The following is a 51,796-nucleotide window of genomic DNA, read 5'->3' as shown; positions in this document are numbered from 1 at the left end:
CAAAGCTTTTTTGTCCAGTTTGCCGTTCCTTGTCAGCGGTAGAGCTTCCAGCTGCACCACGTAAGATGGCACCATATATGAAGGCAGGATGCTGCGCAGATTCTCCCGAATACGCTCCCCGTCCAGCTCGCCTTCGCCCACTACATAAGCACACAGATAGTCATTACGGGTGTTATCCATTTTAACGACTACAACAGCATCCTGAACGGATTCTATATTGCGTAAATGAGTCTCGATCTCACCTGGTTCTACACGGTAACCCCGGATTTTGACCTGATCTCCAATTCTGCCGAGATACTCAATCGTACCATCTGTCTTCCACCGAGCTAAATCTCCGGTTCGATATATGCGACCACCAGAAACATAAGGATCGGGGACAAATTTTTCGTTAGTTAACTCTGTTCGATTAAGGTACCCTCTGGCCACGCCCGCTCCACCTATACATAACTCGCCCGGTATTCCATACCCACATAACCAATCATCCTGTAAAATGTAAATCTGCGTATTCCACAGTGGCAGGCCGATAGGGACGCTGCTTCCATAGTCTTCCTCAAGCTGCATATACGTTGCACAAACCGTAGCTTCTGTTGGCCCATATAAATTAACAAGTCTGTCCGTTCCTCTACCTGTCAGTTGCGTATATTTATTTACCAAATCGGGTGTAAGAGGCTCGGCACCCAAATAAATTTTATGCAATGACATCAACTGTTCAGCTAATTGATGCAGCTCTGCATATTCCAGAATCATTCTGAAAGAAGATGGAACAATCAGAGCATGAGTTACCTGCGTTTTGGCTATCAGCTCCAGCAGCTCTTTCGGGTCCCTATTTTCCGATTCAGTTGCGATGAGAAGCTTTCCTCCAGAAAGGAGGATTGAAAATATTTCCCATACTGCCGCATCAAAAATATAAGTGGATTTCTGCAGCATTACGCTTTCTTCATGAAGTCCGCCCGTTGCACGCTGCCATGAAACCAAATTGACCAGATTTCTATTTTCTACCAAAACACCCTTGGGCTGACCCGTTGTACCGGAAGTGTATATAACATAGGCCAGATGTTCTGGCTTAGCTAAAGGCTGAGGATTTTCTTCAATCTCTTCCTGCACCTCTGCCACATTTAATAGTTGTATTCCCTGTTGTTCTTCCAGTGCCGCCGCAGTTTTTATCGTGTTCTCCTCAAATACAATATGGCTTGTTCCACTATCCTCAATAATATAGCGGATACGCTCTAACGGCTGCTCCGGATCGATTGGCAAATAGGCCGCTCCAGCTTTTAAAATGCCGTAGATTCCAATAATCATATCCAGAGAACGTGTTGCAATCAGAGCCACGATTTGATCAGGACCTACCCCTTTTTCCAGTAAAGCAGCACCAACTGCATTAGCTCTTGCGTTCAGTTCCCGATAAGTTAATACCCGTCCTTGGAATTCCACTGCAATATGCTCTGGAACACGCGCAACCTGCTCCTCAAACAGCATAATAGCTGTCTTTTCACAGTTAGATTCCCGAGCAGTGTTATTAAAATCGGCTAACACCCTTTTCCGTTCGTCCGAAGTAATTAGTCCAAGCTCGCTAAGTACAAGATCAGGCTGAGCCATGATCTCCCCTACAAGTTCTTTGAATTGCAGTGCCATATGCTGTAGCGTATCTGCAGCAAATAAAGCATCACAATATTCCCAATTCACGTTGTAACCCTCTTCGACCTCTTCCACACTCACGGTGAGATCAAACTTTGCTACGGTAAGACCTACATCCATAGATGTTAAGAGCGCATCGTCAAGTTTAAAGCTTTCTTGTTCATTCTTTTGCAGCACAAACATGACATCAAACAACGGATTACGCGCAGGATCACGTTCTACACCAATTTTTTCTACCAATTCGTCAAATGGATATTCCTGATATTCATACGCTTTCAAGCATCGTTCTTGAATCTGATTTAATAATGTCCGAAACGTCATTCCAGTCCGGAATTCCCCACGTATGGCTAATGTGTTCACAAACATTCCCAACATTTCTTCTGACTCTGCATGTACACGGCCAGCTATAGGGCTTCCAACGACAATCTCGTCCTGACGAGTGTAACGATTCATCAGTACCATGAAACAAGCCAGTAAAATCATATATTCGGTTGCACTGCTGTAATGACTTAACTGTTTAACCCGCTCTTTAAGTTCCAGCGGTAATAATATATCTATGCTCTGCCCTCCGTATTGCTGCTGCTGCGGTCTTGAATAATCCGTTTTCAAATCAAGCGTAGAAACTTCACCAGCAAACTCTTCTGTCCAATAACGCTCCTGCTCACTCATATCCCTTGAATTTAACCACGCGCTGTAATCCTTATATTGTATACGCAGAGGAGGTATTTCCTCGTTATTATAGAAACGGCAAAGATCTGAGAGGAGGACATGTTTAGATCCATCATCAAAAATAATATGGTGGATATCCAGCATCAGGATATGCTCATTGGATGAAATTCGAACTATTTTAGCTCGCATCAGAGGAGCTTCACCAAGATTAAACGGTCTTACATGTTCTTTGAATATCTGTTGAATGTGATCTTCGGATGCTTCTTCATAATCAAGACAGATATCGCCTTCTTCCTTTACCACCTGTAAAAACTTATCTTTTTGATGTACAAAATAGGTTCTGAGAGGCTCGTGCCGTGCACAAAGCCGGGAGAAGGAGCGTCGTAAACGCTCCACATCAATCTCTCCCTCAATTTTCCAAAGCATCGGGACGTTATAGACAATATCGTTTCCATGCATCTCGGTAATGGCAAACATTCTTTTTTGTGCTGAACTCATTCGGTACTTTTTACTCATGATTCTTAGTCCTCCTCTTCTAATGCCACTGCGATATATGAGTAATTCGAGTCTGAAACATTCAAATCTTGAGTCTCTTTCTGAGAACTAATTAGTACAGACAGGTTCTTAGCCGTGCGTTCTACTAAAATATCCCGTAGTGTAAGCCTTACGCCAAGAGCCTGATCTATCGCATTCACCAGTTTGGTTGCCTTGAGAGAATGTCCCCCTAGTTCAAAAAAGTTATCTTCTAGGCTAACCTGCTCCACGCCTAATATTGTACCGATTGCATCGGCAATCACTGTCTCTACTGGATTGGTAGGTGCAATGTAGACCCTGCTAGATCTAAAATCAGGCATAGGTAATGCTTTTTGATCCAGCTTACCGTTAGGTGTTAGAGGTAAACTACCCAGCTGTTCTAAATGCGATGGCACCATATAAGAGGGCAGTTCCTCTTCCAAGCGTTTTCTTACATGTGACAAATTCAGCTGATCATCACCCACAAGATAACCACATAGAAACTTTTCATCGTTATCCTGCCTTATCGTAACAACTGCATTCTGAACTCCAGGACAGGATCGCAAATGGGCCACAATCTCATCAAGTTCAATTCGGAAGCCACGAATTTTGACCTGCTGGTCCATTCTTCCAAGATATTCGATGTTACCATCTTCCCTCCATCTCCCAAGGTCACCTGTATGGTATAAGCGCCCTCCCGAGAGCATTGGATGAGACCTGAACCGTTCTTTGGTTAGTTCTTCCAGGTTCAGATAACCTCTTGCAAGGCCATCCCCCCCTATGCAAATCTCTCCGGGTACACCTATACCGCACAGCTCTTCGTTTTCAAGAATATATACTTGGGTATTAGAAATCGGCTTACCAATCGGGATTGGCATCGTCATATCCTGACCGATATCAAAGGTAACTGCAAATGTGGTACTTTCAGTCGGACCATACCCGTTAACAATCCGAATGCGAGAGTTTGCCTCTCTTAAATGCTGAATATGTTGGAATGAAACCTGTTCCCCTCCTATGATTAATTGAGAGACAGGGTCAAACACATCCACTTGCTCAGCAACGATATAATTAAACAAGGATACCGTTAACCACATCGTATTAATTTGGTAGTGGCTAACAGCCTGTTTTAGGCTTGCTGGATCAGTCAATATTTCCTCTTCAACCAGGTACAGACAACCCCCATTAAGCAAAGCTCCCCATATCTCAAACGTCGAGGCATCAAACGATAAAGAACCGGTTTGAAGGATTCGGGCGTCGGTAAAATCAGCATAGTTCGCCTCTTTGACCAGTCGGTTAATGCTTCGGTGCTCGACCATGACCCCTTTCGGCTCACCTGTCGTTCCTGACGTGTACATCAGATAGGCGATGTCATCGGCATTAACAGGACAGTTTAGACCCGTGACCTCTTCCATTGCTTGTCCCGCTGTCTCAGGCGTAGAAGCGACTTCTTTCCGCGCTCCTTCGGATGCCAACATCGACAAGGTTGTAACTTCACCAGCCTTCAGCGCTTCTGGTTTCTCTTCACCGATTAGCACTACGCTGGCCCTACTGTCCTTCAGCATGTAGGCTATTCGTTGATTCGGATATTTGGGATCAATCGGCATGTACGCTGCTCCGACCTTCAAAATCGCCAAAATCCCCGTGATCGTATGTGTATTCCGCTCTGCCATGATACCTACATAATCTCCTCGCTCCACACCCGCTCGCCGTAACTGTTCTGCCAGCTGATTGGAACGCTGCTCCAGTTCACGGTACGTCATCTGCTCTTCGGCTGACACAACAGCTAGCTGATCAGGAGTCAATACAGCCTGGGAATGGAACAGATCTACCACGCTTCGGTCAGAGGGATATACCGTGTCCGTTGCATTAAATTGTTGCAAAATCCAATGCTTTTCCTGTTCTGACAGCATTGGAAGACGCACTAACTCTTCTTCTGGCTGAGACAAGACTGACTTTAGCATTACATCGTAATGATTAGCCATTCTTGTTATTGTTTCTTTCAAGAACAGATCCGTGCAATATTCCCAATGGAGATTGTAGCCGATATCCGTTTCGGCCATGCTGACAGTCAGATCGAATGTAGCAGACAAACTGTCTAACGTAACAGGTAACAACCGGGCCTCACCCACGCTCAGCTCTGACTGCTTTTCGTTAAATACAAACACAACATCAAAGATCGGATTACGCGATGGATCTCGTTCGGAAGACACGTTGTCTGCCAACTGGTCAAACGGATACTCCTGGTTCTCCCCTGCAGCAAGAAGCTTTTCCTGGACATGCTTCAGCAGCATGACAAAAGTATATTCTGGCTGTATTTCTCCTTTGATAGGCAAGGTATTAACAAACATACCCAACATATCCTCTGTTTCTGGGTGCACTCTTCCTGACACTGGGCTACCTACCACTACCGTATTTTGTCTGCTGTATCTACTCAGGATAAGCATGAAAACTGACATCAAGACTGCATATTCAGTCGTTCCGTGATGGCGGGCAAAACCCTTAATGAGCTCACTTGTTTCTTTATCCAAAGAGAAATCAAGGCTATCGCCATTGTGACTTTGCTCACGCGGACGAGGGAAGTCGGTTTGCAGGTCCAGAACAGGACATTCTTCAGCAAACTCGTTCAGCCAGTATTGTTCCTGTCTATGCAAATCACGGCGTTGTTCCCAAACAGCATAATCTTTGTATTGAAGTTTGAGCTCTGGCAGAGTATCCCCATTATAAAGATGCAGCAGATCGCTTATGAACGTATGCTTGGAACCTTCGTCAAAAATAATATGGTGAACATCTATCATCAGCAGGCTTTCTTGGTTCAATGTTTCATGTACCCCGACTCTCCACAGCGGAGCTTCATTCAGATTAAAAGGCTGAACAAATTGGGCTAATATTTCTGATACAGTTTCATGCTCTGCGTCATCATTCCATAATTCCCAATCTACATGATCTGCGATGGTCTGACGGACATCTCCATCTTTGATAGAGAACGATGTTCTCATTAGTTCGTAACGCTCGCATAACCTATCCAATGCCGTTTTCAGTCGATGCAAATTCAGTTGGTTTGCCCTGAACATCATAGGAATGTTATACGTAACGTTATTGCCCTGCATTTCATGTATCATATAAATTCTTTTCTGGGCAGCACTGACGGGATACCATTCTCTCTCTACCAGAGATTCAATCGGATCGTATACATCTGAATGTTTCACTGCCGAGAATAACCCTGCAATATTTCTAACGGTTCTGGCCATTAAAATCTCACGAATCGCTAATCGGTGACCTAAACTTTTATCCAGCTTGTTAATTAATCGCATAGCACGAAGTGAATGGCCACCCAGATCAAAAAAACTATCATCCAGGCTGACCTTGTTCATACCTAAAACCTCCATGAAAGCCTGCTGAACAGTACTTTCTGTCTCGTTCAAAAACTCGTCTACCGAAATTGAATCCTCCAGATAAGGTGTAGGCAAAGCACGTTTATCGAGTTTGCCATTTGACGTTAATGGGAGTTGCGCAATCACTTTGATATACGAAGGCACCATATAGGAGGGCAGCATTTTGCTTATCTCCTCACGAATATAAGTAGGTCCTTCAATTTCTTCACCTACAACATATCCGGCAAGAAAAAGCTCATCATTCACTCTGATCGGTACACAAGCTGCATCGAGGACATTTTCAATCTCTCTCAGCTTACTCTCTACTTCGCTGACTTCGATGCGGAATCCCCGGATTTTAACCTGTTCTCCGATCCTGCCTAAGAATTCGATATTGCCATCATCGGTCCAACGTGCCAAATCGCCCGATCGATACATACGTCCATCTTCGTGAAAAGGATCCTTCACAAATTTCTCTTCCGTGAGTTCCGGCAAATTCATGTAACCTCTGGCCACTCCTGCCCCTGCGATGCAAAGCTCACCTGGAATACCTACTCCACATAGCTGCAAGTCGTTCAAGATATAAATACGGGTATTAAAAATAGGTTTACCAATTGAAGCTAGGGCGCTTTTACCACTTTTGAATGAATAGGAAGTTGCTGTAACCGTTGCTTCTGTAGGACCATAGAGATTGCTTAGACGATCCAATGCTCCTTCCGTTATTTCTTCAAATTTTTGAATCAGCTCGGAGGTCACAGGCTCAGCTGCAAGATATATTTGTTTTACCGCTCGAAGTTTATCCGTTTTATTCTGTTCTTCTGCATATTCCATAATGATTCGCAGCATGGAAGGAATTAGTGCAATGTGACTACCCGGCATGATCTCAAGCAGTTGTTCCGGATCTTGATGCTGGGATTCATCAATAATCTTTAGTTTGCTGCCTGCAATCAGACACGGGAATATCTCCCATACAGATCCATCAAATACATGTGTCGTTTTTTGGATGACCACACTATGCTCATCATAATTGCCTACTGTCATCTGCCATATCGCTTGATTAACAACATGCAAATGCTCAATCATAACGCCTTTGGGTTTACCCGTTGTTCCCGAAGTATATATGACATACGCCAAGTGACTCGGCTTCGACACATATGATAAATTTTTCTCTACCTTGTTCCGATAGTTTTCAAGTTGAATGGCATGCCTGTCATTTAGAATCTCTGTTATTTTCTCACTACCTGGACCTGTTACAACGCATGTGACGGAGCTGTCTTGAAGCATGTATTTGATGCGTTCAACCGGATAATTGGGATCGATAGGTAGATAAGCTCCTCCTGCCTTCAGAATGCCAAGCATACCAACGATCATGTCCGTACATCTCTCCAGAGCAAGCCCAACAATCTGATTGGGCACTACTCCCAAAGTACGTAATTGTTTGGCTACCGCATTGGCTCTTTTATTCAAATTGGCATACGTAAGAAAATCGGATCCATATTCAACAGCAATTTGGTTTGGAGACTTTTCAACTCGATCTTCGAATAAGGAGATTAATGTTTCCTCCGTGGGCAAGGCAAACCCATTGTCATTAAAGGTGTTAAGTACGGTTTCCTTTTCTTTGGCACTTAACCAATCCATCGAGGATAATGGCATGTCTGGGTTTTGCAGACACTGCTTTAGTACGCTCTCAAAATGGGCAGCCAAATGAGCAATAGATGACTGCTTAAATATATCTTGGCAATATTCCCACTGAAGCTCGTACCCATGGGCTCCTTCCTCAATACTGAGCGTGAGATCAAAAGACGATGCAACACTCTGTAAAGGAACAAAAGAAGATTTAAATCCACCTATGGATGCAGGTGCCTGGACATTGTCCTGAAGTACGAACATGACATCAAATATGGGGTGACGTGAAGGATCACGTTCCACGCCACTTTTCTCAACCAGCTGTTCAAATGGATACTCTTGGTGTTCGTAAGCTTCCAAACATTTCTCCCGAACCTGCTGCAATAGTTCACGAAAGGTCTGTTTCTCCCTAAACTCTGCTTTGATGGCCAGCGTATTCACAAACATACCCAGCATGTGCTCGGTTTCCGGATGGATACGACCAGCAATTGGGCTTCCAATGATTACTTCCTCTTGTCTGCTATACCGGTTCAGCAAATACATAAAGCAGCTCATTAACAACATATATGGAGTCGTGTTGCTGTGTTGGCTCCACTGTTTCACCTGTTGGTGCAATTCAGCATCTAGATAGGTCAGGATGCTGCTACCACGATAACTTTGCTGCATCGGTCTAGGATAATCGGTCTTCAAATTTAAAACCGGAATCTCATCATGAAACTGAGCAAGCCAGTACTCTTCCTGTACTTGCAAGTCTCTTGAGTTTTGCCAAAGACTGTAGTCTTTGTATTGTGAATCTAACGGAGGCAATATATTGCCGTTATATAATTGTTCAATATCATGTAATAGTAAAGCTTTGGAGCCGTCGTCAAAAATAATGTGATGAATGTCAAATAGTAGCAAGGTTACATCATCTGTTCCATACATCATCCCTGCTCGCATGAGCGGTGCTTTGCCTAGATCAAATGGACGGACAAAATTTTGGACCATCTGCGGAAAATCTTCCATACTGCCATCAAGCATAGTGAAAATTGGTTCAGCATCTTGATCAATGATCTGTCTAAACTCTCCTTCTTTGTAAACAAAGTGCGTTCGGAGAATCTCATGACGCTGGAGCAGCATTTGAAGTACTTTTGCAAAATGTTTATCGTCCAGCTTACCCCTCACTTGCAGTGCAAAGGGCACATTATAAGCAAGGCTTTCCGTATCCATCTGTTGAACAACAAACATACGCTTTTGAGCATAACTCATCGGATAAACATCCAACCGTTCGCTGACCAGTGATGGAAATACATCGGAAAATCCTTGTTCGCACCGAGAAATCACTTGAAGCAAATCCCGTACCACTGGGGCATTAAACACATCTTTTATACTAAGCTTTGAACTCATCCGTTTTTCTATAAGATTCACCAGCCTAGTTGCTCGCAGGGAATCACCACCAAGTTCGAAAAATTGGTCCGTCATGCCAACTTCCTGTAATCCAAGCACTTCTTGCAGAATTTCAGTTAATAGTATTTCTGTTGGCTCAGCTGGCGGAACATAATTAGCGGACCTCACGAAATCAGGCTTCGGGAGCGCTCTCTTATCCAGTTTTCCGTTAGAAGTGACCGGTAATTTATCCAATTGGATAAGGTGTGAAGGAATCATGTATTTAGGCAAAAATTCGGCCAATCTTTGTTTAATGCTATTACTCTCGATTTCCTCTTCAGCCACGAAGTATCCACATAAATAGGGGTAGCCATGATCTTCTCGTTTGATAACGACCGCGTTACTGATCATATCCAGACTACGCAGTTTGCTTGTAACTTCCGCGAGTTCGATACGATACCCCCTTATTTTGACCTGATCATCAATTCTACCTAGATATTGGAGATTGCCTCCCTCCATCCAGCAGGCAAGGTCACCCGTGCGATAGATTCTTTCACCTGGAACATATGGATTATCCAGAAAACGTTCAGCAGTTAGATCAGGCTTGTTGATGTATCCTCTGGTTACTCCTGCACCACCAATGTACAGTTCGCCTGGCATACCAACACCACAGATTCGATCCTCATTCATAATATAGACGGTCATGTTGGAAATCGGATTGCCAATATGAACAGTACTTAACGGTTCATTCAGCGGGACGGCATAAGATGTTGCAAATACCGTTGCTTCTGTAGGCCCGTAACAGTTAACTAGCTGGGTCTTACCTTGTGAACCAGAGTAAAAGCGCTCTGCCAAAGCAAGTGGAAGAGCTTCCCCGGATAGTACGATCCGTGTTAATGACGATAGTGCTGACCAATCAGCTGCAAGCGTAAATTCTTCTAATACGGAAGGCACGAATGAAGTGCGGGTTACCTTACACTTCTTAATGGTTTCCATAATCTTGGAGGGTTCTTTTTCATCTTCCTTGGGTAAAAGTATGACCTTAGCCCCAGCTAAAGGAGCAACAAATAATTCCCATATCGACAAATCAAAAGCATAGGTCGTTTTCGCCAAAATGATGTCATATTCTGTAAATTGATCTCGCAGCATCCATTGAGTAAAATTCACCAGGTTTCGATTCTCTACCATTACGCCTTTGGGAAGCCCAGTCGTACCAGAAGTATAAATAACGTAGGCCAAGCTCTCTGGCTTGCTTATCCGCTCAAGATTACCTTCATCTCCTTCATCACCGAAAGAGAGTGGTAAGATCTCATGAGAGGTTATTGAACGAACACGATCAATGTAAGCATCCTCGGCTAACACGACCTTAGTTCCACTATTTTCCAGCAAATACTGTATGCGTTGATCCGGCAGTTCTGGATCTATCGGCATATATGCTGCTCCAGACTTTAGAATTCCATAAATCCCCACCATCATTGAAACGGAACGTTCTGTAATAATTCCAATGATGTGATCCGGTTTTGCTCCCATCTCTCGCAACTTTTGCCCCACACGATTGGCTCTCCCATTAAAGTCTTTGTAAGTAATCTTCTCCCCCTTGTATTCAAAAGCAATATAATCGGGGTTTAAGTCTACCTGTGCCTCGAACAGCTCGATAAATGTAGAATTCTGATCGTATGGCGTTTTGCTTTTATTAAAATTAGTCACCATTTCCTGCTTTTCATTATCGCTAATGAGCTCTATGTCTCGTAGTAAAATAGACGTACGGGTAATCATTTGTTCGGTGATCGTTAGTAATCGGGCATGCATTCTCTTGATCATATGATGAGTTATGTGCTCAGAGTGCGTTTGGTATGTGACTAAAAACCGTCCTTGTTCTTCCGTAATTCCTATTGTTATAGTATTCCTGCAATCGGAACGATCCGAAATCATATGGTCTAGATTCATCGTAATGGTTATCCCAGATGTACAATACTGCTGCCATAATGGATCATTCAACCGTTGTTTCAAAAAATCATCAACCAGCAGTTGTCGGTCCGTTTGGACCTGTAGAGAAATTGATTCCCCATCGGAAGTGTTCACTTCTATAAACGATGTATCACTTCCAGAAATGAGATTCTCATAATAGCCACAAATAGAAGCCAGTAACAATGGTGCATTCACTCCATAATCTGAGCTAAATTTTCGTATTGACCGCCCCAGTGACTCGTCCATTTTCATCTTGTACTCCTGACTCATGTCGATCATGTTAGCCTCCTGCAATAATTGTAATTAACTTGAAATAAAGATATAAAAATTAAAATAAACACAAAAAATCTCTTTTTATGATAAATATGGATCTAAAGAACCATATTCTTCACTAAAAGAGAATATCCTTCACCGTTTTTAGCATTCGACAAACAATCTGAAATTCTGACAAAAAACAAGCCATTAATTAGAGAAAACTGGCTGTCTCAATTCATTAGAAATGGACTGACTGACTTCCCATGCCATTCGTTTGGCTCCCTGATTAATAAAGAAGTGACTTGTTCCCATTCGATGATACATACAGAACTTTGAAGAGAGGGGTGACCAGTCAAAAATCTGTCTCTGCTGATTCTCCTCATCAGAATAAAGTACAGTGATATTAGCATCGATCCCCTGTCTACCTTGCACATACGAATATTTTGAATAGAGATCAAGATCTTTAAGATATTTAGGTACGATCCACTCCAACAAGGTTTGTTGTTCTGTGATAGGAAGATTCACTCCCATACTAGACAAGTTAGCTTTCACCCTCTTTTCCACATCTGTACGAGTTAAATGCTTCGCTGTATGTTGACTTGGGGGTACATGAGCTGCAAAGAACATGTGAATCGGTTTTCTATTGTACTTTTGTAGAATCTCATAATAAAGTTCGTACGCTACAAGGCTTCCCATGCTATAACCCATAATGGCAAAAGGTTTCTCGTCCCATAACTCCTGCACTTGAACCGCCAATTCCCGAACCATATGTTGGAAGCTTGAGTGTTTATTCTTCTGTCCTGGCTCGGAATATTCAATGGGTATCATTTCAATCCATTCAGGAAGATTAGAGGCAAATTCATGATACATGGATGAACTTCCACCAGCATAAGGCAAACAAAATAATTGCATTCGCTTCATTTTTGTTATTTCTCCTTTTTCGTAACAGCTGACTGATCAAACCTGCGAAGTTACTGTATCCTGAGTTGTGGAGTTTTCACTTGATGAGCTCAACAGCTTTCTCATGACGAGCGATATAATGATGGTGATAATACCAATTAAGATAACGAGTAGGTACATATCATTAGTAAATTTGTCAATCAATGTTCCAGTCACCACTTGACCGATAGGGACGGCACAGGTCGATATAGCAAACAATATAGCCATCACTTTGCCCAACAAAGCATTAGGCGTCTTTTTCTGCAGGAGTGTAGTAAAAAAAATGTTAACAAGAGTAATGACAAACATTATTAGCATGGCACAGAGAGAAAACACGAGATATGCAATAATGGGTTGTTGATCACCGCCCAACCAGGAAGGGTAAATAGCCAAAGCCATAGGTAAAAATATAATTCCGCTGCCTAAAAAGTATAAATATAAGTTGTTAATTCTTATTTTCCCTGCAACAAAGCCTATGACCGAAGCAGCAACGATCATACTTAATGATATTCCTCCTTGTGTATACCCGAAGTACTGATCTTCCATATGCATTAGCACTTTAATAACATAAGGAATACCTACTAAAAAAAGAGGAGTTATAAACAAATTAATCAAAGCGGCAATCATAATAATTTTAAGTAAGAAGGGGTTCTCTTTATGAATGTAGCGAAACCCTATTGCTAGATCCGATCCAATCGTTTTGAGCATACCCTGAACTCTGGCCTCTTTGAAAAAAGGAATCCGGATAAAAAGTTCAATGATCGCAGCAATCAAAAAACTGGCACACGTAACAGCGACGATAAACTCAATCCCTGCAAATCCGTAAATCAATCCTCCGAGCACAGGACCTGCAAAGTTTGTGATAGCTCCGATGCCCGATACTGCACCGTTGGCCTTCATTAATTTATCCTCTTCAATCAACAAAGGTATACTCGCTTGAACAGTAGGGTGATAAAAGGTGCTAACCAGAGCTAATATTGTCATAACTGCCCCAATGATAATAACCATGTCACCTGATCCTGCATAAAGAAATGCAAGTAATCCACCCGTTACTACAAAACTGATGAAGTCAAAGGACACAATTAAATGTTTTCGATTTACCCGATCGGCGATCGCTCCTCCAATAGGGGATAGAAGTATAGTGGGTAGCGTTGAAACAGCCAGCAACACAGCAAACGTCTCTGCAGAGCCTGTAAAATCAAGAATATACAATGACAGTGCAAAACGTAGGATAGCACTTCCAAATAAGGTAATGATCTGTCCTATCAGAATCAGGTTGAAATTTCGATTAAAACCTAATAAGATACGAACTCCCCCTTTGTTGCAGGATTAAAACTATTTGAATTGATAATTAATCACTGCACTGACAAGTGCACAGCAACCGAACAAAATGAACCACCAAGCCCATTTATTCCTGACATGCCTGCGTTTGCTATCTAATACACCATAGACTCCTATGATTAGTACAATAGAGGAAAAGGTAATGCCCACAATCCAGCCTGCCATTTTGCATGCCTCCTTCATTTTCATGGATTATTCAGTTACCTTCTTTTTAAATGAAAGGATCCCCCACGAATATCAATTTGAAATTGGCTTTTCCCATTTTTGTATGAGAATCGTTTAGGTTGACCCTGTACAGAAGTCAGTTCAAAATCGCTTTTTAATGCGCCTGATCTTTCGTTCAGCTGCATTTCAAAGCCTTCTTGATCTGGAATGCTTACTACGGCCTTCATTCCAGTGGATATAGAATGGAAACTATCTGGAGTTTGAAGACAATCCATATGAAGTCCCCTCCCCGTAGTCTTCGATTCCACATGTTGAAATTCACCTGTAATCTCAATCTTGGATGAACTGGAGTGGAGAGTGAATCTATTTGCTTTTACATTATTTGCGTAAAAATCTGAGGCGGTTGCGTATACCTCAAGCTTTTCCATGTTTCCGGACATCGTTAAACTGCCCGAAGTGACTTTACATTGACAGCGACTAGCTTGAATTCCATTCATCGCAAGCTGACCACCTGTTGTTTTCACTAGAATGGAATTTAAAACACGACGAGGCACGTGCAGCTCTAAAGCTGTCCGACCGATATTAAGCCCAATGAAACCTGCTTTTTTTCGTCCATCCACAATACTTAATTTATTGTTGTTAATACTTGGCTGCATTAACTTTCGCTCGGAATAACGCTTATCGGCATACTGCATGACGTGAATCAATTCATCGTCCCCCAAAAGTACATGAATATCGCCTGACAACCAATCCAAATCAATGTCATCTATGGGTTGATCCACATCTATCGTCTTACAGAGGCTAAGTTCACTGCTTTTCAACACTTTTCTTCTCCCCTTTCTTTGCCTTCATGCCACAGATCATTCTGTCTCCATCGTATGGATGCGATTCATCAATTCCATGACGATAAACACCCCTAATGCAATCATTAATAATGCCAGGAAAATCAGAAGAAGCTGATTTTGAGCACTACCAATCACGAGATTCCCAATAAGTGCACATAGAAGCAAAGCAGATACGATAGCAGACGGCACTGATTTGCGAACGAATCCGATACGCATAGCAGCTAGACTGCAAACACTCGCACTAATGGATAGAATGACAATAGTTAATATCATCGATAACACCAGATTTAACGACATTTTGTCATTTACAATGGGAGCCACAGATTCTGTCATGGCAAAAATGAATAACGCCAGCAAGTTCCCTCCGATCATCGCAATCGTTGAGAAGCTTGAAACGAGGATCACTTTGGCGAGCAACATCTTTTTCCGATTTACAGGATACGTAAATAACAACGTCAAACGATTTCCAGAATACTCTTCAATCACTACTCGGGAATACATGACTGAAGCTAATACAGAAAAACAAATCATGCTAATAATCGAAGTAAACAAGAGAATGTTGGGGTACGTTTGAAAGTCTGCCTCATTCTCAACCTTGGCCACGTAAGCTATGAAATAAACAAAAGCGATTAAACCCAGGGTCACCGCTACACTTGCTTTTAAATACACGTTCATTCTGTGCCTTTTCAGTTCCAGACGGATAAGCTTACGCAATTTCTGTCCCTCCACTCGTCACTTCAAAAAAGTATTCCTCCAATCCATTTGGAAACTTTGCACGGATTTCAGTCATATGCATCTCACGGATAATTGAGCCATTAACAATGATTCCAATAATATCAGCCACTTGTTCCAGTTCTGAAATAATGTGACTGGAGATCAAGATAGACATACCATATTCGTTGACAAAACGTTTAAATAATGCTCTCATTTCCCGAATAGCCAAGGGATCTAGTCCGTTAATCGGCTCATCCAGTATCAGGAGCTTAGGTTTGTGAATGACGGCTCTAGCTATAGCAAGACGCTGGCGCATACCTAACGAAAATGTAGAAACCGCTTGGCTACCTGTCTGTTCAAGCCCTACCATTTCCAAGAATTCCATCACGTTGTTATCATCTTTATCCATATAAGCGAGATGAATCTGCAAATTTTCCTTTGCCGACAGATGTTCAAAAAAAATGGGTACTTCTATCAGACTCCCCACCTGTCCCAGCATCTCATCCCGGTGAGTCGAAACATCCATTCCCAGTACTTTGGCATGACCGCTGCTCTGCTTTAGTAAACCAGTCAATATTTTCATCACCGTGGTTTTCCCAGCTCCGTTCGGTCCCAAAAAGCCATAGATACTGCCCTCAGGCAAGTTCATCGTACAGTTTCGAATGACTTCTCTCTCTCCGAAAGATCTAGAGATACCTTCCATTTCTACAATTAAACCCTTCCCACTCATCCCACATAGCCTCCCGTGCTGGCATGCCGATTGGTAATACGTTGAATAAGCTGTTCACTTACGATATCCGCTCCCAAAAGCTTCATCATGTGCTGTAGAAACTTGAGCCTTTCCAATGTCTGTGCCTGATCCCGTCCAAAAAGAAGAGGGTTGATCCAGATATTAACGAGCAGCATAAAGATTTCAGCACACTCCAGCGGAAATTCTACAGAAATTGATCCATCACTCTTGCCTTGCTCCATGATATTGGCAATAATTCGTGCGTCTTTTAGAACACCCTTCCTGATTCCACCAAGTACAAACTGTGGATTCTTGATCTGAGTGCTTAAAACCTGATCAATGGAGTTAGACTGAATGCCAGGATCAACGATAATATTTTCCAAAATACTGATGAGCTTCTGCCTGGCATTCGGAGCATGCGTGTTCTGGATGAGTTCCATAAACATGTCTTCTGCCCGCCCAAGCTCCTTCTCCATCACTGCACTAAGGATATCCTCCTTGGACTTGAAATGATGATATATTGCACCTTTGGACATGCCTAATTCATCTATAATGTCTTGAATACTGGTCTTTTCATATCCTTTTTCGGTAAACATTTGAGTTGAGACTGCCAGAATCAGGTCCAGTGTCTGCTCAGGGTATTTATTTCTGGCCATAACGTCCTCCTTATACATACCAACGGTCGGTATCTATAATATAGAGTATGTTGGTCTTACTGTCAATATGAGGAATTTTAAAAATACAAAAAAAGGATTTTCGTAATTACCTTAATAGGTAATTACGAAAATCCTTCTTCAATATAACCAGGAGTTACTCTTCACTTCGTACTTTACCGCTACTGGCTCCCATGCCTTCTTCATCCTGGGATACAAACTGTTTTTGCGCCAGTTCACGGTATACCGGATGGGTACTTACCAACTCCGCATGCGTTCCTGTTCCCGTAACATGTCCGTGCTCCAAAACGACAATTTGATCGGAGTCCACCACAGTAGACAACCGGTGCGCGATCACAATCGTGGTTCTGCCTTCCATCAGATTGGACAATGCCTGTTGCACTTCATATTCCGAGGTACTGTCCAGACTCGATGTTGCTTCGTCCAACATAAGAATATCCGGACTGCGCAGTAAGGCACGAGCAATAGCAATTCGCTGACGTTGGCCCCCGGACAACTTGATTCCTCTCTCGCCCACTTCCGTGTCATATGCCTGTGGCAGCTTGTCGATAAAGTCGGCAGAATAAGCCATCTCAGCAGCTTGGCGGATCTCATCCATCGTAACCTCACGATCCAATCCGTACGTGATATTGTCTTTGATCGTACCCGCCATAAGCGGACTTTCCTGAGATACATACCCGATCTTGCTGCGCCAGGAGGACAAGGAATAGTCCGTTATCGCTTGTCCCCCATACGATATGTGGCCTGAATCGGGCATATAGAACTGCTCCATCAAGGAGAACAGCGTTGATTTACCACTGCCGCTTGGGCCGACAATGGCTGTTACTTTACGTGTAGGAACCGTCAGATTGATCCCGTGTAGCACTTCTTCCCCTGTGACATAGGAAAAGTGTACATCATGGAAGGCAATCGTCGCATTTCCTTTTGGAGCTACCTTGGTGCTATCATGTGGCTCTTCCTCATCAGCAAGAATAGCTTGTATGCGTTCTGTTGCACCTACGACTTTTTGCAAACGGGAGTATAGCGTCGTGAATTGCCCCATTGGCATAATGACCTGGAACAACAGCAATATGAAGGCGACCAGTTCACCCGGTGACAGCATGCCAGACGCTACACGCATTCCCCCTACACCCAGAATAACGACCAACACGGCAGTCATGACAAATGTAAACAAGGGACCGATCAGCGCAAGGATGCGTGCTTCCTGCAAGCCAAAAGCAAACATTTTACGAATCCGGGAATCCCCTGCTTCTGATTCTTGTTTCTCCGTTCCATAGGCTTTCACCAATCGGATCTCGCCAATAACTTGACTGAGTACGGACGTAAGACCTGCCATCTCATCCTGCTGTTTTTTCGATATTTTATACATCTTCCTACCCACCGGCAACAGGATCAACAGCGTAAGTGGCACCAGACTCAGGATAATGAGCGACATGACCCAATCCAAATAGAACAGTAACGCCACACCACCCACAACGGCAACGATGTTTGACACAAAGGAAACCAGATAATCCGCGATCAACGTCATGATCTGGCTTGTATCATTCGTAATCCGGCTCATCGTATCGCCTGTCCGATTGCGATCGAAATACGGCATTCGTAGCGACAACACCTTGTTCCACAGCTTGGTACGAAGCGTTGCGACCACGCGTTGTCCGGCGTAATTTAACATATAAATGCTGATACCCGAGGCAATCGCTTGAATCACAAATGCACCGAGCAACAATAAAATAACAGATTTGTTCAACGCCGAAGTGGTAAGTCCATCTATCAAACCTTTGGTCATCAGTGGCACAATCAGTCCGGCCGTCGTTTGGATCAAGGTTAAGATGAGGGCCAGAATCAGGATCAGTTTTGGCGGATTTGTGGAAGCGATAAGCTTGACAAAATCCTTGAATCCTTTTGTTCCTACCTTCGGTTCCTTCGGTTCCTTCTGCTCTGCTTGCTGCTGTTCTTCCATTCCCGTTCCTCCCGTTCACATCTGCTCACCAGTGTTCATACGTATGAATTTACATGACGTTGCCTTTTGTTGTATAACACAGCTTTACAAGATACCATGTAACACGAAATTGGCTAAAAAGAGGATGGATATGCCATACATGACCACAGGTACCTGTTTACCTTGACCTGCTGCCAGCTTCGCTAATGGATAGGCAATGAATCCAAACGCCATACCATCCACGATGCTATATGTAAATGGAATCATGACCATGATCAGAAATGCCGGGAAGGCCTCTGTAAAGTCACCAAAATCCATATCTTTTACACCTTGCACCATCAGGCCACCAATAATGATCAAAATGGGTGCAATCGCACTGTCTGGAATGTAACCGAGTAGCGGGATGAAGAAAAAAGTAGCCCCGAATAACACGGCTGTAACGAGCGGAGTTAATCCCGTGCGACCACCTGCGGCGATCCCAGCTGTAGTCTCTGCGGCGGCGACTGGAGGACTACTTCCAAATACACCTGCCAACACAGTACTAATGGACAGAGCACGCAGACTGCCTTTGAACCGCTCTGGACGACCAATCATCTGTGTCTGAGCGGTAATTAATCCGATATTTTCGAACACCACAATTAGCAGTAGCAAAAATACCGCGATCCAGAACGCGACATCAGCAAGCTTCATTAGAGACAATTCGCCAAACAATCCACCGTATTGACGCAACGCATCCATCGCTGATACGGATTCACCCGGGTTCACTGCCCCAAGTACGTAGGCAAGGCCTGTGCCGACCAGAATACTGATGAGAAGTCCACCCTGTACATTACGTATAAATAAAATCAAGGCAAGCACCAGTGTAACGCAGGCAGTAATGACATTCGGATCATTGAAATGTCCAATCGCGACAAATGTGGTCTGATGCGCGATCACGATCCCACTTTTTTGCAAACCAATAAATGTAAGGAACAAACCAATCCCCACCGTAATGCCATGCTGCAGATTTTTCGGAATTGCTTCGCTAATCATTTTGTATAGTGACGTAAAAGCAACAATAGCAAACAGTATACCTGTAACAGTTACCACGGCCAGTGCTTCTTGCCAAGTTAATTTCATGGAATGTACGAGTGTATACGTGAAAAATGCATTAATCCCCATTCCGGGTACAACGATAATTGGTGATTTTCCGCCAAATGCCATGAGCAAACAGCCTGCAATGGATGTCAGCAGGGTTCCAACCATAGCTGCCTGCAAGGGCATTCCGGCATCGGAAAGAATTGTCGCATTGACCATAACGATATAGACCACGGCAAAATAGGAAATGGCTCCCGCCACAACTTCCTTCTTCCACTGGTCTCCCGGCTCCATGCCAAGACGTCTGGTCATCCATCCGTGTTTCATTTCGTTCTATTCCCCTCTCTATATAAATTCAACTAAAGAATGTTTACACTTGCCACTCCGATGACAGAATAATCTTCCGATCGCTGTTATCCCCAGATTTTTTTGAATTTCCTTCTCCAGTGGGAAAATCCGGTGATAAAGGCGAACGCTTCGCTTCTCCAGCTTTTTCTGTCCTCTCCGTTCTCGTGTAAAAAGTTAAGTTGAACCTATATGCCGCAAATTCTTTTATGTATGTATCATCATTTCGCGCAGCAGTGAATATCATACACGGTTTTGACATTGAAGTACATGACGTAACTCTGACATTTATCTAGGAATACAGTTCGGCTATCATAGATGATTGACGTCCCGTCGCTCTGTCTTTCGACGTATGACCTACACAAAAAAGCGCAGATGCCTAATTGGCATCCACGCTTCTTCCGTTGGCAGCAAGTTACTGCTGCTTATTCTCTGCAATTTCTAACAGATCCTTAATCGCAACACTGACCATAATCAGTCCGGCCACCGGAGGCACGAATGAGTTACTCGCAGGTGGCTGTTTAGCCTTGCGAATTTCCGGAGCATTCTCCGGAACGATTTTTTGCGTGACGTCCTCGCGTGGTTTCATCGGCTTTTCAGTCGAGAAGACCACTTTCACGCCTTTTTTAATGCCGTCTTTACGAAGGGTGGTACGCACAACACGGGCAATCGGGTCCATGGTCGTTTTCGAAATATCCGCAACCTGGAATTTCGTTGGATCCATTTTATTCGCCGCACCCATGCTAGAAATCATCGGAATTTTACGTTTCAGGCACTCTTTAATGAGATGGATTTTGTAGATAATCGTGTCGGATGCATCCAGCACATAATCCAGTTCATATTTGAACAATTCCTCATACGTTTCTTCCGTGTAAAACATATTCAATGCAATGGCATCACATTCCGGATTGATCAGTTTCACACGTTCCACCATCAGGTCCGCTTTTTTCTGTCCCACTGTCGTGGTCAGCGCATGAATCTGGCGGTTGATGTTGGTGATATCCACGACGTCTTTATCAATCAGGATAATGCGCCCAACGCCGCTACGGGCAAGAGCTTCTACAGCAATACCACCTACGCCGCCAATACCGAGCACAGCGACTGTACTATTCTTCAATGCGTCAAGACCTTCAGGTCCGATCGCAAGTTCTGTTCTTGAAAATTGATGGAGCATTGAGAATCGATGCCTCCTTTATTTCTTTTCCGCTACCGGTTTACGGGCTACACGGATGTGAAGTTGTTCCAATTGAGAGTCATCTACTCCAGAAGGTGCATTCATGAGCAGATCCGTTGCACTTGCCGTTTTCGGGAAGGCAATCGTTTCACGCAGATTGGTGCGACCCGCCAACAACATCACGATACGGTCAAGACCAAAGGCAATTCCGCCATGCGGTGGAGTTCCGTATTCGAATGCTTCCATCAGATAACCGAATTTCTCATTCGATACTTCTGGGGAGAGGCCAAGGGCAGCAAACATTTTTTCCTGAACATCACGTTTGTAGATACGCATCGAACCGCCGCCTATTTCATAACCATTGAGAACAAGGTCATAGGCTTGAGCGCGAATGGCACCCGGATCAGTGTCGAACAGATGTACATCTTCGTCTTTTGGACGGGTGAACGGATGGTGTTCTGCTACATAACGTTTGGCATCTTCATCATATCCGAGGAGTGGGAAGTCCACAACCCAAGCGAATTTGAATTTGCTGTCATCGATCAGTCCAAGTTGACGACCGATTTTCAGACGCAATGCGCCCAGAACGTCAGCAACCACTTTTTTCGTATCTGCAGAGAAGAGCAACAAGTCGCCATCTTCGGCACCTGTACGTTCTTTGACAGCTTCGATTTCTTCAGGCGTGAAGAACTTCACGATTGGCCCTTTGAACTCGCCGTCTTTCACTTGAATCCAAGCCAGACCTTTCGCACCGTAACGTGCAGCAAATGGTCCGAGATCATCGATCTCTTTACGGCTCCATGTGCCACAGCCTTTAGCATTCAGCACTTTCACTTCTCCACCTTTTTCGATGACAGAAGCAAATACTTTCACACCACTGTTCGCTACAATATCGTTCATTTCAACCAGTTCCATACCGAAGCGCAGATCTGGTTTGTCTGAACCGTATTTACCCATTGCATCTGCATACGTAATCCGTTGGAAAGGCAGTTCCAGCTCTACGCCTTTCGTTTCACGCAACAATTTGGCCATCAGTTCTTCCATCATTGGCAACAGGTCATCCTGTTGCAAGAAGGAAGTCTCGATGTCGACTTGCGTAAATTCGGGTTGGCGGTCTGCACGCAGATCCTCATCCCGGAAACAGCGAGCGATCTGATAATAGCGCTCAACGCCACCCACCATCAGCAATTGTTTGTAGATTTGTGGGGATTGTGGCAAAGCGAAGAATTCACCTTCATGCACACGGCTCGGTACGAGATAATCACGCGCACCTTCCGGGGAGCTCTTCGTCAGGATTGGTGTTTCCACTTCAACGAACTCTTCTCCATCCAGGTAATCACGGAACACTTTGGATGCTTTGGAACGCAGTTTCAGTGTTTCGAACATTTCCGGACGACGCAGGTCCAGGTAACGATATTTCAAACGAAGGGATTCATCCACTTCTACACCATCTTCAATAAAGAATGGAGGTGTTTTGGCTGCGTTCAGCACTTCGATTTCAGTGATTTGAACTTCAATCTCGCCGGTAGGCAGGTTTTTGTTCACTGTTTCTGCATCACGTTTAACGACTTTACCTGTTACAGCGATAACATACTCGCTACGTACGCGATCTGCAATTTGCAGAGCTTCACCGGAATAAGCTGGGTTGAAGACAACTTGTACAATTCCGCTGCGGTCACGCAGATCGATGAAGAGTACGCCCCCCAGGTCACGGCGGGTTTGAACCCAACCGTTCAATGTTACTGTTTCACCGATGTGTGCGGGTGTTAATGCGCCGCAATGATGACTTCTTTTCATAACCAAACTCCTCATTGTGTGAATTTCCGTTCTGTATGGGCAGTGAGTACCTGCTCTTCAACAGTCCGGTTACGTATAGATCATGTATTCGAAAAGGCTTGTTACCTCTTGCTCGCCAACTTCCGATTAATCGGAAGAGTCGGTGAACCTGAGTAATTTTGCCGGATCCATTGTTTTACTTGAATGTTTAATCTTCATGTACAATTCGTCTTAGTTACCTTCGCGAATGGCTGCTACCAGATCATCCAGCTTCACGGTTTGTTGCTCTCCCGTATCCATCGACTTGAGGGCGATCTCACCACGTTCCAGCTCGTCATCACCAAGGATGGCGGTATAGCGGGATTTGAAACGATCAGCTGATTTCATCTGTGCTTTCATTTTGCGGCCCAGATAATCACGTTCTCCAGACAGTCCAGACTGACGAAGTTTGAACAATAGACGGTTCACTTCACGGTCAGCGGCCTCGCCCAGAGCAACAAAGTACACATCCAGTGGAGCCAGCGTAGTAACCTCAATACTTTGGTGCTCCAGAATCAATTGAATGCGCTCCAGACCAATACCAAAGCCGATACCCGGCTGATCAGGTCCGCCGATATCTCCAACGAGACCATTGTATCGACCACCGCCGCCAACCGTATCAATCGCTCCAATCCCTTGGGCCTTTAATTCAAACGCAGTCAGCGTGTAATAATCCAAGCCTCGTACCAGACGATTGTTCACAGCATAATCTACTCCGAAATCGTCCAGGTAGGCTTGCAGCTTGGCAAAGTGATTCAAAGACTCTTCATCCAGGCTATCCAGTATGGACGGAGCCCCTACGAATTTGTCCTGATCGACTTTGCAGTCTAGTACACGTAGTGGATTACGCTCCATGCGGGACTGGCAGTCCTTGCACAGGCTGTCTTTCATCGGTCTCAGGAACCCAAGCAACGTCTCGCGGTATTCTGCACGGCTGGTAGAGTTACCAACGGAGTTGATCTCCACTTTAACATCCTTCAAGCCGAGCTCAACACACAACTGGTAGCCGAGTGCGATGACTTCAGCATCAATCGCCGGATCCAGTGCACCGATGGCTTCTACACCAAACTGATGGAACTGACGCTGACGGCCTGCCTGCGGACGCTCATACCGGAACATCGGACCGATGTAATAGAGCTTGCTCACATCCGGTTCGCCGTAAATTTTATTCTCTACGTACGCACGAACAACACCCGCTGTTCCTTCTGGACGAAGTGTCATGCTGCGATTGCCTTTGTCATCAAAGGTATACATTTCTTTCTCTACGATATCGGTAGTCTCTCCTACACCGCGTACAAATAGTGAAGTCTGTTCGAAGATTGGTGTACGAATCTCACGGTAATTAAACCGTCGACACAGATCTCGTGCTTTTTCTTCAACGTACTGCCATTTCTCGACAACTCCAGGCAGTAAGTCCTGCGTTCCAGTCGGTTTTTGAAAAGCCATCTTGATCCCTCCAGCATTGATTTTTCTATATAACAAAAAAATCCCTCGCCCTGTCGCTGTGTATACAGCAAACAAAGGGACGAGAGATTGTGTAATATACATTCACCCGTGGTACCACCCACATTCCGGAAACCTGACACTTTAGCCGTTCAGGCGATCTCTGGTGATTCAGGATTGCTTAGAGCACCCTGATCAAGCAGATATTCCGCTCTACGTGTAACGCACGTCCTGCGCAGGCCGGCTACTGGTCAACAGATCATGTCTGTTATGTTCGCCGTCTGTTCTCGAGGAAGTCATTCGTCCGCTCATCAAGAGAATCCTTACAGCCTGGGGATTCCTCTCTGGTCATGTGGGCACGGAGTACTTGGTCCCGTCATCAAATCAGTAGTATTGTTCGAAAATCGACTTGTATTGACTACAGTCAACGTATTATTTTCTGATTGTAATGAACCGCAGTGCTAAAGTCAAGGGTTAACACGAAAAGATAGCACTAAAACATTTTACTCACACGCCGTACGAAATGGGGACACACAGATATCATGGGCGAATAGAAGCTGGATTCATGAAATGAATTCCAACTTCTATTGCTACATAACTCTACTGTTTCAGCATCCACTTCAACAGATCCGGCAAGCTCGCCCATAGACGAGAATGCATAATGACATATGCAATCGCTTCGTTTGAATCGCCCATTCCAACAAAGTCAGGGAGGTTATGCGGAAGCCGTTTCAAACCCAACAGGTAATCAGGCACATGTTTGTTCACACCCCGGGCCACACGGTACAGCATTTTGAGCTGGGAGGTGATTCCGTTTTTCTTATACTCCAGAATAATCTTGTCATAGGCAAAGGCTGTTGTGGCTTCGCCTTTTTCATACTTCTCCAACAATTGCTGTGCCTGATCCAATTGGTTGCTGTACAAATACACAGCAGCGAGCAGATAACGCGCTCCGGTATTGTCTTCCGTATTAAGCTCTAGAATATGCTCCAGAATATGTGCTGCTTCTTTCGCATCTCCGGCAAACCAGCAGGATTCGGCGTAGCTTTTGCATATCCGAATATAGGGACGAGTCTCATGAAGCCCCCAGAAGTCCCCTTTGTTCTTCTCAAAAAACAGTTCGCCCAGTTCGCGTTTGCCAGCAGCGATTCCGGCCTCGAGGTAAGATCGTGCGTCATGCTCATTGTCCGACTCCTCTGCCAGAATGAGATACGCATCAGAACTGTCAGGGTATATCTCCAGCGCCGTTTCCGCAAGCTGTATTCTGCGTTTGGAAGAACTGGCTTCCCTCGCCTTATCCAGCAGTGCCTGTGCTTTGTCCTTCGATGTACCTGGACTGTTCAGTATTAATAACTCGTCCGTTTCTCCGCCCATACCGTATTCTTCGATGTAATTGAACATCTCCTTAACCTTACGGGAGATCGTGCCTGTTGATACCTCATATTTATCAGCCAGCTCAGCCTTTGAGGCATTCAAGCCATATTCCTCGGATAGCAGATACTCAATGGCAGCACAGAAAGAGCCTGTCTTCTTCACAGTAGGTCGGGTCTGACGGGAATATCCGTTCCATAACATCAAAGCTTCCAAAATCAGCTCCGGCTCGTATTGTTTCCTCATGTCCTCTATAAGCTGCAGAGCCAACTGGTCGTGAGACGAATGCTCCCATTTCAGTTCATTCTCTACCATCTTTTTCAACTTGGTCAAGGTCACCTTGCTCTCAGTCTCAATTGAGACTGCCTGGACTGGTTGCTCCGTTGATATCAGCCCCAGTATGGATTCTACCGCAGAAGACTCCTTATTCAGACAACATTTCTTATATTTTTTCCCACTTCCGCATGGGCATAACTCATTTCTTCCAACCTTACTCAAAACTTATTCCCCCTTAAATCTGTCTCTAGCCATTCGCATGAGAACACGTAGCTTTAGCATTGTAATTGTTATCTCAAACAAGGCATTCTATATACTTTCAATTTCCAGCGATCAAGTAGAAACGGCTGCCCCGCCCTTATATAAGGACGGGGCCGTTTCAGCGAGTATATGTTCATCTGGAATATGACCGATCACTCTGGCAATGAATTCCGCATGCTCTCTGTCTTAGGATTGATTTGGCCTAAGCCCGATCGCAGGAGACTTGATTTACCGTCCATTGTAACCCAACGATGAGAACAATTCGCTTCAGAAAATTTAAACCCATTCCTCTATTCTAGCAAAAATTTAAATAAGGGGTAAGCTTTGCCCCAAAACATATATATTTTCAGCTCAAAAAAATAGCCTGCACACGGTGTGCAGGCTCAAAGGATATATAAAAAAAGGGGGTCATGTCTGTTATTATAAGCCCACTATGTTAAAGGCTTATGTAACTAATATTACAGTAATATTACAAAAATGATAGCGCTTTATATTTTGATTTTAATATATTTATAATTAAAAGCCCTTGCACATGACTCGACTCTACAGTCAAGCAGTGCAAGGGCGAAGAAGTATTTACACGTTAATTCAAGTCTTCCACAAAGGCATGGTTGGAACGAAGCTTATGAACAATCTCGTCATAATCCTCATCCCTTACTTTGGCAGACAGAACATAATGCAGATCATCATAATCGGCCGAAGACACGTCCGCTGCATTCAGCAGGTCTCCATCCTCATTCACTCTGTCACGAGAATCCCGTTCTGCGTCACGATCCACATTAGCTACCACAGGGATCACATTTTCACTGGCTGGAACACCTGGAGCTGCACCTACACCCATTGCCCCGTTAGTGCCTACGCCACCTGCAGTATTATATGGCACCAGTGGTACCATTATACGCGTGTCTCTACCTACCGCACTATCGAGTTGACCTACTTCCAAATGCTCTGTACGGAACGTCTGAAGTGAAGTTCTTGCACCCTCTGCCTCGTCTTCGGTTCGAAAATACGCCTGAATATGTTTTGTCATGTCAAACCCTCCTTTTTCGGAATGAAATGCAACGTGAAGTTTAGTACCCCACGATGTAACGTAGTTTAAATACATCAATCTATGTCAGCTGTAATGGCTGAAGTTATATAACTTTTAGCAGTTCACGTACAAACGCTGGCTCATCTTCAGGTGTTCGGGATGTAATATAGTTTCCATCCACAACTGCCTCATGATCCTTGAACTCTGCTCCTGCGTTTACCATGTCATCCTTAAGGGGTGGATAGGATGTAATCGTACGACCTTTCAACAGACCGGCACTAGCCAAAATCTGCGGACCATGGCAGATCGCTGCGATTGGTTTCTTCGCACTGTTGATCTCGGTGACAAACTTCAAGATGTGTGCATCACTTCGCAAATTCTCAGGGGATGATCCTCCAGGAATCACGACTGCATCATAATCTGAAGCGGATGCATCAGCAATCGCCTTATCTGTGGTATAGGAGGCTTTTCCTCCCTTACCTTTAAGGGTCTCACCGGCTTTCAACCCGATAATCTCCACTTCATGTCCAGCTTTTTTTACTTCGTCATACGGAACCTGCATCTCCGAATCTTCAAAGTCATTCGCCAATAAAAAAGCAACTTTACTCATAACGTATGTTCTCCTTTCCGTGTTCGAACTTTCTTTATGAATCGGGTCTTGCAGTACAACGGCACTTCGTTGTGCCTCGTTTTGTTATTACCCTCACCAGAGCAATTTATAACAATTCAATATAATTTCATTTTGTAGGAAAATCGACTAACGAGTATTTTATAAAAATCAACTCATAACAAAAAGTCCTGATTCGGTAAAGAATCAGGACTTTTTCAGAATCTGTATAATCCAAATTTCAGATGTTTATATACACATGTGTACACATTCAAGATCGTGGAAGATGGCTCTGTTTCCCTTTGTCCGCATCCTGAAGTGCCCAGATCGTTGCAACACACTCAGCAGCCGCACGGGCAAGATGCAAGGATTCATACAGGTTGCCAGGGAGTAACAATGGTTCTGTACGTGCACGTGTTTCTTTCGCAGATTGGCGCATAATTGGCTGGATACTCCTTTGATCATGAAATAGACATCAACGAATTATCCTTCATTATGGCCTGAACCCTAAGAAATTATGCACGCGGTTCCTGACGAACCGGACTTTCAAGCATCAAAGTCACGGGTCCCCAGTTGGTAAATGTTACATCCATCATCGCTCCGAAACGGCCGGTTTCAACCTGAATCCCTTTATCCCGCAAAAATTGATTAAACGTCTCATATAAACGTTCTGCCGCTTCAGGTCGGGCCGCAGCTGCAAAGCTAGGACGCTTTCCTTTGCGACAATCTCCGTACAGGGTGAACTGGGAAACGGACAGCACAGCACCGCCTACATCAAGCAGGCTGAGATTCATCTTCTCCTGATCATCCTCAAATATGCGTAACCCGCTAATTTTGTCAGCCAGATACTGAGCATCCTTCTCCGTGTCCTCATGGGTAATACCCACGAGCAACATTAATCCGGATTCGATCTTACCCGTCAGTTCGTCTCCCACAATCACCTGAGCCTCTTTACAGCGTTGAACAAGCACCCTCATCTTACAGGCTCCTTACTGCATAATCCGATGCACCGAATAGACATCTTTCACCCGTTTGATCCGATCTACAACGGATTGCAGATGATCCGTATTACGAATCAGAATTGTGACGTGCACCAATGCTAATTTATTTTTATCTGTCCGACCGGTAACGGCAGAAATATTGGTTTTACTTTCGGATACAGCCTGAAGTACCTCGTTAAGCAAGCCATTCCGATCATGGCCTGTAATCTCAATATCCACACTGTAACTCGCTTCGATATTCTCTTCCCACTCGACCTCAATCACACGTGCTGCTTCTTCTCCGTCTGCACTTGTCGGAATATTCGGACAGTCACTACGGTGCACGGAAACGCCGCGTCCGCGTGTAACGTATCCTATAATGTCATCCCCAGGCACAGGATTACAGCATCGTGCAAATCGAACAAGCAGATTATCGATGCCCTTGACACGAATGCCGTTGGTTGGTCGATTTCTCCGTTCAGGTGCAGGTTTCAGCTCGCGCATCTCGGAATTTAATTCGAGCAAACTGGACTCTTCCTGCTCTTTACGCAGTTTTTCAGTTGCTTTCGTTACGATCTGTGCAGCAGTAATCCCACCGAAGCCAACAGCTGCAAGCATGTCCTCAATATCATTAAACGCATATTTTTTGGCAGCTTCCATCAACTTGTCATCCGTCATCCACGCAGAAGGATCAAGCCCCATGCGTTTCAGTTCACGCTCACAGCTCTCCCGACCTTTTTCAACGTTTTCTTCACGGCGTTCCTTCTTGAACCATTGTTTGATCTTCGCTCGTGCATGAGAAGATTTCGCAATTTTCAGCCAGTCCTGGCTAGGTCCGTAAGAATGTTTGGACGTCAAAATTTCAATGATATCGCCAGTCTTCAGATGATAGTCCAGCGGAACAATTCGACCGTTCACTTTAGCCCCGATGGTCCGATTACCAACCTCCGTATGGATTCGATAAGCAAAATCCAAAGGAACAGAGCCAATTGGCAATTCAATGACTTCTCCTTTTGGCGTAAATACAAATACCAGATCCGAGAAGAAATCCATTTTGAGCGATTCTACGAATTCTGACGCGTCCTGTGCTTCATTTTGAAGTTCAAGAATTTCGCGGAAGAACGTAATTTTATCTTCAAATTGCGGACCTGCCGCTGCGCCTTCCTTATATGCCCAGTGAGCAGCGATACCAAATTCAGCAGTCCGGTGCATATCCCATGTCCGAATCTGTACCTCTGTTGGTTCGCCATTGGGACCGACGACGGTTGTATGCAGCGATTGATACATATTCGCCTTCGGCATCGCAATATAATCTTTAAAGCGTCCAGGCATCGGTTTCCATAAGGTGTGTATAATTCCCAGGGTAGCATAACAATCCTTGATATTATCCACAATAATACGAATGGCAAGCAGATCATAAATTTCGTTAAACTGCTTGTTTTTGGTCGTCATTTTCTTGAACACGCTGTAGATATGCTTCGGACGGCCCGAAAGGTCTGCCTGAATGCCCATCTCATCGAGCTTGTTCGTAATTCCATCCATAACGGTATCAATATATTGCTCACGTTCGGCACGCTTTTTGTGCATCAGGTTCGCAATACGGTAATATTGCTGCGGATTCAAATAACGGAGGGCGATGTCCTCCATTTCCCATTTGATCGCAGAGATACCCAAACGGTTCGCAATCGGACAGAAAATTTCCAGCGTCTCATATGAAATCCGGCGCTGGCTTTCTTCCGACTGAAACTTGAGTGTCCGCATATTATGCAGACGGTCAGCCAATTTGATCACGATGACACGGATGTCCTGCGCCATGGCGATGAACATTTTGCGGTAGTTCTCGTTCTGCTGTTCTTCCTTGGAGCGGAACTTAATACGTTCCAGCTTCGTCAAGCCGTCAACAAGCATGGCACACGTATTGCCGAAATGATTGCGGATCTCTTCAAGTGAGACCGTAGTATCCTCTACTACATCATGAAGAAGCGCTGCTATTATGGAGATGGTGTCCATCTGCATGTTCACAACAATGTCGGCAACCGCAAGCGGATGCAGAATATACGGTTCTCCCGATTTTCGCGTCTGTCCATGGTGGGCCTGATCAGCAAATACGTAAGCTTCTCGTATGCGCACCAGATCGGGTTCTTTGATATATGCCCCGGCCTTCTCGAGTAATTGCTCTATGCCCATTCTGATCTGTTCCGTGTCCTTTCTATACCAAATGGAACCCATGACATTGCTGCAACACAGGTTCCCCGTAAAAGTAATTTCCTATAATTATGACGCTTCGCCCGTTTCCCGTCAACTGCTGACGAATAAGAGCGCTTATCCAATTTTTATATTGGTGCTCTGTATTACTTTTAACCCGTTTCCCTATGACTCACAAGGGATTGAATGTATTTCTTATTTCTTAAGTATTATTGCCGTTATTTGCTGAAATAGAAGGAAAATTTATGAAAATATAAATTTCATCGCTCTGCTGCGTCAAAAATGTTATTGCTTAATTAAGAGAAACTCTGTAATCTATTGAAAGTTTGTGTTACGGAAAAGGAGATGAAATTCATTGCAACGCGAAATTCAGGTTAATCAAAAGATGCCACTTGGCTCAGGTTCACTGCTTAGCCTTCAGCATTTGTTCGCCATGTTTGGCAGTACGGTGCTTGTACCAAACCTGTTCGGTGTCGATCCAAGTATGATCCTGCTGATGAACGGAATTGGAACACTATTGTACATACTGATGTGTAAAGGAAAGATACCCGCATATCTGGGTTCCAGTTTTGCCTTTATTGCTCCTGTCACAATGGTATTAAAACAACATCCAGAGAATGGTTACTCCATGGCACTTGGAGCTTTTATCATAACAGGACTTGTTTTCTGTCTCGTCGCCCTCATTATTAAATTTGCGGGTACCGGATGGATTAACGTAGTCTTCCCACCAGCGGTTATGGGTGCCATCGTTGCCCTCATCGGTCTGGAGCTTGTACCTGTTGCAGCTGGTATGGCTGGATTGATTAATTCTGATCCCGTGGCTAACCCCAATTGGGCGCCTCAGGCAAAACCGATTATACTCTCTATGGTCACGCTCGGAATCACTGTCATTGGAGCCGTGACGTTTCGTGGTTTCCCCAAAATCATTCATATTTTAATCGGAATTGTATCCGGTTATGTATTGGGTAGTTTAATGGGTCTCGTAGACAAACAAGCTATTGGACAAGCTGATTTCATCTCACTACCGACTGTAACCACACCTACATTTGACTGGTCCGTCATTTTCACCATTTTACCTGTAGCGCTTGTCGTTATCGTAGAACATATTGGACATTTACTTGTAACCAGCAGCATTGTGGGCAAAGATCTTTCGAAAGACCCAGGCCTGCATCGTTCCCTGCTTGGTAACGGGGTCTCCACCATTCTTTCCGGGTTTGTAGGATCTACTCCCAATACAACCTATGGTGAGAACATCGGTGTTATGGCACTGACTCGCGTCTACTCCACATATGTCATTGGTGGGGCAGCGGTTATTGCCATCGTGCTCTCCTTCTCAGGAACGTTCTCGGCACTTGTAGCTAACATCCCTGTGCCTGTTATGGGTGGGGTATCCCTGCTTCTATTCGGAGTTATTGCAGCATCGGGTCTGCGTATTCTGGTTGAACAGAAAGTCGACTTTGCCAAGCCGACCAATTTACTGCTTACTACACTTGTACTGGTCATTGGACTGAGTGGTACTGAGGTTGTCTTCTACGGCGTTCATCTGAAAGGGATGGCACTGGCAACCATCGTCGGAATCCTGATGAGCTTGTTGTTCAAACTGTTTGAAGTAATGGGTTGGTTGAATGACGATTCGCAAAAACAGCCTATCACTGAAAAAACGCCTGATTAATTTCACGGTATCGTATATCAATCAAAAAAGCCTGTTCTATCCAACCGTTGAGGTTGGATAGAACAGGCTTTTTTATAGACATTAATGCTGTATATTATTTCCCGGGAAAAGGGAAAAGCAATTCAGGTTTTAATCACAACACTCCAAGTGGAGATTTAAACTTAGTAGTTCATCAATGTGAATACATCGATTTTTTCAGGTAATTTAGATCGACCGTTCAGATCAGTCAGCTCGATCAGGAAGGCAGCACCGACAACATTCCCACCCAATTGTTCAATCAAGTTGATGGAAGTTGCAATCGTTCCACCCGTTGCGAGCAGATCATCTGCGATCAGGACATTTTGACCTTTTTCAATCGCATCTGTGTGCATAGCAAGTGTATCCTTGCCATATTCGAGATCATAACCGACTTCAATCGTCTCTCCAGGCAGTTTTCCACTTTTGCGGATCGGAGCAAAACCGACACCAAGAGCATACGCCAGAGGGGCGCCCACAACGAAACCACGTGCTTCAGGTCCAGCAATGACGTCAATTTTGAGATCAGAAACCATCACTTTCAACTCATTGATCGCATTGCGGTACATTTCTCCATCCTTCAACAATGTCGTAATGTCCTTAAAGCTGATTCCCGGTTGTGGAAAGTCAGGAATGACACGAATATAATCTTTAAAATCCAAAATAATCTCCTCCTAAAATAAATACACAAACTTCCATCTAAGATACGCCCTTCATCCGGGATATCATCCATTGTGTCAGTTGCGGTGTGGCTGCATCCAGCATCACCTGTTCAATCTCGGCCATGTTTTCGAGCGCCTGATAGTGACGTGAAGCGGTTAGTTCACGTTTAGGCGGGTTATCCACAAAGGCAATTTTGCCGTTATCACGAGTAATGAAGGATAACTCTTCGAATACATCCAGCATCATCGTAATCATACGCGGCGAACAACCACACTGACGACTGAGCATAGGAGTAATCTCTTGTTCCTCCACGGGTTCAGCTTTCCATTTCAACACCTGCATATAAATACGCTTAAAGAGATCTCTGGAAGGCATCTGAAGGCGATCTCGGCGGTTGCCTGATCCGTGCAGAAGGATGATATTCTCAGCTCCACTGAACAAAGCCAGCATGGCTTCAAGTTGTTCCGGGGTTTCCGGCGTATCAAACACAAATAACGTCCGGACTTGTTCCTGTCCATAATGCTGTGCAGCAGCATTACACGGAAATAACCCGACCTTTCTATCATATACCCAAAGGCAAGGTTCATACAATGAATTTCCCTCGGAAACGTCTGTTTCTTTCCGAACAATAGCACCAACAGAACCTGATTTGTATCTCAGATGCACCTCAAGGGAGCTCAAGAAATGCTTCATCGCATTCAATGGCTCGGCGTGACCACGCATATCAAACACTTGTACCTGAGGAACATGAATATCCTGAAGCATCAATTGTGGTTTTCTCTTCCCATTCCATTCATTGATGGACAGTTCCCCCATCACATCAATAACGGAACCTGGGAGAAGGAATTCCGCTAAGGCTCCCTTTCCAAAGGCCACCGTTTCCAGTTGCTGGCCATCTTGCTCCAGAACCAATTTCAGATGGCGTTTCTCTCGCCCCATCGTTCTGGTTTCCTTCACAGTCACACTTCTCAATACAAACCGTGGCGAAGGATTACTCATCCCGAAAGGCTGCAGTCTGTCGATCTCCTGAATCACTTTCAACGGAACATCGCTGATTCTGCATTCATCATCCGCAAGACGCTGAGGTACAAAGTCGGCTTCGGTCAACACGGTTGCAGCAAACTCATTCAAGCCAGCCTCAAGTTCTTCCAGTTGATCCCGATGTAGCGTCATACCTGCGGCAGCCGGATGGCCCCCGTAATGGTCCATGGTGTGTTTATTGACTGTGAGCGCCTCATAGATATCCAAACCCTCAATAGAGCGCGCAGAACCTTTGCAGACACCACTCTCTGGATCAATCCCGAGAATAAGTGTAGGTCGGTAATAGCGGTCCAGCAATTTGGACGCCACAATACCAACTACTCCAACATTCCAGCCCTCACCAGCCAATACGATGACATCCGGAACGGATCCTGAACGAAGCTCTATCTTTTGTTCCAGCTGTGCCGTTGCTTCTTGTAATATGCCTTCTACGACTTGTTGACGCTCCCGATTCAATAGATCTAGCTGGCCCGCAAGCGTATGAGCTTCATCCAGATTCTCGGTAGTGAGAAGTGACACCGCTCTTCCGGCATGATCCAAACGTCCACTGGCATTAATACGAGGTGCCATGGCAAAGGCAATATTAATCGACGTCACCTGACTCTGATCCACACCACTGATTTCAAGCAATGCACTTACACCGGGAAGACGTGAACCACGCATGGATTCAATTCCATAACTGACAATAACCCGGTTCTCCCCTTCCAAAGGCATCAGATCAGCTACGGTACCGATGGCGGCAATCTCCATCCATTCACCGGGTACTTCCCCAATTAGTGCCTGAGCGAGTTTCAGGGCTACTCCCGCTCCGGCCAAACCTTTAAAAGGATACGGACATCCCGGAAGTTTTGGATTAATAAGAGTAAAGGCTTCTGGCAAAATCTCAGGCGGCTCATGGTGGTCTGTCACAATGACTTCGATGCCCAGTGTTGCCGCATAGGCAATCTGTTCAACAGCACTGATTCCGGTATCCACGGTAATAATCAATGAAACGCCTTGTTGATGGGCCCAATCCAACGCATGGTTGTGCAACCCATACCCTTCATTCGAGCGATGAGGGATATAGATATCGTACGAGGCACCAAGATGACGCATCAAATGGATCATGAGCGATGTGCTGGATACGCCATCGGCATCATAATCCCCGTAAATCAAAATATGTTCTTCCCGCTCCAAAGCCAGCTTGATGCGAGGCACAGCTTCATTCATGCCAAGTAGCAGATAGGGATCGTGCATCTGATTCAGATCAGGATGCAGAAAACGTTCGGCCTCCTTCTCATTGTGCACTCCTCGACTCACAAGCAAACGTCCAACTAGTGGGGAAACGGAAAGCGCCTGCGAGAGTCCCGCAGCCGCCTCCAAATCGATATTCGGTGTATTCCACCGGTATTGCGAATAAAGCAAAGATAACGCTCCTTTCCTGATCTACTGGACCCGCGCTTCACTACTGAATTAATGTCGCTTCGTGATCGGGCAGTTCATGATTGGATTTATAGGGATAGCCTGGATCATAAGGCACCGCTTGAATCTGCACCTCTTTCACATGACTGAACCGGGTAAGCAATAGTGTCTTGGCCCGATTTGCAATTTCCTGTGCTTCCAGTATGGAGATTCTCGGATTCACACTAACGACCAACTCAATCGTAACGTCATGTTCCTGTTCCCGAGCAACCAAATGCTCAATGGTAATGATGCCGTATACTCGCTGTACAGTCTCTTTGAAATCTGACGCGTCCTCCTGCTCCAGTTCCTGAACAAGTGAACCATACACTGTGTCCACAATCATTCGGTAACCCTTATGAAGTACAAAACAGGAAGCAATAAACGCAGCCGTAGGGTCCAAGTAGAGCAGCATGCTCAGACCCGTCTCTTCACCAGCCATCGATCCTATAATGCCGATCAACACGGTGAGAGAACAATAGAGCGCACGACGATGTTGCTGTGCATAGGCTAGCGCCTGAGACTGGTTTCGTTTACGAAAATATCTGTACTGAAATTGAAAAATCGCTTCTTTCACAGCCAGAGCTGCAACAGCTACCAAAAGTACTGACTTGCCGGGTGCTTCCGGTTCACTTCCGGAGAGACTACCCAATGCGGAGATGGCAAGCTGTAATCCACCCATGAGGATCAGCACAGATAACAATACGGAAATTCCGGGTCTAGCAACACGTGAATGTTCTTTAAACCGTTCCCTGCGAGCCCTGCTCTTATCACGTACAGACTTGGAGGGAAAGAGACCTGCCAGGGCAGAACCAGCTTCAGAAGCAGAATACAAGCCGTCAGCGAGCAATGATTTGCTATTTGCCATATAACCGACTCCCGCTTTGATTACCGCAAGTCCCATATTACCAGCAATACCACTCCATGTGGCAGCCTGAGCAGATGGGATATGTTCTCTGGTCATGAATATTCCCCCTTATTTCTGTACATAAAGTTGCAAAACCGCGCCTGGGAGACGCGGCTTCACAATAAGATGTTTAGTTAGATTCTTTTGCAACAGCTGTTTTTGGCTTTTCTACTTGTTTACCTTTTAGCATCAGCCATAATGGAGCAGCGATATAGATTGAAGAATATGCGCCGAACAGTGTTCCGATCACCATCGCAAGTGAGAACATGCGGATGGATTCTCCACCAAATATGAACAAACAGATTGATGCTGCAAACACGGTGAATGTGGTATTCAGGGAACGTGTCATCGTTTGAGCCAAACTGCGATTGACTACCTCACGCAAGTCGGCTTTGCTTGTCTTTTTGGCGAAACGTAAATTCTCACGAATCCGGTCAAAGATTACGATGGTATCGTTAATTGAGAATCCGACAATGGTCAATACTGCAGTAATAAAGGTCAGATCCACTTCCAAGCGGAAGATGGAGAAGACACTTATTACAACAAATGCATCATGGAAGAGTGCGATAACGGCAGCCAAACCAAAGCGCCATTCAAACCGGATCGCAACATAGATCATGATCCCGATACTCGCAATGAGTACCGCGTAGATTGCGTTACGTTCGAGTTCTTTGGCCATCTCCGGATCAACCGTATTTACTTCATAGGAAGCTGATGCATCCAGTTTGGTAAATTCCTGTTTGAATTTACTCTCTTGGGTCTCATCCAATTCATTGGAGAAACGAACATTTACACGATCAGCACCCGGTGTAATGGTAACATCACCCTCATCAACACCGATGTCCTTAACAATAGGTTTAATCTGCTCCGCTGTAATCGCCTTGGATACCGTAATATCCACATTCGATCCAGCACGAAAATCAACCGCGTAATTCAAACCCAATGCCAGAATGCTGATGATCCCCGTAATCGTCAAAATAATCGAGAAGATATAGGCAATCTTACTGCCTTTAACATAATCAAAATTCCAATTAAAGCGCACGAATTTCACTCTCCTTCACTCCGAAGTACTTAGGCTTCTTCAACACGTTACCCCGTACAAGCAGGGTCAACAGGAAGCGGGAGAAGAAAATATTCGTAATAATACTGGTGACAATATCGAAAATCAGCACGAGTGCAAAACCTTTAACCGCACCTGTTCCCAAGAAGAACATAACAGCCGCAGCAATAATGGTTGTGATATTGGAGTCAATGATTGTTCGGAAGGAATGTTTACCACCCGCTTTAACCGAAGACAAGATCGACTTACCACTGCGCATCTCTTCTTTAATCCGTTCGTACGTGATGATATTGGCATCGACCGCCATACCTATACCCAGGATAAACGCCGCAATACCTGGAAGGGTGAGCACGAATTCTCCCATGTAGAAGATAGCAAGTACCAGCCACGTATGTGTAATCAAGGCAAAACTCGCAATAATACCAGGAATGCGATAAAGCCCAATCATGAACACTAGAATAATAACGGAACCAATCAATCCCGCTTTAATTGTCTGATCCAGAGAGAGCTTACCAAGTGTTGCACCAACACTTTGTGAATACTTCTCTGTAAGTTTCAGTGGCAATGCACCCAGGTTAATGGTGTCACGAAGCTGGTTTGCTTCATCACGTGAATAGGCACCTGAGATTTGGGCAGATCCATCTGTCAACTGTTGTTGAACTGTTGGTGCAGAAAGTAGCTGATCATCCAGATAGATAGCAAGAGGTTGTCCGATCAAACGTTTGGTTATCTCGGAAAACTTGGCTTTGTCTTTCACTTGGATGTCAATCATCGGCTGATTCAAACTTGTAAAAACAACTTTGGCTGCATTCTCAACAAATTCATTTCCGCGAAGTTCGATTTTGGTGTATTCGCCTTCCTTGTCATTCTCAGCTTTACTACGGAAGGTCAGAACAGCTGGTTCTTTCATTTTGGCTCTAACTTCAGCCTCATCCGTAACCCCTGCCAACTTCAATCGAATCCGGTTGCTTCCTTCAGTGGTTACCTCCGGTTCGCTTGTTCCGAGCGCATTGGCGCGGCTTTCAAGACTTTTGGCCGTTTGCACCAAAGATGCTTTGGTGACTTGTTGTCCTGCTTCGAGCGGCTCTGCTTCATATAAGATCTCGTAGCCTCCCTTTAAATCAAGGCCCAAGCGTATATTTTTGAGCAGTTCCGGGCTTGTTCCCACCATTACCCCTGTGGTGACAAGCACGACCAGAATGAAACTGATAATTCTTTTCATGCCGTTCCTAGATCCCCTTTCGTTCTCAATATTCCTATTATAGCGATGCCGTAAAAAGCAGTCAATTTTCAACAAAAAAGATCCCTTTCGTCTAGAAAGAGGACCCCCGGTATGCAGACACGGTCATAAAGTTCATAAAGCTTGTTGCTTTCAGTGACAAAATGTCGTTCACCAGCTGGTGAAGCGGTGGAATGCCCTGTTTTTCATATTTATGACTGACGCAATTCCAGACATCTTTGCTGGTGACATATTCGTAACCGACAAGCCTTAATTCCTCCGCCTTGCTGCGGCAGAGCATCTCTATTGACTGTTCCAACTCCACATCATTCATTTCTTCCAACGGGGAGCCTCCCTTCGTACATCCAAGCCTTTATGCGGCATCAATATTACATCATTCGACTTCGCGTGATCATATTCCTTCTTGCTGGTTATGGTTCTTTTTGTTAATCGTGTCCAAGTTGTCATGAGAAGATGAAGGACTGGCATAGGATGAAGAACAACGGCTTTGTCCCGTTTATGATGATAACCTGTACTTTCAACCGGGAAAGAGGGGTAGTCTTGAAGAAACAGACATTTATTCAGGGGGCCATGATCCTGCTCGCGGCAGGCATAATTAATCGAATACTTGGTTTCATCCCGCGTATTGCGCTGCCACGAGTCATCGGTGCAGAAGGTGTTGGCATCTACCAATTGAGCTATCCCTTTTTTATCGTACTGGTGACATTAATTACGGGTGGTATTCCGCTAGCCGTAGCCAAGCTCGTAGCCGAAGCTGACACTGGAGCCAATCGTTATTCCCCCCAGCGAATCCTGCAAGTAAGTTTAAGCTTTACGTTGACTCTGGGTGTGGTATTCATGTTTTTGTGCATCCTATTTGCACCTTGGGTTACCAAGTATGTGCTCACGGATGAGCGGGTGTATCATACGTTCGTCAGTATGAGCCCCATGATTGCCATTATCGCCGTATCAGCCGTCTACAGAGGCTACTTCCAAGGCAAGCAAAACATGATGCCTACTGCCATTTCATCCATTGTTGAAACGATTATTCGCATCGTCTGTGTCATTTGGTTTGCCTGGCTTCTCCTCCCCCACGGTATTGCACAAGCTGCTGCTGGTGCCATGCTGGGAGCGCTCGTTGGCGAATTTGGCGGTATGCTTGTACTCTTGTGGAAGTATAACAGACAGAAGAAAGAGTTACCGCTCGTTATGCAACAGAACATGTCCAATCTCACGACCAAACCTTCAGCCAAACCTTTAAACCCAATACCATCAGTTTTAGTGGAAAATGGTACTCCACAGCCTGGATTAATCCGGCGTTTGCTTGCAATCTCGATTCCTGTTACAGCAGGCCGATTGGTTGGTTCTTTATCCTATCTGGCCGAAACCATTGTCACTGCCCAGAGTCTGGCTCTGGCAGGCATATCGAAAGGAATCGCTACAGCACAATATGGTGCACTACAAGGTATGATTATTCCTTTGCTGCTGCTGCCAGGGGCATTGACTTCATCGCTTGCCACATCACTTGTGCCTTCCCTATCCGAAGCTTCTGCGCAGGGAGACCGCGCACTCATTCACAAACGAATGCATCAGGCCTTACGTTTGGCACTCGTGACAGGTGCTCCGTTTTCTGTGTTTATGTATGTGCTTGCCGAACCGATGTGTCTTGTTCTGTATAATGATGCATCGATTGGAAGCATGCTGAAGCTTATGGCTCCTTTTGCTTTGTTCATTTATATTCAAGCTCCTCTTCAAGCTGCATTACAAGCTCTTGACCGTCCAGGTAAAGCACTGCTGAATACATTTATCGGTGCTGTTATCAAAATTACGTTAATTTTAACGCTCGCTTCTCGGCCTGAATATGGCATCTTCGGTGCAGTCATCGCCATCTGTGTGAACTCTACTGTAGTTACCCTGTTACATGCCCAAAGCGTACGTAGTTTGCTACAGTTCCGCTTCAAAATTATGGATTGGGTCAAGACGGGTGCAGGAATGTTTATTATGGGAGCAGCCACCTTACTCGTGTACGAAGAGACTGCCATGATACTGCCATTCTGGCTCCGGATGCTACTCGCTCCTTTTGTCGGGCTTATTGTGTATTTCATCGTCATGGGCTGGACCAAAATGATTGACTTCCATGATCTGTCCCGCACTCCTTTGATAGGTTCATGGTTCAAGCGTCGGTCAGGCAAATGAATTTCATTTTTTATCATCTTTTGGACTTACATATATCTTACCGTTGTGATCGATGGAGCATATAAATACATCTTTGAAGTCCAGAATTCCGTTTTGTTGAATTTGATTTTTTAGCCAAAATCTCGTTTTCTGGATGATCTCCAGATTCTGATCCTGAACTTTACCGTCCATAATTAGGGGTAGTGGCAGGCCTTCATATTTGATATTTGGCAATCCGTCAATCTGATTTTTCTCTGCTTTGGATTTACTGGAAGAAGCACCTTTCGAATTAGAGCCTGAAGAATTGCTCTCGTTGGAAGCATTCTCATCTTTGGGAAAAACGGTCAACTTACCCGTGGTCTCCAAAATAGCGAAATCAACCTCACCGATACTGTCTACATTCTGTTCACGGAGTTGCTGTAATAAATCATCCAGGTTATATCGTTGCTTCCGCATCTCATCTCGGTGAAGAACACCTTTGGAGATCAAAACAGTAGGTTTGCCATCAATCATCAGGCGAAGCCGCCGACTTTTGAGACCAACAAATGCCATCCCGATCTGCACAATAATCAAAGTCAGCATGGGGGCAATCCCATGGGATAACGGTTTATCAACATCCTCAATGACAAAAGAAGCCATTTCAGCAAGCATAATGGACACGACAAGATCAAACATGGATAGCTTACCAATCTCACGTTTACCCATAACCCTCATTGCACAGTACACCAGAAAATACATGAGAATGGTTCGAAAGATATGTGATCCGACATCTGGGAAGTTCACAACAGGGGCCTCCTTCGAAACTGAGTTTTTAACAGTTAGCTGGTAGTGCAATCCCTATTTTGACCTGAACCTTACAGCCTCATGCAGAAATAAACCGTTCATTTAATGGAAATCAGTTCATAAGTCCGAAGGCTTGACCATACACTGTATTAACTTCAAACTTGTACAAGGGGGTTGCTTCATGCAATTGATCCGCCGCTTGGTTTCGTTTCGAGTGTCCAATCCGATTCTGTCAGGCCTCTGTCAGGCTTTTGTATGGATGTTTATCGGAGCATTGATTCTCTCCCTTTTTCTCTGGATGAGCGGAATGCGGGAACAGGACCTCTCGTTGTATACCTATGTTGTTCATGGGTTGTCGTTATTGGTTGGTGGTTTTGTCGCAGGCAAACGCTCTGGAGAAAAAGGGTGGTACTACGGAGGGATTACCGGAATTGTATATGGACTCCTCGTGCTATTGATTGGATTTCTTGCACTGGATGCTTCGTTTAATTGGAAAGATAGTTTACAACTGCTTAGCGCTTTCTTCATTTCAGCTCTCGGTGGCATGTTCGGCGTGAATACGCATCGTTCCTAGCTAACCGCTGAAGAGCAACCGACCTTTCCCTCACATAACAAAAAAGAGAACCGGGTCTCCAAGGAGATCCGGTTCTCTGCTAGGGAATACGCCACAAACGCTCCCTCGTTATTTTATGTTACAGTAACTATTCAACAGCCGTGTCACGAGCTACAGCCGTGCTGATTGCATTACGATCAAACGTCAATTTAGTTACATCGTTTACACGCAATACAACCACATCATCCGTAATCTCAGCGATCGTACCGTGAAGGCCACCAATCGTTACAATTTTATCGCCCTTTTTCAATTGGCTTAGCATGGAATTCCGTTGCTTTTGCTTTTTGTTCTGTGGACGAATCATCAAGAAGTAGAAGATTGCAACCATGAGTACCAAAGGTACAATCAAAGATACAATTCCACCGCCTGCTGGTGTTCCTGTTAAAGGCATTCCCTGAAACATTCAAACTCCCCCTTATCGACTATACATACAGATATTGCTTGTTACGCCGGTTCCCTCAACAACTCAATCAGAAACCTTTGTCATTGTCATGAAGACCATATTGATCGAAAAATTCATCCCGGAAATCAAGCAAACGATCTTCCATAATGGCTTTACGTACGTTACGCATCAAATTCTGCAAGAAATGAAGATTATGGATCGTTGTCAAACGCAGGCCAAATGTTTCATCTGCTTTGATCAAATGACGCAGATAAGCTCTGGAATAGTTACGACAAGTGTAGCAATCACACTCTGGGTCAAGTGGCCCAAAATCAGTTGCAAACTTGGCATTGCGAACTACCAGACGTCCTTGGCTGGTCATCGTTGTTCCGTTACGGGCAATCCGAGTAGGCAGAACACAATCGAACATGTCCACTCCACGAATGGATCCCTCAATCAACGCATCGGGCGAACCTACCCCCATCAAATAACGTGGTTTATTGGTTGGCAACAAAGGTAACGTATAATCCAATACTCCATACATCAAATGTTTCGGTTCTCCAACACTCAGTCCACCAATAGCATACCCCGGGAAATCCATGGAAGTCAAATCTGCGGCGCTCTGACGACGAAGATCTTCATGCATTCCTCCCTGTAAGATGGCAAACAGACCTTGGTCATGCGGACGGGCGTGACTTTCGAGACAACGTTCTGCCCAACGGCTCGTTCTTTCGAGTGATTTTTTGACATATTCATATTCAGCCGGATACGGTGGACATTCATCAAACGCCATCATAATATCGGAACCAAGTGCATTCTGGATTTCCATGGCCACTTCTGGAGAAAGAAACTTCTTATCTCCGTTCAAATGGGAGCGGAAGTTAACGCCTTCTTCCGTAATTTTGCGCATCTCGCTTAGCGAGAATACTTGGAATCCGCCGCTGTCTGTCAGAATTGGACGATCCCAGTTCATGAACTTGTGCAATCCGCCAGCTTCACGAATAATTTCATGTCCTGGTCTCAGAAACAGATGATAGGTATTGCTCAGAATAATCTGAGCATCCATTTCTTTCAACTCTTCAGGGCTCATTGTTTTTACAGTCGCCTGTGTACCTACAGGCATAAAGGTCGGTGTCTCAATAATACCGTGAGGTGTATGCACACGCCCCAGACGTGCACCGGATTGTTTACAAGTTTTAATATGTTCATACGTAATTGCTGCCATTGGTTTTAATCATCCTCTAAAAGTTAATCGTTATACCGTTATACTAATATATCAACATGGCATCGCCGAAGCTGAAGAACCGGTATTTCTCTTGGATGGCTTCCTCATATGCCTGCATAATATGTTCCCTGCCTGCAAGCGCACTAACCAACATAACCAGCGTAGATTTCGGGAGATGAAAATTCGTAAGCATCCCATCGATCACTTTGAAGGAATATCCTGGATAAATAAAAATACTGGTCCATCCGCTGCTCGCTTGCAGTATTCCATTTTCAAATTTGCTGCCTACTGTTTCCAACGTCCGGCAGCTCGTAGTCCCAACCGCAAACACACGGTGTCCATTCTCTTTGGTCTGGTTAATCAGGTCTGCTGTTTCTTGTGACAAGGAGTAATACTCCTCATGCATGACATGATCTTCAACAACGTCAACCGACATTGGTCTGAATGTTCCCAGTCCTACATGAAGCGTGATGAAGGCCACATTAACACCTTTGGCACGAATCTGATCCAACAATTCATCCGTAAAGTGCAGTCCCGCTGTAGGTGCAGCCGCAGATCCTTCATGCTTGGCATACACGGTCTGATACCGTTCGCGGTCATCCAACGTCTCCTTGATATAAGGTGGCAACGGCATCTCACCCAGACGGTCCAGAATCTCTTGAAAGATTCCATCATACGTAAATGTAAGCGTACGTGCCCCCATCTCGCCCTCTTCTTCGATGATTGCCTTCAGTTCATCGCCAAATACGATCACCGAACCGGCTTTCAGCTTTTTCCCCGGCTTAACGAGTGCTTCCCACTTGTCGCCTTCCACATTTTTAAGCAATAACACTTCTGCTTTTGCTCCGGTATCTTCTTTTGTACCGAACAGACGGGCTGGAAGAACACGTGTATCATTCAGAATCAATGTATCGCCAGAATCCAGAAAGTCGATAATATCAGGAAACGTTTGATGATTAATCTCGCCACTATCTTTGTTCAAAGTAAGCAACCGGGATGCCGTGCGATCAAGCAACGGCGTCTGTGCAATCAATTGCTCTGGTAATTCAAAATCATATAAGTTCACATTCATTTTAGTTTCATTCCTTAACAATAGTCGCATTTTGATAATAGTGTTTCAATATTGCCTGGTAATCATACCCTTCATCTGCCATGCCTTTGGCTCCCCATTGAGACAAGCCCAATCCGTGACCATTGCCCTGACCGATGAACATGTATGTCTGACCCTGCGTTACTGCCCTCGCTTGACCATCACCACTCATAACTACAAGTGCACTACCGGATGACGTTCCTGTGCCAGAAGAAGACAAAACAGAGGCACCATTTGAGCCGGTTTTACTGGCTGTTTTGCCGTCAGCGCCTAATACAGTATAACTTCCGGTCCCTGCAATATCAAATAAAGTGCTCGGTAATCCACCCAGCGCAGAACGGTAGGTATCAGCATATTTCACCGTCATAGCCTGTCCGTTGGCAGTGACTTCAAGTGCTCTTCCGGAAGGTCCACGCTTGGTTACTTCCAAGGTTGAAATTGAAGCAGGAACAGATGCTGTCGTTTTACCCTGAAGAGATTTAACCAACTGAGCTGAAGTGAAAGGTCCTCTCACCCAGGCGTAGTCATTGGATTGAGCCACTTTTGCCAGTACAACAGCTTCGTTACCTGGATTCATTTTGGCTACGGGTTCAACGGTGGATTGAATTAACGGAATGGGACGTACATTGGTGTTCTGAGCCGTTACGGTCACTTTGGCCAGTCCCGCATTGGTCTTGGTCGTTAATTCTTTGATGTTATCCTCACGAATGTACCCGCTAACGCCTGAACTCAGCAGCACATGGTACCACGTATGTAATCCTGCCTGGGCTGATGTATCCCCTGAGCTAACTACATTGGTGAACACACCTGCTCCGCCGTTCCATACCTCAGAAGGATGAGCCGTCTGTCCGCCCGCATTGGAGGAGAATACAGCTTCGATGATTTTACCACCGCTCTTGACCACTTCTCCAGCCGTTGCATCCACTGCACTGGTTACTTTATCGTTCTCCGAACCAATCCCGTTATAGGCTTGGCTGAGAGTTGTATCTACGACATTTGCAATTTTGAAACGTTCACCCTGTTGAAGCGCATAGGATCGAGCAGCTACGGCTTGAACTTTCAGAGCCTCAGCAGGCCAGGAGGAATATACCTCTGCCCCTACGACAGAGTACAGGTATTGTTCCAGTGGAACGACATTGACCAATGCCAGATCACCGCTAACGATGCTGATTTCCATATCTCCACGATACGTCCGCTGCGAACGCTCCACTACTTTGATACCATTTCCATTTCCTTGTACCAGTGCTTTGGCTTCAGTACCTGCAATCGTGTAATGCGGAGCTGTTTTGAGTGCATCCGTACTTAATCCGGCATCTTGGCGAATGATGAGACCTGCGCTATTGTTAACAGGTGAAAGGCTTACCCCTGGAACTTTGGCTTCCACACTATTCTTCAATGTGGATAATTCTGCATCCGTTGAAGCTTCACCCACCCATACCGCATAGGCTTGACTTCCCCCACTCAGTTGAAGGACTGGATAGGCACTAACCCCTGTTGATAAAAGACTGGCTTGTGCTGCCTCTGCTTCCTGAATCGAACCATAGGTTCCAGCAGACAGGCGTTTACTTCCCGTTACTGCTGGCTTTTGACCCGCCAGTTGAGCTGCTGCTACCTTTTGTACTCGTGTAACAGCTTGTCCAGCCAGTGCCTCTGTTGCATAGTTGCCTGTGTAGAGCTGATAGATCGCATTTCCATTCAAAGAGGTGGTGAACAGCAATGGCTTATCCGCGGTTGCCTGCAACAATTTTGCTGCTGCAGATGCTGCCTTAAAGTCCGATGTTTCCAGCACCTTCACTCGGAATCCATCTGCACTGAAACGGACTTGTCCTGCCGGAAGGCTTACATTAGCACCACTCTCTGATTGGATACTCCATTGTCCCGTCGATTCAAGCGTAATAAGTGGTGTAGTTGATTTATAGGTACTGCCCAGATTCGCAAACATGGCTACCCGGATCGTCTGTCCATCATTTCCTGCTGCATAAGCGGGCACTTGCAGACAACCCACTGTCAAAAGAGCTGCCGCCAGTACCTTCAATCGACGACTCCACTTCTTCGTTCGTATTGCTTTTCCCACATTCAGACTCCTCTCCATGCAATGCCTTCACTTTATATCGGATTAACACACGTAATATTTCAATGTTTATGGTGAACCTTCAATTGGTAAACGTTCAAATCGTGGACTTTCACCAGGCTCGATTATTTCCCGTCCCTTGGTGGAATAGGCAGACCCAAATGATGATAGGCAAGATCTGTTACGATCCTCCCCCTTGGAGTACGCTGAATCATACCAATTTGAAGTAGATACGGTTCATAGACATCCTCAATCGTCTGACTTTCTTCACCGATTGTAGCAGCAATGGTATCCAAACCTACCGGGCCTCCCCGGAAGCTGTTGATCATCGATTTGAGCATCTTATGATCAATTTCATCCAAGCCACGTGGATCAATCTGGAGCCTTTGCAGTGCTTCTTCAGCCAATGTCTGCGTAATAATCCCGTCACCACGCACCTGTGCAAAGTCACGTACTCGTTTTAGCAAACGGTTCGCAATCCTCGGTGTTCCACGCGAGCGCAATGCAATTTCTTCCGCAGCATCTCCCACAATCTCCACACCCAAAATCTCGGTAGAACGTGAGACGATATAAGCCAGCTCATCAACCGTATAGAATTCCAAGCGACTGATAACACCAAACCGGTCTCGAAGTGGCGCTGAAAGCAACCCAGCGCGTGTTGTAGCCCCAATCAGAGTGAATGGTGGCAGATCCAGCCTAACGGAACGAGCACTTGGACCTTTACCAATCATTATATCTAATGCCGAATCTTCCATGGCGGGGTACATGACTTCTTCAACCGTACGATGCAAACGATGAATCTCATCGATAAACAGCACATCACCTTCCTGCAGATTGGTTAACAATGCTGCAAGATCACCCGGGCGTTCAATGGCCGGGCCTGACGTAGTTCGTAAATTAACGCCCAATTCGTTGGCAATAATATTGGCAAGTGTTGTTTTCCCCAGTCCAGGTGGGCCGTATAACAAAACGTGATCCAAAGCCTCATTACGGAATTTCGCCGCTTCAATATATATCTTTAAATTTTCCTTCACCTGATTCTGCCCGATATATTCATTCAGATACCGGGGACGAAGGCTCAACTCAACATTTTGGTCCTCCATCATCAGGTTCGCGGATATAATCCGATCATCCATGTTCATCCCTACCTTTTTTGCAGGCTACAGCTATTTTATATTATGCAGATTGTATTATCCCGTAAACAGCATTTGCAGCGCCTTTTTCATCAACACATCAACAGAATCCGCTGTAGTAACATCCTTTTTCAATTTGAGCCATACTTTATCAAGCTCACTGTCAGTATACCCAAGTGCCTTGAGACCTTCACGCGCCTCATCCCAGGCTGAACCGCTTCCTGCCTCTTCTGATGGAGGAGCGAACAAACCTGTTGCGTACGCTGCCGTGCCAAAACTATCCAGCTTATCCTTGAGATCCAGAATCATGCGTTGTGCAGTCTTCTTGCCGATACCTGGCAATTTGGTCAAGAATGTAAGATTCTCTTGGTAAATCGCTGTAACCACATGTTCTGGTGTACCTCCAGCGAGTATGCCCAGTGCCACTTTTGGACCAATACCGGATACTTCAATCAGTTTGCGGAACAGACGCTGCTCATCCCGTGTCACAAATCCAAACAGCAACATCGCATCTTCACGAACATGATGGTGAGTGTACACCGTAATCTCGCCTTCTTGCTTCGCAAATGCAAATGGATTCGGACAGAATACGCGATACCCTACACCATGAACATCCAGCACAATATAATCATTCTCTACATGAATGAACTGTCCTCTTAGAAAATCAATCATTTTCGCAATACCTCATTCAACTTGGAATTTAATGTATAGGAGTGCGCGTGGCACACAGCTACAGCCAATGCATCCGCTACGTCATCCGGTTTAGGAACGACTTGAAGACGCAAGAACATTTTGACCATCTCCTGTACTTGCTTCTTCTCTGCCTTACCGTACCCAACAACAGCCTGCTTGATCTGCATTGGTGTATACTCTGCTATAGGCAAACCCTTCTGTGCAGCAGCGAGTACCATGACTCCTCTGGCCTGACTCACAGACATCGCTGTTGTAACGTTCCGATTGAAAAAAAGTTTCTCCAGCGCTACTGCGTCCGGTTTGTATTTATCAATTAATTGCACCATACCTTCATAAACGTGAAGCAAACGTTCCTCTTCAGGGGTATGAGCCTCCGTCTGAATACATCCATATTGAACGGGCACCACCTTACTGCCGATTTTATCCACGAATCCAAAACCAACAATTGCTATCCCCGGGTCAATTCCTAAAAAACGCAAAACCATCTCTCCCTCACAAAAGCGAACATATGTATCGTTCATTTCATTATAACAAAAGATAGACCCTGCGGCAGGAAAAACTTTGTCTAACCCATTACTCGTCTTTATTCGTGCTTCTTTTCATGTTTATTCGTATTTTCCCATGTATTTCGATTCAAACGACAAAAAGGACATCTCTTCGATGTCCTTCACCACATTCCACTTAGTTTGGATTCTATCGCTTGGTTTCACGAGACACCACTGCCACCGTTCTTCAACCATCTAATTAGTACTTCAACATCTTAACGTTGTAAGTTAGGACAAAAGATTACCCGCCATTGCGGATTAAATGATGGTCTTCATCCACGGCATAGTCACTGAACGTAGAGATAACACTGTCATACTCATCCTTGTCCTGAATCCGGATCCCCTGCTGCAATTGCTCCAGCACCCCTTCAGGCAAAGAACTCTCCAACGTCCCCACATCCAATTGAAAAAACGTACGAATAACCTTCTCTTCTGCAGGCTTACCCTCATATAAATTAAGGTTTCCTACAGCATCTATGCTAATATAAGCCTGCTGCTTACAAAGTGCTGAAAGATCATCTACACGTTGCTTTAAATGCAGTTCATCTGATTTCCCAACGGTAGCATCCCATTCTGGATGTTGGGCCAATAGCATCTTCAACTGCGGTCTAGCCATCTTGCCTAACTGCTCTGTTTCCACTCCGCAGATGTACTGTGTTTCCAAAATCACACTGGTTAAATGATCTGGATCAGAATCAAGTTGCTCTACTAAAGCCTGAATCTCCTGTTCAGATCTTGTTTCCTCCATAACAGGTCCCATCACACTGGTTGCCTCACTAAAATTAGTTGTCAGCAAACGCTCAATTGCCGATGAGATAGACAACCCGCTGTAAGCTAAAATTGTAACTGCAAGCAAAGCTGCCGTCATCCATAACGTTCGTTTCCATCGTCGCCAGCGTCTCTTGAATTGTTTTCTGAAGTTAAACGTGTTCACATGAACCCCTTCTATCACTTTTTAAACCTATTGTGACCTAAAGGACGAAGCTTTATGCAAAACTTGTCGTCTTAAGAGGGAACCCTCATCTTCATGAAGCAAGGGAACGTAATAAAGATAAACATAAAAAAAGTACTATCTAATTATAGATAGTACTTTTTCGAGATCGGGATGACACGATTTGAACATGCGACCCCCTGGTCCCAAACCAGGTGCTCTACCAAGCTGAGCTACATCCCGTTATATATACCGGCGAGAGGACTCGAACCTCCACGGTTTCCCACTCGATTTTGAGTCGAGCGCGTCTGCCATTCCGCCACGCCGGCAAATTTAAAGTTAAAATGGCGCGCCCTGAGAGATTCGAACTCCCGGCCTTTTGATTCGTAGTCAAACGCTCTATCCAGCTGAGCTAAGGGCGCAAATAATGGAGCGGAAGACGGGAATCGAACCCGCGACCCTCGCCTTGGCAAGGCGATGCTCTACCGCTGAGCCACTTCCGCATGTGGTACTAACTAAGTATAAAAATGGCGGAACCGACGGGATTCGAACCCGCGATCTCCTGCGTGACAGGCAGGCATGTTAGGCCAACTACACCACGGTTCCAGATCACTTTCTCAAAAGAAAGTATAATTGCGGGGGCAGGATTTGAACCTGCGGCCTTCGGGTTATGAGCCCGACGAGCTACCGGGCTGCTCCACCCCGCGTCGTTATAAATATAATATGGTGGAGGCTGAGGGGATCGAACCCCCGACCCTCTGCTTGTAAGGCAGATGCTCTCCCAGCTGAGCTAAGCCTCCATTTA

The 51,796-nt window shown here is 45.0% G+C and carries 38 protein-coding genes and 7 tRNA genes; 3 read left to right on the top strand and 42 right to left on the bottom strand.

Annotated elements, in window-relative coordinates:
• The 20 genes from MHH93_RS26995 to MHH93_RS26900 form a co-directional block, all read right to left on the bottom strand.
• On the bottom strand, positions 1-2,820 hold a 2,820-nt coding region (locus tag MHH93_RS26995), incomplete at its 3' end, for a non-ribosomal peptide synthetase (RefSeq protein ID WP_500056538.1).
• Positions 2,821-2,825: 5 nt separating this feature from the next.
• Positions 2,826-11,426, bottom strand: a complete 8,601-nt coding sequence (locus tag MHH93_RS26990; RefSeq protein ID WP_500056536.1) for a non-ribosomal peptide synthetase — start codon at positions 11,424-11,426, stop codon at positions 2,826-2,828.
• Between the two features lie 183 nt (positions 11,427-11,609).
• Positions 11,610-12,323, bottom strand: coding sequence for a thioesterase II family protein (locus MHH93_RS26985; protein ID WP_500056535.1), 714 nt, complete (start codon positions 12,321-12,323; stop codon positions 11,610-11,612).
• 36 nt (positions 12,324-12,359) lie between these two features.
• Entirely contained in the window at positions 12,360-13,613 is a 1,254-nt protein-coding gene (locus MHH93_RS26980; RefSeq protein WP_500056542.1) for an MFS transporter, read from the bottom strand.
• Positions 13,614-13,676: 63 nt separating this feature from the next.
• A complete protein-coding gene (locus MHH93_RS26975; protein ID WP_500056533.1) occupies positions 13,677-13,847 on the bottom strand; it encodes a hypothetical protein in 171 nt (56 codons plus the stop codon).
• 35 nt (positions 13,848-13,882) lie between these two features.
• Positions 13,883-14,668: a DUF4097 family beta strand repeat-containing protein gene (locus MHH93_RS26970; protein ID WP_500056531.1), complete on the bottom strand. Its 786-nt coding sequence runs from the start codon at positions 14,666-14,668 to the stop codon at positions 13,883-13,885.
• Between the two features lie 39 nt (positions 14,669-14,707).
• Positions 14,708-15,406, bottom strand: coding sequence for an ABC transporter permease (locus MHH93_RS26965; protein WP_500056530.1), 699 nt, complete (start codon positions 15,404-15,406; stop codon positions 14,708-14,710).
• Positions 15,399-16,136 (bottom strand): ABC transporter ATP-binding protein, encoded by a 738-nt coding sequence (locus MHH93_RS26960; protein ID WP_482070943.1) that lies wholly within the window; start codon positions 16,134-16,136, stop codon positions 15,399-15,401. The genes MHH93_RS26965 and MHH93_RS26960 overlap by 8 nt, the downstream gene beginning before the upstream one ends.
• The gene (locus MHH93_RS26955) at positions 16,133-16,792 is read right to left on the bottom strand and encodes a TetR/AcrR family transcriptional regulator (protein WP_500056529.1); all 660 of its coding nucleotides are present in this window, start codon (positions 16,790-16,792) and stop codon (positions 16,133-16,135) included. Before MHH93_RS26955 ends, MHH93_RS26960 begins: the two co-directional genes overlap by 4 nt.
• Before the next feature lie 154 nt (positions 16,793-16,946).
• Complete coding sequence (locus MHH93_RS26950) at positions 16,947-18,770, bottom strand: ABC transporter ATP-binding protein (protein ID WP_500056528.1); 1,824 nt, start codon at positions 18,768-18,770, stop codon at positions 16,947-16,949.
• 84 nt (positions 18,771-18,854) lie between these two features.
• Positions 18,855-20,153 carry an NCS2 family permease gene (locus MHH93_RS26945; protein WP_500056527.1) on the bottom strand — a complete coding sequence of 433 codons (1,299 nt, stop codon included), beginning with the start codon at positions 20,151-20,153 and terminating at the stop codon, positions 18,855-18,857.
• 433 nt (positions 20,154-20,586) lie between these two features.
• A complete protein-coding gene (locus MHH93_RS26940; RefSeq protein ID WP_091020457.1) occupies positions 20,587-21,345 on the bottom strand; it encodes a tRNA threonylcarbamoyladenosine dehydratase in 759 nt (252 codons plus the stop codon).
• 18 nt (positions 21,346-21,363) lie between these two features.
• A complete protein-coding gene (gene aspS / locus MHH93_RS26935; protein WP_440390262.1) occupies positions 21,364-23,142 on the bottom strand; it encodes an aspartate--tRNA ligase in 1,779 nt (592 codons plus the stop codon).
• Between the two features lie 210 nt (positions 23,143-23,352).
• Positions 23,353-24,606, bottom strand: coding sequence for a histidine--tRNA ligase (gene hisS, locus MHH93_RS26930; RefSeq protein ID WP_500056526.1), 1,254 nt, complete (start codon positions 24,604-24,606; stop codon positions 23,353-23,355).
• Positions 24,607-25,203: 597 nt separating this feature from the next.
• Positions 25,204-26,472: an SEC-C metal-binding domain-containing protein gene (locus MHH93_RS26925; protein ID WP_500056524.1), complete on the bottom strand. Its 1,269-nt coding sequence runs from the start codon at positions 26,470-26,472 to the stop codon at positions 25,204-25,206.
• Positions 26,473-27,094: 622 nt separating this feature from the next.
• Positions 27,095-27,541 carry a hypothetical protein gene (locus tag MHH93_RS26920; protein WP_500056522.1) on the bottom strand — a complete coding sequence of 149 codons (447 nt, stop codon included), beginning with the start codon at positions 27,539-27,541 and terminating at the stop codon, positions 27,095-27,097.
• Positions 27,542-27,644: 103 nt separating this feature from the next.
• Complete coding sequence (locus MHH93_RS26915; protein WP_215074539.1) at positions 27,645-28,151, bottom strand: type 1 glutamine amidotransferase domain-containing protein; 507 nt, start codon at positions 28,149-28,151, stop codon at positions 27,645-27,647.
• Positions 28,152-28,419: 268 nt separating this feature from the next.
• A complete protein-coding gene (locus tag MHH93_RS26910; protein ID WP_500056520.1) occupies positions 28,420-28,587 on the bottom strand; it encodes a hypothetical protein in 168 nt (55 codons plus the stop codon).
• Positions 28,588-28,663: 76 nt separating this feature from the next.
• A complete protein-coding gene (dtd, locus tag MHH93_RS26905; protein WP_500056518.1) occupies positions 28,664-29,125 on the bottom strand; it encodes a D-aminoacyl-tRNA deacylase in 462 nt (153 codons plus the stop codon).
• Positions 29,126-29,137: 12 nt separating this feature from the next.
• Entirely contained in the window at positions 29,138-31,315 is a 2,178-nt protein-coding gene (locus MHH93_RS26900) for a RelA/SpoT family protein (protein ID WP_500056517.1), read from the bottom strand.
• Between the two features lie 373 nt (positions 31,316-31,688).
• On the opposite strand from MHH93_RS26900, the gene uraA reads away from it, so the two are divergent.
• Positions 31,689-33,005, top strand: a complete 1,317-nt coding sequence (gene uraA, locus MHH93_RS26895) for a uracil permease (protein WP_500056515.1) — start codon at positions 31,689-31,691, stop codon at positions 33,003-33,005.
• Positions 33,006-33,166: 161 nt separating this feature from the next.
• On the opposite strand, the gene MHH93_RS26890 is transcribed toward uraA, so the two are convergent.
• The 6 genes from MHH93_RS26890 to MHH93_RS26865 form a co-directional block, all read right to left on the bottom strand.
• Positions 33,167-33,682: an adenine phosphoribosyltransferase gene (locus tag MHH93_RS26890; RefSeq protein WP_500056513.1), complete on the bottom strand. Its 516-nt coding sequence runs from the start codon at positions 33,680-33,682 to the stop codon at positions 33,167-33,169.
• Between the two features lie 37 nt (positions 33,683-33,719).
• Positions 33,720-36,128: a single-stranded-DNA-specific exonuclease RecJ gene (gene recJ / locus MHH93_RS26885; RefSeq protein ID WP_500056512.1), complete on the bottom strand. Its 2,409-nt coding sequence runs from the start codon at positions 36,126-36,128 to the stop codon at positions 33,720-33,722.
• Positions 36,129-36,168: 40 nt separating this feature from the next.
• Positions 36,169-37,128: a cation diffusion facilitator family transporter gene (locus MHH93_RS26880; protein ID WP_500056511.1), complete on the bottom strand. Its 960-nt coding sequence runs from the start codon at positions 37,126-37,128 to the stop codon at positions 36,169-36,171.
• A 73-nt stretch (positions 37,129-37,201) separates the two neighbouring features.
• Entirely contained in the window at positions 37,202-38,113 is a 912-nt protein-coding gene (secF, locus tag MHH93_RS26875; RefSeq protein ID WP_500056509.1) for a protein translocase subunit SecF, read from the bottom strand.
• Positions 38,103-39,353: a protein translocase subunit SecD gene (secD, locus tag MHH93_RS26870; RefSeq protein ID WP_500056508.1), complete on the bottom strand. Its 1,251-nt coding sequence runs from the start codon at positions 39,351-39,353 to the stop codon at positions 38,103-38,105. Before secD ends, secF begins: the two co-directional genes overlap by 11 nt.
• A 91-nt stretch (positions 39,354-39,444) precedes the next feature.
• Positions 39,445-39,684, bottom strand: coding sequence for a post-transcriptional regulator (locus MHH93_RS26865; RefSeq protein WP_036617497.1), 240 nt, complete (start codon positions 39,682-39,684; stop codon positions 39,445-39,447).
• 227 nt (positions 39,685-39,911) lie between these two features.
• Between MHH93_RS26865 and MHH93_RS26860 the strand changes: the two genes are divergently transcribed.
• Positions 39,912-41,546, top strand: a complete 1,635-nt coding sequence (locus MHH93_RS26860) for a putative polysaccharide biosynthesis protein (protein WP_500056506.1) — start codon at positions 39,912-39,914, stop codon at positions 41,544-41,546.
• Positions 41,547-41,549: 3 nt separating this feature from the next.
• Here the strand turns inward: MHH93_RS26860 and MHH93_RS26855 are convergent, their stop codons facing one another.
• Positions 41,550-42,263 (bottom strand): YetF domain-containing protein, encoded by a 714-nt coding sequence (locus MHH93_RS26855; RefSeq protein WP_500056539.1) that lies wholly within the window; start codon positions 42,261-42,263, stop codon positions 41,550-41,552.
• Between the two features lie 226 nt (positions 42,264-42,489).
• Between MHH93_RS26855 and MHH93_RS26850 the strand changes: the two genes are divergently transcribed.
• Positions 42,490-42,882 (top strand): TIGR04086 family membrane protein, encoded by a 393-nt coding sequence (locus MHH93_RS26850; protein WP_017686772.1) that lies wholly within the window; start codon positions 42,490-42,492, stop codon positions 42,880-42,882.
• A 127-nt stretch (positions 42,883-43,009) separates the two neighbouring features.
• Here MHH93_RS26850 and yajC read toward each other — a convergent pair whose 3' ends face one another.
• The 15 genes from yajC to MHH93_RS26775 all read right to left on the bottom strand — a co-directional run bounded on the left by yajC (position 43,010) and on the right by MHH93_RS26775 (position 51,791).
• Positions 43,010-43,324: a preprotein translocase subunit YajC gene (gene yajC / locus MHH93_RS26845; RefSeq protein WP_336765272.1), complete on the bottom strand. Its 315-nt coding sequence runs from the start codon at positions 43,322-43,324 to the stop codon at positions 43,010-43,012.
• A gap of 67 nt (positions 43,325-43,391) precedes the next feature.
• A complete protein-coding gene (gene tgt, locus MHH93_RS26840) occupies positions 43,392-44,528 on the bottom strand; it encodes a tRNA guanosine(34) transglycosylase Tgt (protein ID WP_500056505.1) in 1,137 nt (378 codons plus the stop codon).
• A 43-nt stretch (positions 44,529-44,571) separates the two neighbouring features.
• Positions 44,572-45,600, bottom strand: a complete 1,029-nt coding sequence (queA, locus tag MHH93_RS26835; protein ID WP_500056503.1) for a tRNA preQ1(34) S-adenosylmethionine ribosyltransferase-isomerase QueA — start codon at positions 45,598-45,600, stop codon at positions 44,572-44,574.
• 7 nt (positions 45,601-45,607) lie between these two features.
• The gene (locus tag MHH93_RS26830; protein WP_500056502.1) at positions 45,608-47,710 is read right to left on the bottom strand and encodes a SpoIID/LytB domain-containing protein; all 2,103 of its coding nucleotides are present in this window, start codon (positions 47,708-47,710) and stop codon (positions 45,608-45,610) included.
• Between the two features lie 104 nt (positions 47,711-47,814).
• Positions 47,815-48,825 carry a Holliday junction branch migration DNA helicase RuvB gene (ruvB, locus tag MHH93_RS26825; protein ID WP_421891918.1) on the bottom strand — a complete coding sequence of 337 codons (1,011 nt, stop codon included), beginning with the start codon at positions 48,823-48,825 and terminating at the stop codon, positions 47,815-47,817.
• 54 nt (positions 48,826-48,879) lie between these two features.
• The gene (gene ruvA, locus MHH93_RS26820; RefSeq protein WP_500056500.1) at positions 48,880-49,494 is read right to left on the bottom strand and encodes a Holliday junction branch migration protein RuvA; all 615 of its coding nucleotides are present in this window, start codon (positions 49,492-49,494) and stop codon (positions 48,880-48,882) included.
• Positions 49,491-49,994, bottom strand: a complete 504-nt coding sequence (ruvC, locus tag MHH93_RS26815; protein ID WP_017686765.1) for a crossover junction endodeoxyribonuclease RuvC — start codon at positions 49,992-49,994, stop codon at positions 49,491-49,493. The genes ruvA and ruvC overlap by 4 nt, the downstream gene beginning before the upstream one ends.
• Before the next feature lie 307 nt (positions 49,995-50,301).
• Positions 50,302-50,994, bottom strand: a complete 693-nt coding sequence (locus MHH93_RS26810; RefSeq protein ID WP_500056499.1) for a BofC C-terminal domain-containing protein — start codon at positions 50,992-50,994, stop codon at positions 50,302-50,304.
• 166 nt (positions 50,995-51,160) lie between these two features.
• Positions 51,161-51,234 (bottom strand) — tRNA-Pro (locus MHH93_RS26805).
• Positions 51,235-51,241: 7 nt separating this feature from the next.
• Positions 51,242-51,320 (bottom strand) — tRNA-Leu (locus MHH93_RS26800).
• Positions 51,321-51,336: 16 nt separating this feature from the next.
• A tRNA-Arg gene (locus tag MHH93_RS26795) sits at positions 51,337-51,413 on the bottom strand.
• Positions 51,414-51,419: 6 nt separating this feature from the next.
• A tRNA-Gly gene (locus MHH93_RS26790) sits at positions 51,420-51,494 on the bottom strand.
• Between the two features lie 25 nt (positions 51,495-51,519).
• Positions 51,520-51,597 (bottom strand) — tRNA-Asp (locus MHH93_RS26785).
• 27 nt (positions 51,598-51,624) lie between these two features.
• A tRNA-Met gene (locus MHH93_RS26780) sits at positions 51,625-51,698 on the bottom strand.
• A 17-nt stretch (positions 51,699-51,715) separates the two neighbouring features.
• Positions 51,716-51,791, bottom strand: a tRNA-Val gene (locus MHH93_RS26775).
• Positions 51,792-51,796 lie beyond the last annotated feature (5 nt).

The organism is Priestia sp. FSL H7-0729 (genome assembly GCF_038005685.1).
In the GTDB taxonomy this organism is placed as follows: domain Bacteria; phylum Bacillota; class Bacilli; order Paenibacillales; family Paenibacillaceae; genus Paenibacillus.
This window is presented reverse-complemented; position numbering and strand designations above follow the sequence as displayed.

What these genes read in the sequence shown, in the direction of transcription:
- MHH93_RS26990 (WP_500056536.1), bottom strand. Translation starts at nt 11,426, where the DNA reads ATGATCGACATGAGTCAGGAGTACAAGATGAAAATGGACGAGTCACTG.
- MHH93_RS26985 (WP_500056535.1), bottom strand. Translation starts at nt 12,323, where the DNA reads ATGAAGCGAATGCAATTATTTTGTTTGCCTTATGCTGGTGGAAGTTCA.
- MHH93_RS26975 (WP_500056533.1), bottom strand. Translation starts at nt 13,847, where the DNA reads ATGGCAGGCTGGATTGTGGGCATTACCTTTTCCTCTATTGTACTAATC.
- MHH93_RS26960 (WP_482070943.1), bottom strand. Translation starts at nt 16,136, where the DNA reads ATGAGTGGGAAGGGTTTAATTGTAGAAATGGAAGGTATCTCTAGATCT.
- MHH93_RS26955 (WP_500056529.1), bottom strand. Translation starts at nt 16,792, where the DNA reads ATGGCCAGAAATAAATACCCTGAGCAGACACTGGACCTGATTCTGGCA.
- MHH93_RS26950 (WP_500056528.1), bottom strand. Translation starts at nt 18,770, where the DNA reads ATGGAAGAACAGCAGCAAGCAGAGCAGAAGGAACCGAAGGAACCGAAG.
- MHH93_RS26945 (WP_500056527.1), bottom strand. Translation starts at nt 20,153, where the DNA reads ATGAAACACGGATGGATGACCAGACGTCTTGGCATGGAGCCGGGAGAC.
- MHH93_RS26940 (WP_091020457.1), bottom strand. Translation starts at nt 21,345, where the DNA reads ATGCTCCATCAATTTTCAAGAACAGAACTTGCGATCGGACCTGAAGGT.
- aspS (WP_440390262.1), bottom strand. Translation starts at nt 23,142, where the DNA reads ATGAAAAGAAGTCATCATTGCGGCGCATTAACACCCGCACACATCGGT.
- hisS (WP_500056526.1), bottom strand. Translation starts at nt 24,606, where the DNA reads ATGGCTTTTCAAAAACCGACTGGAACGCAGGACTTACTGCCTGGAGTT.
- MHH93_RS26920 (WP_500056522.1), bottom strand. Translation starts at nt 27,541, where the DNA reads ATGACAAAACATATTCAGGCGTATTTTCGAACCGAAGACGAGGCAGAG.
- MHH93_RS26915 (WP_215074539.1), bottom strand. Translation starts at nt 28,151, where the DNA reads ATGAGTAAAGTTGCTTTTTTATTGGCGAATGACTTTGAAGATTCGGAG.
- MHH93_RS26910 (WP_500056520.1), bottom strand. Translation starts at nt 28,587, where the DNA reads ATGCGCCAATCTGCGAAAGAAACACGTGCACGTACAGAACCATTGTTA.
- dtd (WP_500056518.1), bottom strand. Translation starts at nt 29,125, where the DNA reads ATGAGGGTGCTTGTTCAACGCTGTAAAGAGGCTCAGGTGATTGTGGGA.
- MHH93_RS26900 (WP_500056517.1), bottom strand. Translation starts at nt 31,315, where the DNA reads ATGGGCATAGAGCAATTACTCGAGAAGGCCGGGGCATATATCAAAGAA.
- MHH93_RS26880 (WP_500056511.1), bottom strand. Translation starts at nt 37,128, where the DNA reads ATGACCAGAGAACATATCCCATCTGCTCAGGCTGCCACATGGAGTGGT.
- secD (WP_500056508.1), bottom strand. Translation starts at nt 39,353, where the DNA reads ATGAAAAGAATTATCAGTTTCATTCTGGTCGTGCTTGTCACCACAGGG.
- MHH93_RS26865 (WP_036617497.1), bottom strand. Translation starts at nt 39,684, where the DNA reads ATGAATGATGTGGAGTTGGAACAGTCAATAGAGATGCTCTGCCGCAGC.
- MHH93_RS26855 (WP_500056539.1), bottom strand. Translation starts at nt 42,263, where the DNA reads ATGTATTTTCTGGTGTACTGTGCAATGAGGGTTATGGGTAAACGTGAG.
- MHH93_RS26850 (WP_017686772.1), top strand. Translation starts at nt 42,490, where the DNA reads ATGCAATTGATCCGCCGCTTGGTTTCGTTTCGAGTGTCCAATCCGATT.
- yajC (WP_336765272.1), bottom strand. Translation starts at nt 43,324, where the DNA reads ATGTTTCAGGGAATGCCTTTAACAGGAACACCAGCAGGCGGTGGAATT.
- tgt (WP_500056505.1), bottom strand. Translation starts at nt 44,528, where the DNA reads ATGGCAGCAATTACGTATGAACATATTAAAACTTGTAAACAATCCGGT.
- queA (WP_500056503.1), bottom strand. Translation starts at nt 45,600, where the DNA reads ATGAATGTGAACTTATATGATTTTGAATTACCAGAGCAATTGATTGCA.
- MHH93_RS26830 (WP_500056502.1), bottom strand. Translation starts at nt 47,710, where the DNA reads ATGGAGAGGAGTCTGAATGTGGGAAAAGCAATACGAACGAAGAAGTGG.
- ruvB (WP_421891918.1), bottom strand. Translation starts at nt 48,825, where the DNA reads ATGGATGATCGGATTATATCCGCGAACCTGATGATGGAGGACCAAAAT.
- ruvA (WP_500056500.1), bottom strand. Translation starts at nt 49,494, where the DNA reads ATGATTGATTTTCTAAGAGGACAGTTCATTCATGTAGAGAATGATTAT.